This window comes from Streptomyces sp. ML-6 (assembly GCF_030116705.1).
Taxonomy (GTDB): domain Bacteria; phylum Actinomycetota; class Actinomycetes; order Streptomycetales; family Streptomycetaceae; genus Streptomyces.
In genome coordinates this window covers 5,594,046-5,650,366 of the sequence record NZ_JAOTIK010000001.1, presented here as the reverse complement: position 1 = coordinate 5,650,366, position 56,321 = coordinate 5,594,046, and the positions used below count along the sequence as shown (strand labels likewise).

The following is a 56,321-nucleotide window of genomic DNA, read 5'->3' as shown; positions in this document are numbered from 1 at the left end:
GCCGACACCGGGGCCGGGATCGACCCGGCCGCCGCCGGGGAGGTGTTCGCCCGCGGCTGGTCGACGCACGGCGCGGGCCGTGGCATCGGGCTCGCCCTCGTCCGGCAGGCGGTGCACCGCAACGGCGGGTCGGTGACGCTGGACCGCGGGGCGGACGGCGGCGCGGAGTTCACGGTGCGGCTGCCCCCGGCCGCCGTGCCCGCCCCGGCGTCGGCGCCCGCTCCCGTACCCGCTCCCGCGCCCGTGCCCGGGAAGGGAGCCCTCGCGTGATCCGGGTGCTGGTCGTCGAGGACGACCCCGTCGCGGCCGACGCCCACCGGCTGTACGTGGAGCGGGTGCCGGGGTTCGCGGTGGCGGCCGTCGCGCACTCGCGGGCCCAGGCGGTGCGGGCGCTGGAGCGCACCCCGGTCGATCTGCTGCTGCTGGACCTGTACCTGCCCGACGGCCACGGCCTGCAACTGCTGCGCTCGCTGCGCGCGGCCGGGCACTCGGCCGATGTCATCGCGGTGACGTCGGCGCGCGATCTGGCCGTCGTCCGGGAGGGGGTGTCGCTCGGGGTCGTCCAGTACGTGCTGAAGCCGTTCACCTTCGCCACCCTGCGTGACCGGCTCGTGCGCTACGCCGAGTTCCGGGCGGCGGCCGGTGAGGCGAGCGGCCAGGACGAGGTGGACCGGGCGCTCGGCGTCCTGCGCGCACCGCAGCCGGCACAGCTGCCGAAGGGGCTGAGCGGTCCGACGCTGGAGGCCGTCACCCGCACCCTGCGGTCCGCGCCGGACGGGGTGACGGCGGCGGCGGCCGGTGAGGCGCTGGGGATCTCGCGGATCACCGCCCGCCGCTACCTGGAGCACCTGGTGACGGTGGGGCGGGCGGTGCGCAGGCCCCAGTACGGCCAGATCGGACGCCCGGAGCTGCACTACCGCTGGGTGGCCGAGAACCGCTGACCGCACGGCCGGTCGCGGTGCGGGACGGCCGACCGCCCGGTCGCGGTCACGGAGCACCCGGGACGTTCCTCCGGATCTCCCCCTCGGACCTTCCTACGAGCCGCGATATCGGCAAAACGCACCGTGGCCGTACCGCCGCCCGGCTTCCTACGGTGGGGCCGTGCGCCCCTCACCGCCCTTCGACGCCCCCGCCGCCCGCCGGCTCCGCGAGGCCCTGGGGATGCTGCCGAGCCATGTCGCGTACGGCCTCGGCGCCCAGTACGGGCTGCGGGTCGCCACCGTCACGGTGATCGCCTGGGAGCGGGGCACCGCCGTGCCGAGCGAGTACGAACTCAAGGCGCTGGCCGGGGTGTTGTGGTGCTCCCCGGCCGAACTGCTCACCGGGGCCCGCACCCTGCGGGAGCACCGGACGGCCAAGGGCCTGGATCAGGCGGAGTTCGCCCGGCTGCTGGGGCTGACCGGGGAGGCGTACCGGCGGATGGAGGAGTCCGGGCGCTGGCGCGGCAACGACCGGCAGTCGGCGCTGCTCACCAAGGTGCTGGGGCTGACGCCCGCCGGGTTCGTGACGGTGTCCGGCCGGGACGAGGAGCTGGCCGGGCTGCTGCGCGAGGCGGTGACGACGCGCTGGCAGGCCCGGGTCCGGCCGGTGGCGAAGCTGGTGCCGCTGGAGCACGGGGTGGTCCAGGACGTGCTGGAGCAACTGCACACCGATTACCAGGCGTTGATGGCCCCGATGCCGAGCCGGAGCGGCACGGGAAGGGGTACGGGCGCGGGCAGGAGGACGGAGCGGACCGGGACGGCGGGCGATGCGGGGCGGGCCTTCCTGGCCGAGGTCCTGGAACGGTTCTGGCGGACGGCCGGGGTGCACGGGCCGCAGGTCTGAGCCCCGCCGCCCCGACCCCGGCCGACCACCACCGTCTGCCGTCCGCCACCGCCTCTCGCCCCGGCCCCGGACCGGGCGGTGACCCGCCCTCAGCCGCCGGCCGTCCGCGTGGCCACCGGGTCGAAGGAGAACAGGCTCTTCCTCTCCCCCGCGCAGTCCGTCTGCACCAGCTCGGCGCCGCGCTCCTTGCCGTACCTCTCGGCACCGACGCACAGACGGGTGTGGACGGGGCGGATCCGGTAGCCCTCGACGGGGCTGCCCACGGGCTCGATCCGGAACTCCTCCGCCTCGTCGCGCTTGCCGCACTCCTGGTCCTGGAGCGGGGCCCCGTTCTCCCGCGCCCCGTCCCAGATCCCGGTGCAGCCCTGACCATAGACGGGGTGGTCGGTCACGATCCGCCAGATGTCCTCGCCCAGCGGCTGGAGGGAGAAGGCCGGGATCGTCTCCTGCTCGCACCGCACCTGGTACAGCCGCCCGCTGTCGCTGCCCTGCTCCTCGCTGAGGCAGTATCCGGAGTGCACGGACCGGATCTGCACCGTCCGCCCCGCCACGGGCCCGGTCGCCCGGCGGGTGTCCGGCCGGCCCTCGTCCTCGTCCCCTCCGAGCAGGACGGCGGTCGTCGCGACGACGGCGAGCACGACCACCGAGACGACCGCCGCCAGGACGACGCGGTTCCTCCGGCGGCGGGCGGGGTCCGGACCGGCGGCCGGGGCGTCCGGGGACGGCCGCGCCGACCCGTCCGCGGGGCCGTCCCCGGACGCCCCGGCCGCCCCGTCCTCCTCCGCCCGGTCGCCGCTCCCGCCCGTTCCGCTCCGCCGCCCGTGCACGACCAGTTCCTTGCGCACCGCGAGCCAGTCGCCGACCTCCGCCGGCCCGCATCCGCAGGCCCGTACGAACGCGGCGAGGAGCTCCTCACGCGGGACCGAGGTGCGCCCGAGCATGTTGGCGATCGTGGACCTCGGCAGGACGTCCCCGACCGCGTCGGCCCGCTGGCTCAGTTCGCGGAACGTCAGCCCCGACGCGTCCTTGAGCACCCGCAGGAGGGCGACGAACTCGTCCGCGCTCCGCGCCTCCCGGGGGTCCGGAGCCCTGCCCTCGACCACCATGTTTCCGTGCCCCTCCCCTGGAATCCGTGTCCGGACAGAGTTGGGACATGTCCGGGACAGGGAGAAGCCTTGTTGATCCGCGCCCCGGGCTCAAGAGTTGATTCCGGCACCGGAACCGTCCGGGACCGGTGCCTCCGTACGGCCACGTGGCCGTGGGAACGGCGAGCGGCCCTGACCGTCCACGGGGGGACAGTCAGGGCCGCCGGGTGCCGGCGCGCGACGGCACCGCCGCGCGGGCGGGTCAGAAGACCGATTCCGCCTCGTCCATCCGGTCCTTGGGAACCGTCTTGAGCTGGGTGATCGCGTCGGCGAGCGGGACCATCCTGATGTCGTTGCCGCGCAGCGCCGTCATCCGTCCGAAGTCGCCCCGGTGGGCCGCCTCCACCGCGTGCCAGCCGAAGCGGGTGGCGAGCACCCGGTCGTACGCGGTCGGTGTGCCGCCGCGCTGGACATGGCCGAGAATGACCGGTCGGGCCTCCTTGCCGAGCCGGGTCTCCAGCTCGATGGCCAGCCGGTTGCCGATGCCCTGGAAGCGCTCGTGGCCGTACTGGTCGATCTCGCCCTTGGCGTACGGCATGGAGCCCTCGGCCGGGTGGGCGCCCTCGGCGACGCAGACGACCGCGAACTTCTTGCCGCGCGCGAAGCGTTCCTCGACCATCTTCACCAGGTCGTCGACCTCGAAGCGGCGCTCGGGGAGGCAGATGCCGTGCGCGCCGCCGGCCATGCCGGACTCCAGCGCGATCCAGCCCGCGTGGCGGCCCATCACCTCGACGACCATGACCCGCTGGTGCGATTCGGCGGTGGTCTTGAGACGGTCTATGGCCTCGGTCGCGACTCCCACGGCGGTGTCGAAGCCGAAGGTGCGGTCGGTGGCGGAGATGTCGTTGTCGATGGTCTTGGGCACGCCGACGACGGGCATCCCGGCGTCCGACAGCATCCGGGCGGCGGTCAGGGTGCCCTCGCCGCCGATCGGGATGAGGGCGTCCATGCCGTAACGGCGGCTCAGCTCGGCGCAGTTCTCGGCGGCCTCGCGCAGCCGGGCGCGCTCCAGCCGGGCCGAGCCGAGGATGGTGCCGCCGCGGGCGAGGATGCCGCTGACCGCGTTGAGGTCCAGGGGGCGGAAGTGGCCGTCGAGCAGTCCCTTGAACCCGTCCTCGAAGCCGATGACCTCATCGCCGTGACCCACCACGGCTCGGTGGACGACCGACCGGATCACTGCGTTCAGGCCTGGGCAGTCGCCGCCTGCGGTGAGAACTCCGATGCGCATCGTGCTGTGTCTCCTGCTCGTCCGTGCCGGGGGCCGGGGTCGGTCGCCGACGATCCCCGTACCGTGGCCACGGCAATTGTCCCACGTTGGTACGGACCTGATGCCCCCGGCAGGTCGGGGACCCCCGCACGGGTGGCCCGTCGACGCGTCGGCGGCGGGCCGGGGAGGGCTCCCGCGGGCCCCGGAACGGGGCCGTTCGCCCGGCGGGCGGCGCTTTGCCACCCACAGGTATCGTCAACATGTCAATACCATCCCAAACCGCAATCGGACGGGAGAGCACGCGTGACGCGCAGCGTGTACGTGACCGGGATCGACCGGGGAGACGGCCGGCAGGTCGTCGATCTGGGAGTCATGGAACTCCTGACGCGTCAGGTGGACCGGGTCGGGGTGTTCCGGCCCCTCGTCCACGAGGGGCCCGATCGGCTGTTCGAACTGCTGCGGGCCCGCTACCGGCTCTCCCAGGACCCCGGTTCGGCCTACGGCCTGGACTACCACGAGGCGTCCGCGCTCCAGGCGGAGCAGGGCACGGACGAGCTGGTGACCCGGCTCGTCGAAAGGTTTCACCAGGTCGCCCGGAAGTACGAGGTCGTGCTGGTGCTCGGCACCGACTTCGCCGCCACCCAGCTGCCCGACGAGCTGGCGCTCAACGCGCGCCTGGCCAACGAGTTCGGCGCCTCGGTGATCGTGGTGGTCGGCGGGAAGGGCCAGGACGCCCGGTCCGTGCGGGCCGAGGCCCGCAACGCCCACCGCGCCTACGCCGGGCTGGGCTGCGACGTCATCGCGATGGTCGTGAACCGGGTGGCGGCCGAGGACCGGGACGCCATCGCGGACCGGCTGGCGGCCCGGCTGCCCGTCCCCTGCTCGGTCCTGCCCGACGACCCGGCGCTCTCCGCGCCGACCGTCGCCCAGATCACCGCGGCGCTCGGCGGCACGGTGCTGCTCGGCGACGACTCCGGCCTGGCCAGGGACGCGCTGGACTTCGTCTTCGGCGGGGCGATGCTGCCGAACATGCTGAACGCGCTGACGCCGGGCTGTCTGGTGGTCACCCCTGGGGACCGGGCGGACCTGGTGGTCGGCTCGCTGGCCGCGCACAGCGCCGGGACGCCGCCCATAGCCGGGGTGCTGCTGACCCTGGACGAGCGTCCCGGCGAGGAGATACTCAAGCTGGCCGCGCGACTCGCACCGGGCACCCCGGTCGTGTCGGTGGCCGAGGGCTCCTTCCCCACCGCGGCCAGGCTCTTCGCCCTGGAGGGCAAGCTGAACGCGGCGACGCCCCGCAAGGCGGAGACCGCGCTGGGCCTGTTCGAACGCCATGTGGACACCGGCGCCCTGCTGGAGCGGATCTCGGTGGCCCGCAGCGACCGCGTCACCCCGATGATGTTCGAGCACGAACTGCTGGAGCAGGCCCGCGCCGACCGGCGCCGGGTGGTCCTGCCGGAGGGCACCGAGGAACGGGTGCTGCGCGCCGCCGACGTGCTGATGCGCCGCGACGTCTGCGACCTCACCCTGCTCGGCGATCCGGACCTCGTCCGCAAGAAGGCGGCCGACCTCGGCATCGACCTCGCCGGGATCCGGATCGTCGACCCGCAGACCTCCGAACTGCGCCAGCTGTTCGCCGAGCGGTACGCGCAGCTGCGGGCGCACCGCGGGGTCACGGTGGAGCTGGCGTACGACGTGGTCGCGGACGTCAACTACTTCGGCACCCTGATGGTCCAGGAGGGCCTGGCGGACGGCATGGTCTCCGGCGCCGTGCACTCCACCGCGGCGACGATCCGCCCGGCGTTCGAGATCATCAAGACCAAGGAGGACGCCTCGATCGTCTCCTCGGTCTTCTTCATGTGCCTGGCCGACAAGGTGCTGGTGTACGGCGACTGCGCGGTCAACCCGGACCCGGACGCGGAGCAGCTCGCCGACATCGCGGTGCAGTCGGCCGCCACCGCCGCCCGCTTCGGCGTGGAGCCGCGGATCGCGATGCTGTCGTACTCGACGGGCACCTCGGGTTCGGGCGCCGACGTCGACAAGGTGCGCGCGGCGACGGACCTGGTCCGGGCGGGCCGGCCGGACCTCATGGTCGAGGGCCCGATCCAGTACGACGCCGCGGTGGAGCCGAGCGTCGCCGCGACGAAGCTGCCCGGTTCCGAGGTGGCGGGGCAGGCGACGGTGCTGGTCTTCCCGGACCTGAACACCGGCAACAACACCTACAAGGCCGTGCAGCGCTCGGCGGGCGCGGTGGCCGTCGGGCCGGTCCTCCAGGGGCTGCGCAAGCCGGTCAACGACCTGTCCCGCGGCGCGCTCGTGCAGGACATCGTCAACACCGTGGCCATCACGGCGATCCAGGCGCAGGGCGAGGAGTGAACGGATGACCACCCCGACCACAGAGGGTTCCGGCGCGGCGGGCGCGTACCGCGTACTGGTCCTCAACTCCGGTTCCTCGTCGGTGAAGTACCAGCTGCTGGACATGAACGACCGCTCCCGGCTCGCGGTGGGGCTGGTCGAGCGGATCGGCGAGGAGACCTCCCGGCTGGTGCACACCCCGCTGCCCGGCGGTGGCGGCGAGCCGCGCGAGCGCGTCGGTCCGATCGCCGACCACCAGGCGGCGCTGCAGGCGGCGGCCGAGGAGCTGGCGGCCGACGGACTGGGCCTGGACTCCCCGGAACTGGCGGCGATCGGCCACCGGGTGGTGCACGGCGGACTGCGGTTCACCGAGCCCGTGGTGATCGACGACGAGGTGCTGGGGGAGATCGAGCGCCTGGTGCCGGTGGCCCCCCTGCACAATCCGGCGAACCTCACCGGCATCCGCACCGCGCGGGCCCTGCGGCCGGACCTCCCGCAGGTGGCGGTCTTCGACACGGCCTTCCACACGACGATGCCGGAGTACGCGGCGCGGTACGCGATCGACACGGAGACCGCCGACGCGCACCGCATCCGGCGCTACGGCTTCCACGGCACCTCGCACGCGTACGTCTCGCGCAGGACGGCCGAACTGCTGGGGCGGCCCCCCGAGGAGGTCAACGTCATCGTGCTGCACCTGGGCAACGGCGCCTCGGCGTCGGCGGTGGCCGGGGGCCGGTGCGTGGAGACCTCGATGGGGCTGACCCCGCTGGAGGGGCTGGTGATGGGGACCCGTTCCGGGGACGTCGATCCCGCCGTCACCTTCCACCTCAAGCGGGTCGCGGGCATGTCGACGGACGAGATCGACGTCCTGCTCAACAAGAGGAGCGGTCTGGTCGGGCTCTGCGGCGACAACGACATGCGGGAGATCCGGCGCCGGGTCGACGAGGGCGACGAGCGGGCGGCGCTGGCGTTCGACATCTACGTGCACCGGCTGAAGAAGTACATCGGCGCCTATTCGGCGGTCCTCGGCCGGGTGGACGCGGTGGTGTTCACGGCGGGGGTCGGGGAGAACTCGGCGCCGGTGCGACAGGCTGCCATCGCCGGCCTGGAGGGGCTCGGACCGGTGGTGGACGCGGATCTGAACGAGGTGCGGTCCGGCGAGCCCCGGCTGATCTCGCCGGACCACGCGCGGGTCGCGGTCGCCGTGGTGCCGACGGACGAGGAGCTGGAGATCGCCGACCAGACCTTCGCGCTCGTCGGACAGGTCCACAACTGAGCACCCCCGCGCCCCTTTGTACCTTCCGCCAGACGGAATATTCCGCAGCGAAACAAACCGATAGGATCCGCCCCATGCGCCGTTCCAAAATCGTCTGCACACTCGGTCCCGCCGTCGACTCCCACGAGCAGCTGGTCGCTCTGATCGAAGCCGGCATGAGCGTGGCCCGCTTCAACTTCAGTCACGGCAGCCACGAGGAGCACCAGGGTCGTTACGACCGGGTCCGCCGGGCCTCCGCCGAGACCGGCCGGGCGATCGGCGTGCTCGCCGACCTCCAGGGGCCGAAGATCCGCCTGGCGAAGTTCGCCGAGGGCCCCGTCGAACTGGTCCGCGGGGACGAGTTCACCATCACCTCGGAGGACGTCCCCGGCGACAAGTCGATCTGCGGCACGACCTACAAGGGGCTGCCCGGCGACGTCGCCAAGGGCGACCCGATCCTGATCAACGACGGCAACGTCGAGCTGAAGGTCATCGCGGTCGAGGGCCCCCGGGTGCGGACGATCGTCATCGAGGGCGGCGTCATCTCCGACCACAAGGGCATCAACCTGCCCGGTGCGGCGGTCAACGTCCCGGCCCTGTCCGAGAAGGACGTCGACGACCTGCGGTTCGCCCTGCGGATGGGCTGCGACCTGGTGGCGCTGTCCTTCGTGCGGGACGCCGACGACATCAAGGACGTCCACAAGGTGATGGACGAGGAGGGCCGCCGGGTCCCCGTCATCGCCAAGGTCGAGAAGCCGCAGGCGGTCGAGCACATGCAGGAGGTCGTCATGGCCTTCGACGGTGTGATGGTGGCCCGCGGCGACCTGGCCGTGGAGTATCCGCTGGAGAAGGTCCCGATGGTGCAGAAGCGCCTGGTGGAGCTCTGCCGGCGGAACGCCAAGCCGGTGATCGTGGCGACCCAGATGATGGAGTCGATGATCACCAACTCGCGGCCGACCCGCGCCGAGGCGTCCGACGTCGCCAACGCGATCCTGGACGGCGCGGACGCGGTCATGCTGTCGGCCGAGTCCAGCGTGGGCGCGTACCCGGTCGAGACGGTCAAGACGATGTCGAAGATCGTCGTCGCCGCCGAGCAGGAGCTGCTCTCCAAGGGCCTGCAGCCGCTGGTGCCGGGCAAGAAGCCGCGCACCCAGGGCGGTTCGGTGGCCCGCGCGGCCTGCGAGATCGCGGACTTCCTGAACGGCAAGGCACTGGTCGCCTTCACCAAGTCCGGCGACACGGCCCGCCGGCTCTCCCGCTACCGCGCGGAACAGCCCATCCTGGCCTTCACCACGGACGAGTCCACCCGCAACCAGCTCTCGCTGAGCTGGGGCGTCGAGGCCCACGTGGTGCCGCACGTGGACAACACGGACGCGATGGTCGACCTGGTCGACGGCGAGCTGCTGAAGCTGGGCCGTTACAACGCGGGCGACACCATGATCATCACGGCCGGTTCGCCCCCCGGCGTTCCCGGTACGACGAACATGGTCCGGGTGCACCACGTCGGCGGCGGCGCGCGCGACTGACGCACTCCTCCCGCACGGCTGTGGGCCGCACTCCCCCGAGGAGTGCGGCCCACAGTGCCGTGCGGGAACGGGAATACGTGCCCTAGCCGTTGCCGCCGGTGAAGTAGTTGTGCAGTCCGGGGACTTTGAGCGAGCCGCCGAACTGGCCCGCCTGGACCACCGTGACCTTGGTGAAGAAGGCGAAGGGAACGTTCAGCGGGGGCGGCGTCTCCGGGCTGAACGTCACCGGGATGAGGCCGAAGAGATTGCCCTTCAGCTTCTCCGTGTACATCGTCACCGTGCCGTTGCGGATGGTGGACTTGGAGCCCTTCCGCGCCTCGACGTGGGCCGTCGTGCCGTTCGGGCCGACGGTCTTCTGGTGGAGGTCGTCGATGTCGATGGAGCTCGCGGTGAACTTCAGCACCTTCTTGACGGTGCCGCCGTACGTCTTCACCTCGACGATGCCCTCGTAGTCGAGCCCGTTGAGGGTGAGCATCGAGCTCTCCAGGATCCACGGATCGTCCGGGAGCAGCGGGACGCCCGTCTCCAGGTCGGCCGCGGCCAGCGCCTCGGGGTCGGCGGTCGGGCACGGGAAGCGCTTCTTGGCGCCGTCCGGGATGTCCTCGTCCTTCTTGGCGTCGAGCCCCTTGACGCTCTCGTCGAGCTCCTCGACCGGCTTGCCCGCCTTGTCCGCGGCCTCGCGGATGGCGTCGGCGGTCCTGTCGGCCGCCTCGTCCGCCTTCTTCTTCGCGGTGTCGGTGGTCTCCCCGGCGGGCTTCTCCGCGGGCTTCCCGGCGGGCTGGGACGGCTCGGGGGACTCGGTGCTCGCGGTCGGGGACGGGCTCGCCGTCTCCTCCTTGTCCGGTCCGTCGAAGAGGTCCCGCAGCGCGTCGCCGATGCCCAGCGGGTCGAGCGGGTTCCTCGACTGCGTCGGGGTGGGCGAGGCGCTCGGCGCGGCGGCGGGCGCCTCGGCCTTCGTCTCCGGCTTCGCCGCCTCGTCCGCGGACGGGGTGGCCGAGGGCTGCGGGGCCGTCGCCTCGTCCTTCTTCCCGTCACCGGCGTCGGTGGCGGACGGGGACGGCGACCCGGTCCGGGAGGCGGACGGCGAGGGCGACTCGCTCGGCTCGTCGGAGCGGGTCACGCAGGGGCCGGGAGCGAACGGGATCTCCGGGTTGTCGTCGGCCATCGCGAGCTTGGGGGTGAGGCCCATGCCCACGAAGACGGCCGTCGGCATCGCGGCGAGCGCGAACGCCTTGCCGGCCGGTATGTGCAGCTTCGTCAGCAACGACTTCCTGGGGGCCGCGTGACGCGGTCCGCTCTTCGGCCGGAGGCCCTCCCCGGTCGAGTTCAGCTGCGTCTCGTCACCCCGCACGATGCCTCCCGCCGTCGGCCTCGACTGTCGTGTCGTACTGCTCCGGCTGCTGGGGAACCGCCGCCGTGGTGTGGAACTCGGAGCCGGGCTGCTGCGCGCCCCGGCCGTGGCCGGCCGCCGCGGAGTCCACCGCACCGGCGGGCTCGGGCTCGGGGTCCGGCTCGCCCGGGGCCCAGGAGACGGAGAGCGCTCCGCCGAGCATGGCGAACAGGAAGCCGACGAGGAATCCGCCGATGTTGGCGACCGGGATGGAGATCAGCGCCAGCAGGATCGCGGCGACTCCGGCGAACACCCGCACGATGTGGTGGAACCACATCGTGAGGCCCAGCGTGATCAGCAGGACCCCGATGATCAGCGATCCCGCGCCGGCGGTCGTGGACATCGCCAGCGTGATGTTGCCGAGATGCATGTTGGCGTACGGGAAGTACGCGATGGGTAGACCACCCATCATGGTGAACAGGCCCGCCCAGAACGGCCGGTTACCCCGCCAGGTGCGGAATCCACGCCAGAAGACGCGGAGGTAGTGCTCGTTCTGCCCTGTGGACTCGGGGCTCATGGAAAACAGCTCCCTGGAACCGGTACTGCCTGAAGAAGAGAAGGGATCGGGCGGCCGGAGACCCCGAAGGAGGGCTCCGGCCACCCTGGCGGGTGCTTAGTAGCACTCCTTGACGCCACTGTGCAGGCGCAGGCTCAGGTTGCTGAGCTTGAAGGTGCCCGCCGTGGTCGCCCATGCCGTCTGCTTCACGTTCTTCAGCGTCGCCTTCTTGGCGCGCTGCGCGAAGCCGTTCGGGTTCACCTTCTTCTCGGTGCCCGCCTGGATGCCGGGGGCCCCGACCTCGCCGGCGGCGACACCGATGTCGATGTTCTCGAAGTACGCGTCGGCGTCGAGCTCGGCGACGTCCAGGTACAGGTTGGTCGCCTTGACCGGCTTCTTCGGGTTCGTACCCGCGTGCAGCTGCAGCGTGACGTTGCCGAGACCGAACGGCAGGTTCGGCGTGACCACCGACTGGCACATGTTGGTGATCGTGGCCTTGCTGAAGCCGGACACGGCCACCGCGTGCGCCGCGTCGTCACCCTTGAGGTCCTTGCCGGTGGCGACGCTGCCGTACTGGACGAAGTCCTCACCGACGAGCTTGTCGGTGCTCACCTTGAAGCTCTGGCCCGACACGCTGAACGACGCCGCGAGGGCGCCCTGCGCGAGACCGACACCCACCGCCGCGGTCGCGACGACGCTCGGCACCATGACCAGAGCGAAGCGCTTCCATCTGGTACCGCCACGAACCTGGGAACTCATATTTTTCCTCCTTCTCGGACGTACATCTCCGGTCCGGGCCTCGGCCCGTCCTGGGATGGGAGAAGTGCTACGTCCTCGGGAAGGAGAGCGCCTGCGTACGGAGGCACGAACCGCGCCCGAACCACCGGCGATCACCCCCGAGCGACAACCACTGGTCACGCATGCGCGCGACCCGTATCGGACAGGCCCTGCCGGACGACAGGAACCCCCCTGTCCGGAGCCGGCCACCACTGCCGCCGACCCACTCGGTGGGGACCCAACGGGGCCGCCGCACCGACTGGCGGTCGGGCTGACGTTATTGGACCGAGCCCGGCCGATCGTGGTGCATTCCCGCCCGTGGCACAAGGGGGTTCGTTACTCGCTGGTAACGGCCTGCCGACCGCCGCTCGACCGACCGAGACCGGGCCACCACACAGGGTGGCCCGGAATCAGCGGACGAAAGGGCGGATCGGCGCCTCAAAGGGGACAGATCCCGGAGGGCGATTTACTCCGAGTAACAGGCACTGGCTTTATCAAGATTTGGTAAAGCAGAGGTGTCTCTTGTCGCCCGGTCGCGAAAACGGCCGCGGCAACCGGCGGGCGCCGCGGCCGTGTTGTCACATCAGAACAAGACCCGCGCCAGCGCGGTACGCGCGGCCACGACCCGCGGGTCGTCCGGGCCGATCACCTCGAAGAGCTCCAGCAGCCGCACCCGCGCGGCGTCCCGGTCGTCGCCGAAGGTGCGGCGCACCGTCTCGACGAGCCGGCCGAAGGCGTCCTCGACATGACCGCCCACCAGGTCCAGGTCGGCCGCCGCGAGTTGCGCGGCGACGTCGGCCGGGCGCTCGGCCGCGTCCTTGCGGACCTGCTGCGCGTCCATGTCCTTGACCCGGGAGAGGAGTTCGGCCTGGGCGAGGCCGAGCTTGGCCTCCGTGTTGGCCGGGTCGTCGGACAGGACGTTGCGGTACGCCTGGACGGCGCCGGCGAAGTCATTGGCGTCCAGCGCCCGCGCGGCGGCTTCGAGCAGGGCGTCGTACGGTCCGGCGGGGGTCTCGGCCGGGGCCCGGTCGGCGCCTTCGGCGGCGTCCTGGTCGACCACGATCCCGGTGAGCCCGAACCGCTCCTCGCCGACCTGGATCAGCTGGTCCAGCGTCTGCCGGATCTGGGCCTCGGGGGCCGCGCCCTGGAAGAGCGGGAGGGCCTGCCCGGCGACGACGGCGAAGACCGCCGGGATGCCCTGGATGCCGAACTGCTGCATCAGCATCTGGTTGGCGTCGACATCGATCTTGGCCAGCACGAAGCGGCCGTTGTACTCGCGGGCCAGGCGCTCCAGGAGCGGCCCCAGCTGCTTGCACGGCTCGCACCACTCGGCCCAGAAGTCGATGACGACCGGGACTTCGGCGGAACGCTGCAGGACCTCGCTCTCGAAGCCCGCCTCGTCGACGTCGATCACCAGGGCGGAGGGGGACACGCCGCCGCCACCGCCCTGCCGGGCGGCCTCGGCACGGGCCTGCTCCGCTTTCGCCTTGGCCTCACCGGCCGCCTTCACCGCGGCGAGGTCGACGACGCCGCTCATGGACATGTTCCTAGGCTGCATACGTACATCCTCCCCCCTTGGCACGCCGATCCGAAAAGCGAGACGGGAACCGTGTCCGTCCGCAGCCCCCCGCCGGTGTGCGGGGCGCACGGACGGACCCGGTCCGAGGGCCCCTGAAAGACCCGTTGGACCCCTGAAAGGTCCGTTTCGGCCCCGGGTCCCCACCCGGTGCCTGTGGTTGTCATTCGGTCGCGGCGTCACGACGGCGGGACCGTCGCTCTTACGCTACGACCCGTAGCGTAACTCCCCCGTACCCCTGGCGCACAAGTGCGCCCGGTGATCTGTCTCACGGCTCCGGGGACCGGCCGGTTCTACTTACTGACCGGTATGGTCACGGCATGCCGAGCCGCCCCCACCCCGAACCCCCACGAACGGGACGCCCGCGCAGCGTCGCGGCCGACGAGGCCATCCTGGAGGCGACCAGGGCCTCCCTGGTCGATCTCGGCTGGTCGAAGCTGACGATGAGCGACGTGGCGGCGCGGGCCGGGGTCGCCAAGACGACCCTGTACCGGCGGTGGGCGGGCAAGAACGAACTGGTCGTGGACGCCGTCGCGGTCCTCTTCGACGAACTGGAACTGCCCGACCTGGGCAGCCTGTCGGCCGATGTGCAGTCGGTGGTGCTGCAGTTCGCCGCGCTGCTGGAACGGCCGGAGACCCGGACGGCGCTGATGGCGGTGGTCGCGGAGTCGACGCGCGACGAGGCGCTGCGGGCCCGGATACGCGACTCGATCGTGGCCCGGCAGAAGCGGCTGGTGCTCCAGGGGCGCCGACGGGCCCAGGAGCGCGGGGAGCTGCCCCGGGAGCAGGACGAGGACGGGGCGGCGGCGACCGCCGACCTGATCTTCGACGTGATCGCCGGTGCGGTGGTGCACCGGGTGCTGGTGAGCGCGGAGCCCGTGGACGCGGACTGGGCCCGCCGCTTCACCGTGCTGCTGCTCGCGGGGCTGGGGTCGGCGGCCGCGGTCTGAGGGCCGCCCCGGCGGCGCGCGGTACGGACGGACAGCGGTGCGGGTCCCCGGGAGGGGTGGGTCCCCAGGAGGGGGCGAGCCCCGGGAGGGTGGCCCTGCCGCCCGCCGCTCCCGGGAACCCGTCCGTCCGTCAGAAGCCGGGCGGCTCCGTGTAGATGCCCCACTCGTCGCGCAGGACGCCGCAGATCTCGCCGAGCGTGGCCTCGGCCCGCACCGCGTCGAGCATCGGCGCGATCATGTTGGAGCCGTCGCGGGCGGCGGCCAGCATCGCGTCCAGGGCCGCCTTCACCCGGGCGTCGTCGCGGGCGTCCTTGCGGTCGCCCAGGACCCGGACCTGCTCGCGCTCGACCTCGTGGCTGACCCGGAGGATCTCCAGGTCGCCGGTGACCGAGCCGTGGTGGACGTTGACGCCGACGACCCGCTTCTCGCCCTTCTCCAGCGCCTGCTGGTAGCGGAAGGCGGACTCGGCGATCTCGCCGGTGAACCAGCCGTCCTCGATGCCGCGCAGGATGCCGGAGGTGATGGGCCCGATCGGGTGCTGCCCGTCCGGGTGGGCCCGGGTGCCGCGCTCCTTGATCTGCTCGAAGATCTTCTCGGCGTCGGCCTCGATCCGGTCGGTGAGCTGCTCGACGTACCAGGAACCGCCCAGCGGGTCGGCCACGTTGGCGACGCCGGTCTCCTCCATCAGCACCTGCTGGGTGCGCAGCGCGATCTCGGCGGCCTGCTCGGAGGGGAGCGCGAGGGTTTCGTCGAGGGCGTTGGTGTGCAGCGAGTTGGTGCCGCCGAGAACCGCGGAGAGCGCCTCGACGGCGGTCCGCACGACGTTGTTGTACGGCTGCTGGGCGGTGAGCGAGACACCGGCGGTCTGGGTGTGGAAGCGGAGCCACTGCGCCTTGTCGGTCTTCGCCCCGTAGACCTCCTTCATCCAGCGGGCCCAGATCCGGCGGGCGGCGCGGAACTTGGCGATCTCCTCGAAGAAGTCGAGGTGCGCGTCGAAGAAGAAGGAGAGGCCGGGCGCGAAGGTGTCGACGTCGAGGCCGCGGGAGAGGCCCAGCTCCACGTAGCCGAAGCCGTCGGCCAGGGTGTACGCGAGCTCCTGCGCGGCCGTCGCACCGGCCTCGCGGATGTGGTAGCCGGAGACCGAGAGCGGCTTGTAGGCGGGGATGTCGCGGGCGCAGTGCTCCATCAGGTCGCCGATGAGGCGCAGGTGGGGCTCGGGCTGGAAGAGCCACTCCTTCTGCGCGATGTACTCCTTGAAGATGTCGGTCTGGAGCGTGCCGTTGAGCACCCCCGGGTCGACGCCCTGGCGCTCGGCGGCGACCAGGTACATGCAGAAGACCGGGACGGCGGGGCCGCTGATCGTCATGGACGTGGTGACGTCGCCGAGCGGGATGTCCTTGAAGAGGACCTCCATGTCGGCGGCGGAGTCGATGGCCACGCCGCAGTGCCCGACCTCGCCGAGCGAGCGGGGGTCGTCTGAGTCGCGGCCCATCAGGGTCGGCATGTCGAAGGCGACGCTGAGCCCGCCGCCGCCGGCGGCCAGGATCATCTTGTAGCGCTCGTTGGTCTGCTCGGCGTTGCCGAAGCCGGCGAACTGGCGGATGGTCCAGGTGCGGCCCCGGTAGCCGGTCGGGTGCAGTCCCCGGGTGAAGGGGTACTCGCCGGGCCAGCCGATCCGCTCGAACCCCTCGTACGAGTCGCCGGGGCGGGGCCCGTAGACGGGCTCCACCGGGTCCCCGGAGAGCGTGGTGAAGTCCGCGTCACGCTTGCGGGCCTTGTCGTAACGGGCCTGCCAGCGGCGGCGGCCCTCCTCGATCGCGTCAGCGTCCATGCATTCGAATTTACTAGGACGTCCTAGTAAATGTCGATGGCAAACCGCCCGGTGCTCGGCACGGGGCGGTTCGGGTGGTGCGTGCGGACCGGCGGGCCCTCAGGCCTTGGCGGTCGCCGGGGAGCCGGTGGCGAGCAGCGGCTCGACCTCGCGGACGACCTTGCGCTCGACGAAGAACGCGGCCGTCGGGATGGTGCCGGAGAGCAGGATCCAGAGCAGCTTGCCCATCGGCCACTTCGCCTTGGAACCGAGGTCGAAGGCGAAGATCAGGTAGACGATGTAGAGCACACCGTGGACCTGGGAGACGACGAGCGTCAGGCCCTCGCCCTTGTCGAAGCCGTATTTGAAGATCATGCAGACGCAGAGGACGAGCAGCATGACGGCGGTGACGTAGGCCATCACCCGATAGCGGGTCAGCACGCTGGGTTTCATGGAGCCGAGCGTAACCGCACGTCCGGGGCGATCTTGCAGCGGGCCCGGCCCTCGAAACGCCGTTCCATTTCCCGTTCCGGCGCCCCTACCCCGTACCTGCCCTACTCCTCCTCGAAGTCGTGGGCCGCGACCCGCAGCGGGCGCAGCATGGCGAAGATCTCGGCGCATTCCTCGGCGTCGTACACCCCGAGTCCGAACTCCATGTCGACGAGGTCCTTCGTCGCCGCCTCGACGACCTCGCGGCCCCGCTCGGTGATGGAGGCGAGGGTTCCGCGGCCGTCGTTGGGGTTGGGGCGCTTGGCGACCAGTCCGGAGCGCACCAGGCGGTCCACGGTGTTCGTGACGGAGGTGGGGTGGACCATCAGCCGCTCCCCGATCTTGGACATCGGCAGCTCACCGGCCTTGGAGAAGGTGAGCAGCACCAGCGCCTCGTACCGGGCGAAGGTCAGTCCGTACGGCTTGACGACCGCGTCGACCTCGGCGAGCAGGATCTGCTGGGCGCGCATGATCGAGGTGATCGCCCCCATCGAGGGCACCGGGCCCCAGCGCTGCTGCCAGAGTTCGTCGGCGCGGGCGATGGGGTCGAAGGGGAGACTGAGCGGCTTCGGCACGGCATCGACCTTACCCATTGGTCACATGCTGGTCAGCCCCGTCTCGGACTTCGGTACCGGGCTTCCGTTCCCCGGATCGCGGGCGGGTGGCGCGGACCTCCCGGACCACCAGCAGCGTGCACAGGGTGCCCACCGCCCCCGAGGCGGCGACGACCTGGTGGACCGGGAAGAACTCCGCGGCCAGCCCGGCGAGGCCCATCCCCAGGCCCTGGGCCGTCATCAGCCCGGCGGTGAGCAGGGTCATCGCCCGGCCCCGCAGCGCCTCGGGCACCGCGTCGAGGAACCACTGGTCGAGCCCGATGACGTACGCCGCCCCCACCCCGGTCAGCACCAGGGCGGCGAGGGTGAGCACCATGCCGGGACGGGAGGCGTACAGCAGCAGGGGAAGCAGCCCGAGGGCGGCCGCGGGCAGCACGGTCCGGGAGCGGGTGCGGGGGCCGAGGGCGGATCCCGCCCAGAGCTCCGCCCCGACGTGGCCGACGGCCATCGCGCACATCAGCAGCCCCGGTGCCGCGGGCCCGGCCCCGATGGCGTCGGCGTAGGGCGCGGCCAGGGCCTCCGGCGCGACCACGAAGAAGGGGGGCACCCAGAAGAGCAGCAGCAGTGCCCGGATCCGGCGGTCGGCGAGAACCGTCCGGGTGCCGGAGAGGGAATCCCCCAGCAGCGTTCCGCCGCCCTCCGCCGCCGCGGCCGACCGGGCCGGCCGGGCCCGGGTGCCGAAGCGGAGCAGCAGCGCCGAGCAGCAGAACGTGCCGACGGCGACCGCGATCGCCCCGCGCGGCGACAGGGCGGCCAGCAGCAGTCCGCCGGCCCCGAAACCGATGAGCAGGGCGGACTGGGAGACGATCCGCAGCAGCGAGCGGCCCAGGACGTAGCGGTCGCCCTCGCCGAGGATGTCGGTGAGCGCCGCGGCCCGCGTCCCGGTGAACACCGGCGCGACCGCCGCCACGACGCACCGCAGCGCGAGGAGCCCTCCGACGGGGGTGCCGGGCAGCACCATGACGGCGACGCAGCCGGCGCAGACCAGGTCGCAGGCGACGAGGACGCGGCGGGCGGGAAAGCGGTCGGCGATCCCGGCGAGGAGGGTGCCGCCGAGCGCGTACGGGAGGAGGCCCAGCGCGAAGGTGAGGGCGGAGAGCAGCGGCGAGCCGGTGAGGTCGTAGACCAGGACGGTGAGGGCGAGTTCGCTGACGGCGACGCCGAGCAGCGAGAGCAGGTGGGCCACGAACACGGCCCGGAACTCCCGTACCCGGAACACCGCCCGGTAGCCGCCGCCCGCCTCGTCGCCGGGGCCCCGCGCCCGGCTCGGGTCGTGCGGGTCGCGGGGCTCCGGGGCGGGTGCCGGAGGCGTCGGCCCTGGGGCGGGAGGGGTGCGGGGTGTGCCCGCCTGGGTACGGTCGTCGCTCGGCATGGACGCAGCGTGTCCGAGGACCCGGCCCGTCCGTAGACTTTCGGCCCAGGCCGAATCTTCCTGGAGCTCCTGTGCCCTTCCATCTGCGTTTTGACGAGAGCGACCTGCTCCGCTGCCGCTTTGCGCTCTCCCCGCTCTGGGAGACGCAGGAAGCCGTGCGCACGCTCGCCCGGCCGGCCCGGCACGGCTACCACCTGCCGTGGCTGCGGCGGATCGAGGAGGCCGCCGCCGGGCTGGACCTGAGGCCGCTGTGGCGGCTGATGCCCGAGGGCGGGCACACCCCCGACTTCCTCTGCCCGCCCCCGCTCGGCCCGCTGGCCCGTTTCGAGGAGGAGATCGCCGCCGTCCGCGCGGTCGACCCGGCGGTGGCCGCGCACGACATGGCCCGGGCCCTGGCCGGCATGCCCGGCGGCCCCGGTTCCCCGGCCGGGCGGAGGATGCTGGCCGATCCGGCGCGTACGGTCCAGGAGCTGGCGGACCTGCTGGAACGGGCCTGGCGGCTGATGATCGAGCCGCACTGGCCGCGGCTGCGCGCCCTGCTGGAGGCCGACATCGCCTACCACTCGCGGCGGCTGGCCGAGGTCGGTTTCGAGCGGCTGCTGGGCGAACTGAGCCCGCGCCTGCGCTGGGCCGGTTCGACGCTCACGGTGACCGGCACCCGGGGGAACCACACCCGGGTGCTCGGCGGGGAGGGGCTGGTGCTGATGCCCAGCGTCTTCGTCTGGCCCGATGTCGTCGGCGGCTACGAGCCGCCCTGGCTGCCCGCGGTGATCTATCCGGCCCGCGGCATCGGCGGCCTCTGGACGGAGGCCGCGGACCGCACCCCCGACGCCCTGGCCCGGCTGCTCGGGCGGGCCCGCGCCGACGTCCTGTGCGCGCTCGACGAACCGGCCGGGACCACGGCGCTGGCCCACCGGCTCTCGCTCGCGCCCTCGTCCGTGTCGGAGCACCTGTCGGTGCTGCGCGCGGCGGGGCTGCTCACCTCACGCCGGTACGGCCACCAGGTGCTGTACGAGCGCACTCCGCTGGGCATCGCGCTGACGGCCGGGGCCCCGTGAACGGCCCGCGCGCACGCGGGTTCACGGGGCCCCGGGAACCGGACCGGTTCACTGCGCCAGGTACCGCTCGACCGTCTCGACCTTGCTGGTCAGGCCGTCGGTGACACCGGGACGGATATCGGCCTTCAGTACGAGGGAGACGCGCCCGGCACGGGCCTCGACGGCGGCGACGGCCCGCTTCACGACGTCCATGACATCGTCCCACTCGCCCTCGACCGAGGTGAACATGGCGTCCGTGCGGTTGGGCAGCCCGGACTCGCGGACGACGCGGACAGCGTCGGCGACGTACTCGCCGACGTCCTCACCGACCCCCAGCGGGCTGACCGAGAACGCGACGATCATGCGCTGACCACGCCCTCCCGGCGGGCCCGGGCGGCGATGACGCCGTCGGCCTCGTAGCGCTTGAGCAGCTTGTCGCCGTACAGGCCGCCGAACGGCAGCACCGCAAGCAGGAAGAAGAGCGCGACGCGCTTCAGCGGCCACTTGGTCTTGGCCCAGACGTCGAGCAGCAGGACGGCGTAGATCACGAAGAGCACGCCGTGCAGGATGCCGAGCGGCATCATCAGGAAGTCGATGTCCGAGACCCGGCTGAGGATCGAGCCAAAGATGATCAGGGCCGGGAAGGAGAGCGCCTCGGGAATCGAGATGAGGCGCAGCCGGTGCAGGGCGGTAGCGGTCTTGATGTCCACGGGGGCACCTTCGGTGGGAGGGTCGTGACAGCTTGTGAACGCGGGCACAAGCTCGCCCCATTGTGGCATCGGCGCGGACGGTGCCCGGCAGCGGGGGCGGTCCGGGACGGATGTGCGGTCCGGGCCTCCCCCGGCGGGGCGCGGCGGCCGGTCCGGCGGGGCGGTACCGGTCCGGCGGTGGGCCGGTCCGGCGGGGCGGGGCCGGTGTCCCGGGGCGGGACCGTCCCGATCGCGTACGGATACCGTCCCGGATGCGTATCAGGGGCCTGTCGGGGGGCCGGATCATGCCCGGGGCCCTGTCCCGGCCGGGGCCCGCCGGTTAACGTCGGGTCCGTGGCAATGTTCCGACTCCAAGGCAGCAGAACGCTCGCCGTCGACCTGGCCGGTGACGCCGTCAAGGCGAAGAACGGCTCGATGGTCGCCTACGACGGCCGGATGACGTTCAAGAAGATGACCGGTGGCGGTGACGGTCTGCGCGGGATGGTGACCCGCCGGCTGACCGGTGAACAGATGGCCGTGATGCAGGTGTCCGGCGAGGGCACCTGCTACTTCGCGGACCGGGCGAGCGAGATCACCCTCGTCCCGCTGCACAACGACAAGCTCCACGTCGAGGCGAGCAACCTGCTGTGCACCGACTCCTCGCTGCGCACCGGCACCACCTTCACCGGGCTGCGCGGCGGGGCGAGCGGCAACGGCCTGTTCACCACCACCGTCGAGGGCACCGGGCAGGTGGCGATCATGTCGGACGGCGCGGCGGTGGCACTGCGGGTCTCCGGGCAGTACCCGCTGTGCGTCGACCCCGGCGCCTACGTCGCCCACCGGGGTGATCTGCGCCAGCAGTTCCAGACGGGGGTCGGTTTCCGGACGCTGATCGGCGAGAGCTCCGGGGAGTCCTTCCAGATCCGGTTCGAGGGCGAGGGCGTCGTCTACGTCCAGCCGAGCGAGCGGAACACCCTCGGGGGCGATGTCTGATGCCGTTCCGCGAGATCAACTCGAGGATGGTCGAGGCGACGGTGGTTCCCGGCCAGAAGCTGTACAGCCAGCGCGGGGCGATGCTCGCCCACCGCGGCGAGGTGTCGTTCACCCCGAACATCCAGGGCGGCCAGGGCGGCGTGCTGTCGATGATCGGCCGGCGGGTGGCGGGCGAGGCGACCCCGCTGATGACGGTCGAGGGCGACGGCACGGTGATGTTCGGCCACGGCGGCCACCACATCCAGGTGATCGACCTGTCCGGCGACACCCTGTACGTGGAGGCCGACCGGCTGCTCGCCTTCGACGGGACGCTCCAGCAGGGCACCATGTTCATGGGGTCGCAGGGCGGCGTGATGGGCATGGTGCGCGGCCAGGTGACCGGCCAGGGGCTGTTCACCACCACCCTGAAGGGGCACGGCTCGGTCGCCGTGATGGCCCACGGCGGGGTGATCGAGCTGCCGATCGTCCCGGGCCGTTCGGTGCACGTGGACCCGCAGGCGTACGTCGCGCACCACGGCGACGTGCGCAACAAGCTCTCCACCGCGCTCGGCTGGCGCGACATGGTGGGGCGCGGCTCCGGCGAGGCGTTCCAGCTGGAGCTGAGCGGCAGCGGCGCGGTGTACGTCCAGGCCTCGGAGGAGAAGCTGTGAGCACGCCCGTGATCTTCGATCCGATGACGCTGCCGTCGGACGACAACGTCAACGCGTACACCTTCTGCGTGGAGCTCAAGGGGAGTCAGTGGTTCCTGCAGAAGGGCAAGATGATCGCCTACTACGGGCGGATCGAGTTCGACGGCGTGGGCAACGGCCGCTTCGACCGGCTGCTCCGCACGAGCTTCCACTCGCCGCTGCACGCGGGCGACTGGGTGGTGGCCGAGGGCAGCGGCAAGATGCTGCTCGCGGACCGGGCCTTCGACGTGAACTCCTACGACCTGGACGACGGGAACCTGACGATCCGGTCCGGCAACCTGCTCGCCTACCAGCCGACGCTGGCGCTGAAGCAGTCGATCGTGCCGGGCTTCCTGACCCTGATCGGCACGGGGAAGTTCGTGGCCGCCTCCAACGGTCCGGTGGTCTTCATGGAGCCGCCGCTGCGGGTCGATCCGCAGGCCCTGGTGGGCTGGGCGGACTGCCCCTCGCCGTGCCACCACTACGACCACGGCTATCTGACGGGCGTGCTCGGCGGGCTGCGGGCGCTGACCGGTATCGGGGGCACCTCGGGCGAGGAGCACCAGTTCGAGTTCGTCGGGGCGGGCACGGTGCTGCTTCAGTCGACCGAGGTCCTGATGGCCGAGCAGGCGACGGGGACGGTGCCGGGCGAGGCCGGGGTCCCCGGCGGCGGGGGTTCGGGCCGTCCCGGCGTACCGCCCCGGGCGCCCGGCGGCTCGGGTCAACCTGGCGCCTCACCCCGATTGCCCGGTCAGCTGGGGGATCTCCAGCGTCGCTTCGGTTTGTGAACGGTAGTCTGCGGAGCGTGACGTCGAACGTCTGCGCTCCCGCCCTCCTCCGGCGGGTACCGACCGTCACACCCCTCACTTCGTCCGGCTTTCAACTTCTTAGGTAGAATCCACATTATGGAGACCGAGACGGCCACCCGTTGGCTGAGCGACGCGGAGCAGTGTGCCTGGCGCACCCACCTGGAGGTCAGCAGGCTGTTGATGCACCAGCTGGAGAAGGACCTCCAGCCGTTCGGACTGACCAACAACGACTACGAGATCCTGGTCAATCTCTCGGAGTCGGAGGACCAGCGCATGCGGATGAGCGACCTCGCCGCGGCGACGCTGCAGTCCAAGAGCAGGCTCTCGCACCAGATCACCCGGATGGAGAACGCCGGGCTGGTCCGTCGGGCGAGCTGCGAGTCCGACCGGCGCGGTCTGTTCGCGGTCCTGACCGAGGACGGCGCGGAGACGATGCGGAAGGTGGCCCCGCACCACGTGGCCTCCGTCCGCAAGCACTTCATGGACCTGCTGCCGCCGGAGGCGCTGGCGAACCTGCACGCGGCGCTGACGCCGGTCGCGGAACACCTGCGCGGACGCCGCGGCAAGATCTGACCGCACGGCCCCGTACGGGGATCGCCCGTACAGGGGTCGCACGGGGCCGACGGCGGTCGGCCCCGCACGGCGGTGTGCCGGTACGTAAGTGCATCGGGGTGGCGGTACGTGGTGCTCAGCCGGCGGCCGGCAGCCGGAGCGTGAACCGGGCGCCGCCCTCCGGCGCGCCGTCCACCGTCAGCCCGCCGCCGTGCCGGACGGCGACGTCCCGGGCGATGGCCAGGCCGAGGCCCGCACCGCCGTCGTCCCGGGCCCGGGCGTCGTCGAGGCGGACGAAGCGCTCGAAGATCCGCTCGCGCTCGTCCACCGGGACCCCCGCCCCGTCGTCGGTGACCTCGACGAGCACGTCGCCCCGCTCCGCCGCCCGCACCGAGACCGTCACCGAGTCCCGTGCGTGGCGTTCGGCGTTGTCCAGCAGATTGCCGATCACCCGCGCCAACTGACCGCGCGATCCGGCCACTTCGAGGCCGCCGGAGTCCGGCACGGACACCGTCACCAGGATGCGGTCGCCGACCCGCTGGGAGACCTCCTCGCGCACCAGCGCGCCCAGGTCCAGCGTCGAGCGGCCCGGCCGCTCCCCCGCGTCCAGCCGGGCCAGCAGCAACAGATCCGCGGCCAGCGCCTGGAGCCGTACGGTGTCGGCGACCGCGCCCGGCACGTCCAGCAGCTCCGGATGGGCCGCGCCCACCTCCAACTGGGTGCGCAGGGAGGCGATCGGGCTGCGCAGCTCGTGCGAGGCGTCCGCGACGAACCGGCGCTGGCGGTCCACCGACGCCTCCAGGGCCGTCAGGGTCTCGTTGGTGGTGCGGGCCAGCCGGGCGATCTCGTCGCGCGAGTCGGGCTCCGGCACCCGGCGGCTCAGGTCCTCGGACGCGGTGATCGCGGCCATCTCGCGCCGGATGTCCTCGACCGGGCGCAGCGCCCGCCGGGTCACCAGCCAGGTCACCCCGGCGACGACGAGCAGCAGCACCGGCAGCCCGGCCAGCATCGCGCCGCGCACGGTGCCCACGGCCTCCTGCTCGGCGGCCAGCGGGGCGCCCGCGTGGACGGTCAGGGTCACCCCCCGGGACGTGGTCGCCCGGACGGACGCGAAGCGGTAGTCGGCGCTCTCGCCGTCGACGGTGGCGGTGCCGTCGGTGAAGTCCGGTTCGTCCGGGTCGACTTCGCCGCGGGCCGGGGTGCCCTCGTCGTCGTCCGCCAGGTCGTCGTCCCGGTCGTCCCCGTCGTCCCCGCTCCCGTCGCCGGAGCCGGGACCGGGGCCCTGCCCCGGGGCGGCGGACGGGACCGGCGCGACCCGGTCCGTGCCGGTCCCGGAGATCGCCTCCAGGTCCTTGGAGACGGCGACCACGCGTCCGTCCTCGTCGACCACCTGGACCGGATACTCGTCCTCGTCGCGCGTCTCCAGCCGGTCGTAGGGCACGTCGAGGGCCAGTTGGCCGGCCACCTCGCGGGCCACCACCTCGGCCCGCAGCTCCGCCTGTCCGGTGAGGTTGGCGCGCAGCACCAGGAGCACGGCGACCCCGGCGCCGATCAGCGCGAGGGCGACCACCACCGTGGCGCCCAGCGCGGCCCTGGCCCGTACCGACCTCACGGCGCCTCCAGCCGGTAGCCCGCCCCGCGCACGGTGCGGATGGCGGACGCGCCGAGCTTGCGCCGCAGCGTGCTCACGTACACCTCGACGATGTTCGGGTCGCCGTCGTAGGCGAAGTCCCAGACGTGCTCCAGGATGTCCGCCTTGCTCACCACCTGCCCGGACCGCAGCACGAGCTGTTCCAGCACCGCGAACTCCTTGGTGGTGAGGGCGATCTCGGTGCCGCCGAGGTGGACGCGGCGGGCCGCGGTGTCCATGCGCAGCGAACCGGCCCCGATCACCGGGGAGGCGCCGCGCCCGCCCCGGCGCCGCAGCAGCGCCCGGATCCTGGCCACGAGCACGACGTACGAGAACGGCTTGGTCAGGTAGTCGTCGGCCCCGGTGTCCAGGCCCTCCGCCTCGTCGTACTCCCCGTCCTTCGCCGTCAGCATCAGGATCGGCGTCTCGTGACCGGCGGCGCGCAGGGCGGCGCAGACCCGGTAGCCGTTCATCCCGGGCAGCATGATGTCGAGGACGACGAGGTCGTACACCCCCTCGGAGGCCCGGTGCAGCCCTTCGAGGCCGTCGTGCACGACGTCCACGGCGAAGCCCTCGGCGGTGAGCCCGGCGGCCAGGGACGTCGCCAGCCGCTTCTCGTCCTCCACGATCAACAGACGCATGGGCCCAGGGTCGCAAACCGAACCTGAAGACGGCTTCAGGTGGCTTCAGGCTGCGTTCAGCATCGCCCCGGCAGGGTGGTTCCCGTCGAGACCGGAGCACCCGATCGGGAGGAACCCCATGAAGCACAGGATCGTCATCGCCGCAGTCGCCGCAGCCGTGCTCGTCGGCGGCGGGGCCGCCGGCGCGGTCGCCTTCGCCGACGACGACGGCCACGACCGCGAGGTACGGAGCAGCAGCGCGACGGGCGACGCCCCCGCCCGCGTCTCCGTGCAGGACGCCGTCGCCGCCGCCCTGAAGGCCGTCCCCGGCACGGTCACCGGGGCCGAGCTGGACGACGAGGACCGCGGACCGGTCTGGGAGGTCGACGTGTACGGCTCCGACAAGGTCTGGCACGACGTGACGGTGGACGCGGGCAACGGCAAGGTGCTCGGCGAGCACACCGACGACGACGGCGACGACCGCGACCGGCACGCCCCCCGCTCGGCCGCCGTGTCGCTGGACTCGGCGACCGGCGCCGCGCTGAAGGCCGCCCCCGGGACCGTGACCTCGGTCGACCTGGACGGCGACCGCGACGGCCGGGGCGCGACGCACTGGGAGGTCGAGGTCCGGGGCGACGACGGCAAGGAGCACGAGCTGGACGTCGACGCGAGGACCGGCAAGGTCACCGCGGACCGGCCGGACGACGACGGGCACGACGACGACTGACGGGCCCCGCCCGCCGGGGGAACGTCAGGGCACCAGGCCCGACAGGACCGTCCCGTCCGCGAAGGACAGGAAGACGACGTTCCCCCGCACGACGAGCGAGACGCTCGCCGGATCGACCTCGTCGTCCCACCCGGTCATCGGGTCGCTGGTCCAGTCCGGCTCCCCCTCGGTGTCCAGGTCGATGCCGTCCAGCTTCCGCTCGCCCACGACGAAGGCCCGGTCCCCGATCAGGACCGGCGGGCCCACCATCTCCAGGCCCTTGCCGCCCTCGTAGGTCGCCCAGTACTGGCGCCCGTCGGCCACGCCGAACGCGTACGTCCGGGTCCGGCTGCCCACCACGGCCTTGCCGTCGGCCGAGAGCGCGGGCCGGTGGACGATGTCCACCCCGGCGGCGACCGTACGGCGGTTCCGCAGGTCGGCGGCGTCGATCACCGTCAGCCCGTCGGAACCGGCGCACAGCAGCAGCTTCCCCTTCAGGACCGGCATGCGGCAGGAGACGTCCCCGGCCCCGAGGGAGCCCAGCCGACTGCCGTCCGCGCCCTTCAGGACGGTGACGCCGTCCCCGGCCACGACGAGCCGGCCGTCGGAGAAGGCCAGGGCGGCCCCGTCGGCCGGGTCGTCCCACGCCTCGTCCCACTTGACCCGGTGCCCGCCGGTGAGTTCCCGGGCGACGATCCGGGTGCCTCCCGTGCCGGCGGCCTTCACGGCGTAGTAGAGGACCTTGCCGGACGGGACGGAGTCGGTCACCCGGGCGCCGTCCGGCAACGGCTCCCGCCACCGCTCGGCCCCGTCGGACAGGGCGCGCGCCACCAGGGCGCCGTCCTCGAAGGCGTACACGGTGGTGCCGACGACGGCGGCCACCGAGGCCGGGGCGGCTCCCGCCCTCCCCTGCGGGGACTGCCAGCGCCGCTCCCCGTTCGCCGCGTCCAGCGCGGTGACGCGCGGCGAGCCGCCGCAGAGCAGGGCCGTGTCCGCGAGGACGCACGTCGCCGGGCCGCCCTTGATCCGGGTCTTCCACGGCTTCCAGCCCGCCGGACGGGCGGCGAGCTCCGTGGCGGCCTTCCCAAAGTCCCCGGTGCGCCCGGCGTCCCCGCCGGGGTGGACGGCCGGGTACGCCGCGGTCCGGGCGGCGCCGGACGCGGAGGTGCTCGGCCCGCCCGCGCCCCCGGTGCCGCCCGCCCCGCCGTCGCCCCCGTCGTCGCCGTCGAGGAACCCCGGCAGCAGCACCGCGCCGAGCGCCACGCACACCACGGCGGCGGCCGCCGCGAGGCCGACGCGCAGCCCCTCCCCGCCGCCGCCCCTCGCCCGGCACGACGGGGGTGGGGGCGAGCGCCGGACCGCCCGGGGCCGGGGGGTCGGGCGGAAGCGGCGGTGCGGCGGCCGGGACCACTGCGGCCCCGGCGGCGGCACGCGCCTGCGCCGCGTACCCGGCGAGCTGTTCCCGTACCGCATCCGTCCAGGGGAACGGTCCGAACGGTCCCGCCACGCCCCCGGATCCGGCGTCCCTCGGGTCGTGGCCCTTCGGGCCGTCGTTCCCCGATCCGGCGCTCCTCGGGTCGTCCGGCAGCAGCATCCCGGCGAGCTGCCCCGGGGTCGGGCGGGCGGCGGGGTCGCTGCGCAGGCATTCCTCGATCACCGCCCGCAACCTCGGTGGCACACCGGACAGTTCGGCCTCGCCCTGCGCGATCCGGAAGATCACGGCCGCCATGTCGGAGTCGTCGAACGGGCCCCGCCCGGTCGCCGCGAAGGCGAGCACCGCGCCGAGGCAGAACACGTCGGAGGCCGGCACGAGCGCGCGCGATCCGTTGACGTGCTCGGGCGAGATGTAGCCGGGGCTGCCCACGACCACGCCGGTCCGGGTGAGCTGGGTGGCGTCGAATGCCTGGGCGATCCCGAAGTCGATCACCTTCGGCCCGTCGGCGCCGAGCAGCACGTTGCCGGGCTTGAGGTCGCGGTGCAGCACCCGCACCGCGTGCATGTCGGCGAGCGCGCGGGCCAGCCCGGCACCCATCGCGCGGACCACCGGCTCGGGCAGCGGTCCACCGCGGGTCACCGCCTCGGCCAGCGAGGGGCCGGGGACGTACTCGGTCGCCAGCCAGGGCGGCCGGCCGTTCGCGTCGCCGCCGACGAGGGCCGCGGTGTGCGCGCTGCGCACGGCGCCCGCCGCGTCGATCTCGCGGCGGAAGCGGATCCGGAAGCCCTCGTCGAGGTCGAGGTCGGCGCGGATGGTCTTCAGCGCGACCAGGCCGTCCGCTGTCCCCGTGCCGCCCGCGGGCCTGGCCAGGTACACCTCGCCCATGCCACCCGCGCCCAGCAGTCCGAGCAGTTGGTACGGGCCGATCAGCCGGGCCCGGCCGGCCGGAAGCGGCTCGATCACTGTGCGATCCCCTCGTCCGTGCGGTGGTTCACCCGGGCAGCGGCACGGAGACCGTGGTGCCGTCGTCGTACACGACGTGCACGACGACGCCGACCGGCAACAGCTGCGGGTCGTTCAGTTCCTTCTCCAGCTGGATGCCGTCGGCCATGTCGTACTCCGGCGTGGGGCTCGGGCCCGGGGCGCCCGGCAGCCGGGTTCCGGCCAGCTCGCCCAGCGTGCCGTCGGGACGGACCGGAACGGTGTACAGCATCATGCTGTCCGCCCAGACCAGAGTGTCGGCGACGATCAGAGGGTTGGAGACCGGGTTGCTCATGCCCTTCTCCGCCGCTCCGGGGAGCGGGAAACGGCCGAGGAGCCGGCCGGTTTCGCGGCCGACGACGACGAACTCGTCGGGTACGTCGGAGGCGTGTTCGCTGCTCCGGCGGAGGACCATCACCCGGTCGTCGACCACCACGGGGGTCGCATCGGCGACGAGCCCGGAGTCCAGCGGCACCTTCCCCCGCGCCGCGAGCGTCCCCGCCTCCAGCCGCAGCACGCTCGTGTCGGTGCCGAAGCCCGAATCGCTGCCGTTGGAGGTGGAGAGGGAGCAGTAGACGAACTCGCCCCGCAGCCGGAGGCCGCCGCACTCCTGGCCCGTGCCCAGCAGCGTGCCGTCCTTCGGCCGGAACGCCTTCGGCCCGTCCTCACCGGCCGCGTAGACCACGTCGTCGCCGAGGGCGACCGGCCAGTAGTTGTCCCGCTGGGCGCTGGCGAGGCCCTCCGACGCCAGCGGTTCGCGCCATTTCTCGGTGCCGGTCCTCAGGTCGTACGCGGCGAGCTGCGCGCCGTCGGGTGCCGACGTGGTGGCCGCAAAGACCAGGCCGTCCAGCACCATCGGGGCACTGGCCAGCCCGTGCGCGCCGCCGCCCCGGGTCTCCCAGCGCACCGCCCCGGTCCTGGCGTCCAGCGACCGCAACTGGCCGCCCGCGGCGAGCAGGACGGAGTCGTCGTGCACGGTGGGGTGGGTGGCACTGGCCGGCATGAAGAACTGGCCGGTGGGCCCCCAGCCCGCGCTCCGGGACGTCTGCCCGGTGTCGAACGTCCACAGCTGGTGGCCGTCGGCCGCCGACAGTCCCTCGTACGTCCCGTCGACGAGCCGGCAGGCGATCACGTCGCGGCCCGCGGAACAGCCGATCGGCTTGCCGGAGAACTTCCCCTTCCAGGACTTCTTCCACCCCGCCGGGCGGACGTCACGGCCGTACGGGACGGTGCCCGAGGCGTCCGGGCCGCCGTTCTCGCCCACGCCCGCCACGATCCGGGGCCCCTCGGCCCGGCCGCCGCCCCGGGACGAACCACCGCCGGGGGCCGCCTCGTTGGGCGTGTTGTTCCTGTCCCGCCAGGCCAGGACGCCCCCGGTGGCCGCGCCCAGCACGATCAGCGCGGCCAGCGCGACGGCCAGGGTGCACCGGGAGCGGCGCGGGGGCGGGGCGGGGAGGCCGGGGCCCTGGGTGGGCGCGGTGTGCAGGCCGGGGGTGAAGTCCGCGCCCCGGGTGGGCAGTTGCTGGGGTGCGGGGCCGCTTCCGGCGGCCACCTCGGTCGGGGTGTATCCCGGTAGCAGCGGGCCGCCCAGGGCCACGACCCGGGCCAGTTCGCGCTCGTGCTCGGCGATCTGCCGCGTCACCTCCTGCGGCCACCGGCCGGCGGCGCCGGGGTCGAGCAGTTCCGCGAGCGCGGCGGCGTCCGGCCGCTCGGCCGGGTCGGCCGCCAGGCAGCGTTCCAGTACGGCCCGCAGCGCGTCCGGAACGCCGTCGAGGTCGGTCTCGACGTACTTGACCCGGTAGAGCACGGCGGCGACCGGGCCGTCCCCGAAGGGCTCGCGCCCCGTGACGGCGAAGCAGAGCAGGGAGGCGAGGCAGAAGACGTCGGACGCGGCCACGACGCGTCCGCTGCCCGCCACGTGCTCCGGGGACATGTAGGAGGGGCTGCCGACCATGCGGCTGGTGGTGGTGAGCGCGGTCGCACCGGCGTCCCGGGCGATCCCGAAGTCGATGAGGCGCGGCCCGTCCGCCGCGAGCATCACGTTGCCGGGCTTCACGTCGCGGTGGACGATCCCTGCCCCGTGGACGGCGGCCAGCGCGCGGGCCAGCCCGGCGCCGAGCATCCGCACCTCGGCCTCGGCCAGGGCGCCGGCCCCGCGGACGGCGGCGGACAGGGTGGGCCCCGCCACGTACTCGGTGGCGAGCCAGGGCACTTCGGCGTCGGCGTCCCCGTCGAGCAGCGGGGCGAGATGGGGGTCGGCGACGGACCGGGCGACGCCGATCTCGCGGCGGAAGCGGGTGCGGAAGCCGGGGTTCTGGGCCACGTCGCGGCGGACCGTCTTGACGGCGACGGGCCCGCCGCCGTCGTCCCGGACGCCGAGGAAGACCTCCCCCATGCCGCCCGCGCCGAGCCGGGCCCGTATCCCGTACGGCCCGATCCGTTCCGGCGAGTCCTCCCGCAGCGGACCCAGCATGCGCCACTCCCCCCGTCGCAGGCATGAACCAGCGGACACTTCCTGCACGTATCCGGCGGCCATCCTGCCACGGCCATGTCACCGGTCACAGCGGCGTGCACCGGGGGACGCCCTCCGCCCCACGCACGACCGGCGCACGACCGGCAATCGCCCGGGAATCGCACCGGGCACACCGGTCCGCGCCGTCACACGGAACGGTCCCGGTCGCGGCCCGCACGCCGCGACCGGGACCGTCCGCCCGGTTCGCCTCCGGGTTCGCTCACCGGTCCGCGTCCGGTTCCGCGTCCCGGACCACCCCCGGATCCGCACCCAGGTCCGCGTCCCGGCTCACCTCGGGACTCACGTCCCGCTCACGCCCCGCCGGTGAGTCCCGCCACCAGTTCGTCCGCCGCCGCGTACGGGTCGAGGTCCCCCGCCACGATCCGCTCGGCGAGCGCGCCGATGTGGCGGTCGCCGTGCAGGTCGCCGATGCGCTCGCGCAACCGGGTGACGGCGATCGTCTCGACCTCGCGGGCCGCACGGGCCGTGCGCCGCTCGGCGAGCACCCCGTGCTCCTCCATCCACGCCCGGTGCTTCTCCAGCGCCTCGACGACCTCGTCGATGCCCTCGCCCCGGGCGGCGACCGTCTTCACGATCGGCGGCCGCCAGCCGCCGGGACCACGCGCCTCGCCGAGGCCCAGCATGTGGTTGAGCTCGCGCGCGGTGGCGTCCGCGCCGTCCCGGTCGGCCTTGTTGACCACGTACACGTCGCCGATCTCCAGGATTCCGGCCTTCGCCGCCTGGATGCCGTCGCCCATGCCGGGCGCCAGCAGGACGACGGAGGTGTCGGCCTGGGAGGCGATCTCCACCTCCGACTGGCCGACGCCGACCGTCTCCACCAGGATCACGTCGCAGCCCGCCGCGTCCAGCACCCGGATCGCCTGCGGCGCCGACCAGGCGAGGCCGCCCAGATGGCCGCGGGTGGCCATGGAGCGGATGTAGACGCCCGGGTCGGAGGCGTGCTCCGACATCCGGACCCGGTCGCCGAGGAGCGCCCCGCCGGAGAACGGCGAAGACGGGTCGACGGCCAGGACGCCGACCCGGCGGCCGGCCCGCCGGTACGCCGCGACGAGCGCCGACGTCGACGTCGACTTGCCGACACCGGGCGAACCGGTCAGCCCGACGACGTACGCGTTGCCGGTCAGCGGCGCCAAGGCCGCCATCACCTCGCGCAGCTGCGGCGACGCCCCCTCGACCAGGGAGATCAGCCGGGCCACGGCCCGCGGCCGGCCCGCGCGTGCCTGCTCGACCAGGGTGGGGACGTCCACCATCACCGCTCCGTTCACTCGCTGCGTGCTGCGTGCTCTACGTGTACCGCGTCCTGCTCGCCCGGAGTACCGGCGGGGCGCCGCCGGGGTGCTACTTGCCCGGGACCCGGATGATCAGCGCGTCGCCCTGACCGCCGCCGCCGCACAGCGCCGCCGCGCCGGTGCCGCCGCCGCGCCGCTTCAGCTCCAGCGCCAGGTGCAGCACCAGACGGGCGCCGGACATGCCGATCGGGTGACCGAGCGCGATGGCGCCGCCGTTGACGTTCACCTTGTCCGGGGTGACGCCCAGGTCCTTCATGGACTGGACGGCGACGGCGGCGAACGCCTCGTTGATCTCGATCAGGTCGAGGTCCTCGACCCGGATGCCCGCCTTCTTCACGGCGTGCGCGATCGCGTTGGACGGCTGCGACTGGAGCGAGTTGTCCGGGCCCGCCACGTTGCCGTGCGCGCCGATCTCGGCGATCCAGTCCAGGCCCAGCTCCTCGGCCCTGGCCCGGCTCATCACGACGACCGCGGCCGCGCCGTCGGAGATCTGCGAGGAGGTGCCCGCGGTGATCGTGCCGTCCTTGGCGAACGCGGGGCGCAGCTTGCCGAGGGACTCGGCGGTGGTCTCCGGGCGGATGCCCTCGTCCTTGGCGAAGAGGACCGGCTCGCCCTTGCGCTGCGGGATCTCGACCGGGGTGATCTCGGCCTCGAAGATGCCGTTCTTCTGGGCGGCGGCGGCGCGCTGGTGGGAGAGCGCGCCGATCTCGTCCTGCTCGGCGCGGGTCAGGCCCAGGCGGGTGTTGTGCTTCTCGGTGGACTCGCCCATCGCGATGTTCTCGAAGGCGTCGGTCAGACCGTCGTGCGCCATCGCGTCGAGCATCTCGATCGCGCCGTACTTGTGGCCCTCGCGGGACTTCGGGAGCAGGTGCGGGGCGTTCGTCATGGACTCCTGGCCGCCGGCGACGACGACGTCGAACTCCCCGGCGCGGATCAGCTGGTCGGCGAGCGCGATCGCGTCGAGGCCGGACAGGCACACCTTGTTGACGGTGAGCGCGGGGACGTTCATCGGGATGCCCGCCTTGACCGCGGCCTGGCGGGCCGGGATCTGGCCCGCGCCCGCCTGGAGCACCTGGCCCATGATCACGTACTCGACCTGGTCGCCGCCGATGCCGGCCCGGTCCAGCGCGGCCTTGATGGCGATGCCGCCCAGGTCGGCCCCGGAGAAGCTCTTCAGCGAGCCGAGCAGCCGGCCCATGGGCGTACGCGCGCCCGCGACGATCACTGAGGTGTTACCGGTCGTTCCAGACATGAGGCGCAGCCCCTTGGGATGAGAAGTGAACGAGGGTTTACTCGAATGTACTGAGCGGTACCGCGCCCGTCATCCGGCAGCGGGTGTGACGGCGCGCACGTTGCGTAACCATCCGTGCGGGGTTGCACTGGTGGCATGCTGACGCGAATCGACCACATCGGGATCGCCTGTTTCAACCTCGACGAGACCGTCGAGTTCTACCGCTCGACCTACGGCTTCGAGGTGTACCACTCCGAGGTCAACGAGGAGCAGGGCGTGCGCGAGGCCATGCTCAGGATCAACGGTACGTCGGACGGCGGCGCCTCCTACCTCCAGCTCCTGGAGCCGACCCGGGAGGACTCCGCCGTGGGCAAATGGCTGGCCAAGAACGGGGAAGGGGTCCACCACATCGCCTTCGGCACGGCGGACGTCGACGCCGACGCGGCGGACATCCGGGAGAAGGGCGTCAGGGTGCTGTACGACGAGCCCAGGAAGGGCTCCATGGGGTCCAGGATCACCTTCCTGCACCCCAAGGACTGCCACGGCGTACTCACCGAACTGGTCACCTCCGCAGCGGAGCACTGACCTCCGGATACCCGGCCCGGTAGAGTGGGCGGTTCCGGGCCGGGGCCGGATCGGGGCCGCGCCGCGTCCCCAGCCGTTGATCTGTCACCATTCCCCGGGAGACCGTTCTCCGGCGGACGGTACTCGCCGGAGAGTTGCGACCAGGGTTGGGGTCTCCCCTGCTCGAACAAAGTTGAGAGCTCGGGGAAGGATGGGACCGCGCAGTGCGGGGCTACGAACGCCAGGAGAGCCACCGGGCTGAAGACGACCATCTCTCGCGGTTCGAGGCCGAGATGGACCGGCTGAAGACCGACCGGGAGAAGGCCGTCCAGCACGCCGAGGACCTCGGTTACCAGGTCGAGGTCTTGCGCGCCAAGCTGCACGAGGCTCGGCGCAATCTCGCGACCCGTCCCGCCTACGACAGCGCGGACCTGGGCTATCAGGCCGATCAGTTGCTCCGTAACGCCCAGATCCAGGCGGAGCAGCTGCGGACCGACGCCGAACGGGAGTTGCGGGAGGCCCGCGCGCAGACGCAGCGCATCCTGCAGGAGCACGCCGAGCACCAGGCGCGGCTCCAGGCCGAGCTGCACAACGAGGCGGTGCAGCGGCGTCAGCAGCTCGACCAGGAGCTGGCGGAGCGCCGCCGGACCGTCGAGTCCCACGTCAACGAGAACGTCGCCTGGGCCGAGCAGCTCCGGGCCCGGACGGAGTCCCAGGCCCGCCGACTGCTGGAGGAGTCGCGGGCCGAGGCCGAGCAGGCCCTGGCGGCCGCGCGCGCCGAGGCCGAGCGGGTGGCGGAGGAGACCCGGCAGCGGCTCGGCTCCGAGGCGGAGTCGGCCCGTGCCGAGGCCGAGGCGCTCCTGCTGCGCGCCCGCAAGGACGCCGAGCGGATGCTGAACGCGGCCTCCAGCCAGGCGCAGGAGGCCACCAGTCACGCCGAGCGGCTGCGTACGACCACGGCGGCCGAGACCGAGCAGGCCCGCCAGCAGACCGTCGAGCTGAACCGGGCCGCCGAGCAGCGCCTGCAGGAGGCCGAGACCCAGCTGCGCGAGGCCCGGCTGGCGGCCGAGAAGGTGACCGCCGAGGCGAAGGAGGCCGCGGCCAAGCGGCTGGCCTCCGCCGAGTCGGAGAACGAGCAGCGCACCCGTACGGCCAGGTCCGAGATCGCGCGGCTGGTCGGCGAGGCCACCAAGGAGGCCGAGGTCCTGAAGGCGGAGGCCGAGCAGGCCCTCGCCGACGCGCGGGCCGAGGCGGACCGGCTGAAGTCCGAGGCGACCGAGAAGGCCCGCACGGCCGCCGCCGAGGACGCCGCGGCCCAGCTCGCCAAGGCCGCCAGGGCCGCCGAGGAGGTGCTGTCCAAGGCGTCCGAGGACGCGAGGTCCACCACCAGGTCGGCCACCGAGGAGGCCGAGCGGATCCGCCGCGAGGCGGAGGCCGAGGCGGACCGGCTGCGCGGCGAGGCCGCCGAGCAGGCCGATCAGCTCAAGGGCGCGGCCAAGGACGACACCAAGGAGTACCGCGCCAAGACGGTCGAGCTGCAGGAGGAGGCGCGCAGGCTGCGCGGCGAGGCCGAGCAGCTGCGTTCCGAGGCGGTCGCCGAGGGCGAGCGGATCCGGGGCGAGGCGCGCCGGGAGGCCGTCCAGCAGCTGGAGGAGGGCGCGAAGACCGCCGAGGAGCTGCTCGCCAAGGCGAAGGCGGACGCGGAGGAGCTGCGCGGTACCGCGAGCACCGAGAGCGAGCGGGTCCGCACCGAGGCGGCCGAGCGCGCCGCCGCGCTGCGCAAGCAGGCCGAGGAGGCGCTGGAGCGCGCCCGTGCCGAGGCCGAGCAGCTGCGTGCCGACGCCGAGGAGCAGGCCGGTTCGACCACCGGGGCGGCCGAGCGGGCCGCGGCGGAGCTGCGCGAGGAGACCGAGCGCGCGGTCGCGGCCCGGCAGGCGGAGGCGGCCGAGGAGCTGTCCCGGCTGCACACGGAGGCCGAGACCAGGGTCACCGCCGCCGAGCAGGAGCTGACGGACGCGCGCGCCGAGGCGGAGCGCATCCGGCGCGAGACGAACGAGGAGACCGAGCGGCTGCGCACGGAGGCCGCCGAGCGGCTGCGGGCGCTGCGGGAGCGGGCGGAGACCGAGGCGGAGCGGCTGCGCGACGAGGCCGCGGCGGACGCCTCGCAGGCGCGGGCCGAGGGCGAGTCGGTGGCCGTGCGGCTGCGCACGGAGGCCGCCGCCGAGGCGGAGCGGCTCAAGTCGGAGGCGCAGGAGAGCGCCGACCGGCTGCGTTCCGAGGCCGCCGCCGCCGCGGAGCGGGTGGGTACGGAGGCCGCCGAGGCGCTGGCCGCCGCCCAGGAGGAGGCCAACCGGCGCCGCCGGGAGTCGGAGGAGACCCTCGAGGCGGCGCGCACCGAGGCGAGCCAGGAGCGCGAGCGGGCCCGCGAGCAGAGCGAGGAGCTCCTCGCCTCCGCCCGCAAGCGGGTCGAGGAGGCCCAGGCCGAGGCCCAGCGGCTGGTCGAGGAGGCGGACGGCCGGGCGACCGAGCTGGTCTCCGCGGCCGAGCAGACCGCCCAGCAGGTGCGGGACTCGGTCAGCGGGCTCCAGGAGCAGGCCGAGGCGGAGATCGCCGGGCTGCGCTCGGCCGCCGAGCACGCCGCGGAGCGCACGAGGACCGAGGCGCAGGAGGAGGCGGACCGGGTCCGCACCGACGCGTACGCGGAGCGGGAGCGGGCCGGCGAGGACGCGGCGCGGGCCCGTCAGGAGGCGCAGGAGGCGGCCGAGGCCGCGAAGGAGCTGGCCGAGCGGACCGTCGCCGACGCGACCGCCGAGGCGGAGCGGCTGCGCTCGGACACCGCGGAGTACGTCCAGCGGATGCGCACCGAGGCGTCCGACGCGCTGGCCTCGGCGGAGCAGGACGCGGCGCGCAGCCGTGCCGAGGCGCGCGAGGACGCCAACCGGATGCGTTCGGAGGCCGCGACCCAGGCCGACCGGCTGGTGGGCGAGGCGACGGACGAGGCCGAGCGGATCCGCACGGAGTCGACGCAGCAGGCCACCACGCTGGTCGAGGAATCGACGCAGCAGGCGACCGCACTGGTCGAGGAGGCCACCCAGCGGGCCACCACCCTGGTCGAGGAAGCCACGCAGCAGGCCACCGAGCTGGTCGAGGAGGCCACGCAGCAGGCGGCCCGGGTGACGGGCGAGGCCGCGGACGAGGCCGAGCGGCTGCGGGCCGAGGCGGCGGCCGCCGTCGGGGCGGCGCAGGAGCACGCGGCCCGTACCCGCGAGGAGTCCGAGCGGGTGCGTGCGGAGGCCGAGGCGGCGGCCGAGCAGATGCGCGCGGAGGCCCGTCAGGAGGCGGACCGGCTGCTCGACGAGGCGCGGGAGGCCGCGGCCAAGCGCCGGGCCGACGCGGCGGAGCAGGCCGACCAGCTCATCGACAAGGCCCGGGAGGAGGCGCTGCGCACCGCCACCGAGGCCGAGAAGCAGGCCGACACGATGGTCGGCGCGGCCCGCAAGGAGGCCACGCGGATCGCCTCGGAGGCGACCGTCGAGGGCAATTCCCTGGTGGAGCGGGCCCGTACGGACGCGGACGAGCTGCTGGTCGGTGCGCGCCGGGACGCCACGGCGATCCGGGAGCGGGCCGAGGAGCTGCGGGCCCGGATCGAGGGCGAGATCGAGGAGCTGCACGACCGGGCCCGGCGGGAGACCGCCGAGCAGATGAAGACGGCGGGCGAGCGCGTCGACAACCTGATGAAGGCGGCGACCGAGCAGCGCGACGAGGCGGAGGCCAAGGCCAAGGAGCTGCTGGCGGACGCCAACTCGGAGGCGAGCAAGGTCCGGATCGCGGCGGTGAAGCGGGCCGAGTCGCTGCTGAAGGAGGCCGAGCAGAAGAAGGCCACGGTGGTCCGCGAGGCCGAGAAGCTGCGGGCCGACGCCGAGGCCGAGGCGAAGCGCATGGTGGACGAGGGACAGCGCGAACTCGATCTGCTGGTGCGGCGCCGCGCGGACATCAACACCGAGATCTCCCGTGTCCAGGACGTGTTGGAGGCACTGGAGTCCTTCGAGACGCCGACGGGCGGCAAGGGCGGGGGCGGCTCCTCGGGCGGTGTCAAAGCCGGGGCCTCCGCGGGCACCCGATCGGGTGGCAAGTCGTCCGAGGGGTAGTCGCCTTGCCGTGTCCCATGCTTCGTCAGGAACGTTCCGCCCTCCGAGTGGCAAGAGTTGCGGGGGTCAGCCACTCAAAAGGAGGGTCATTCTCCAGATCAAAAGGGCATCCACTCGATGACACGCCGTCCGGGCCCCTAGGATTCCCTCTAACACCTCACCGGTCTCATTCGACAGGAACCCCATGAGCGACCCTTCCTCCCCCTTCGGCTTCGAGCTCGTGCGACGTGGATACGACCGCGGTCAGGTGGATGACCGCATTACCAAGCTCGTCGCCGACCGTGATAGTGCTCTCGCCCGCATCACGTCCCTGGAAAAGCGCATCGAGGAGCTCCACCTCGAAACCCAGAACGCCCAGGCCCAGGTGAACGACGCGGAGCCGTCGTACGCCGGTCTCGGCGCGCGCGTGGAGAAGATCCTCCGCCTGGCCGAGGAGGAGGCGAAGGACCTGCGCGAGGAGGCCCGTCGCGCCGCCGAGCAGCACCGCGAGCTGGCCGAGTCGGCCGCCCAGCAGGTGCGCAACGACGCCGAGGCGTTCGCCGCCGAGCGCAAGGCGAAGGCCGAGGACGAGGGTGTCCGCATCATCGAGAAGGCCAAGGGGGAGGCCGGCTCGCTGCGCACGGACGCCCAGAAGGACGCCGCGCAGAAGCGCGAGGAGGCCGACGCCCTCTTCGAGGAGACCCGTGCCAAGGCCGCCCAGGCCGCCGCGGACTTCGAGACCAACCTGGCCAAGCGCCGCGACCAGTCGGAGCGCGACCTCGCGTCCCGTCAGGCCAAGGCCGAGAAGCGCCTCGCCGAGATCGAGCACCGCGCCGAGCAGCTCCGCCTGGAGGCCGAGAAGCTCCGTACGGACGCCGAGCGCCGGGCCCGTCAGACGGTGGAGACCGCGCAGCGCCAGTCCGAGGACATCGTGGCCGACGCGAACGCGAAGGCCGACCGGATCCGCAGCGAATCGGAGCGCGAGCTGGCGGCGCTCACCAACCGCCGCGACTCGATCAACGCCCAGCTCACCAACGTCCGCGAGATGCTGGCGACGCTGACCGGCGCCGCGGTGGCCGCCGCCGGCTCCCCCGCCGACGACGAGCCGGTCACCCGTGGGGTCCCGGCCCAGCAGACCCACTGACCCGGACACCCCGGCGGCAGGTCCGCATGCGCGGGTGAGGGCGTCGAAGATCCCGGCCGGTCCTCGGCCGGGATCTCCGGCGCCCTCTTCGTGTGCCCGGTGCCGCCCCTGTGGCGGGGGGCACGCGGCCGTTCTAGCGTGAACGCATGATCGAGCTCGATGGCCTCACCAAGCGCTTCGGCAACAAGGTTGCCGTCGACCGGCTCTCGTTCCGGGTCAGGCCCGGGATGGTGACGGGTTTTCTGGGGCCCAACGGGGCGGGCAAGTCCACGACGATGCGGATGATGCTCGATCTCGACAACCCGACCGGCGGTTCGGTCCGCATCGACGGCAGGCACTACCGCGAGCTGGAGGAGCCCCTCAAGTACGTCGGGGCGCTGCTGGACGCGAAGTCGATGCACGGCGGGCGCAGCGCGTACAACAACCTGCTCTGTCTCGCGCAGAGCAACCGCATCCCGGAGAGCCGGGTGGCGGAGGTGCTGGACACCGTGGGTCTGGCCGCGGTGGCGCGGAAGAAGTCGAAGGGCTTCTCGCTCGGCATGAACCAGCGGCTCGGCATCGCGGCGGCGCTGCTCGGCGACCCGCAGGTGCTGCTCTTCGACGAGCCCGTCAACGGCCTCGACCCCGAGGGCATCCACTGGATCCGCAGCCTGATGAAGACGCTCGCCGTGGAGGGCCGCACGGTCTTCGTCTCCAGTCACCTGATGAGCGAGATGGCACTCACCGCCGACCACCTGATCGTGATCGGCCAGGGCCGGCTGCTCGCCGACACGTCGATGGCCGACTTCATCCACCGCAACTCCCACAGCTATGTGCGGCTGCGCTCCCCGCAGCGGGAGCGGCTGCTGGACGTGCTGCACGAGGCGGGGCTGGTCGTGGTCGAGGCGGGCGGCGGCACGCTGGAGATCGACGGCGCCACCGCCGAGGCACTGGGCGAGCTCGCCGCGCGGCACCGGATCGTGCTGCACGAGCTGAGCTCCCAGCGGGCCTCCCTGGAGGAGGCGTTCATGCGGATGACGGCGGAGTCCGTGGAGTACCACGCGCACGCGGACCACAGCCCGGCGCCACCGCCCCCGGGGCCGCGCTGGGGCGAGCAGTGGGACCGGCGGACCGGTGGCGGCCCCGCCGGGGCCGACGGCGGGGAGGTGTGAGGGCGATGGCATCGGTGCCCGCAGTCCTGGCCTCCGAGTGGACCAAGATCCGTACGGTCTCCTCGACCGTCTGGACGCTGATCTCCGCGTTCGTCGTCACCGTCGCGATGAGCGCGGCGCTCTGCGCCCTGATGAACGCCCAGTTCGAGGAGCTCCCCGTGCTGGAGCGGGCCACCTTCGACCCGACCCTCATCAGCTTCACCGGCATGGTCCTCGGCCAGTTGGCCATGGTGGTCTTCGGTGTGCTGGTGGTCGGTACGGAGTACAGCTCGGGCATGATCCGGACCTCGCTGGCGGCGGTGCCCCAGCGCGGTTCGTTCCTGTTCAGCAAGGTCGTGGTGGCCGGTCTGCTGGCCCTGGCGGTGGGCATCACGACCAGCTTCGCCACGTTCTTCCTCGGCCAGGCCCTGCTGGGCGAGCACCGCACCGACATCGGCGCGGACAACGTCCTGCGCGCGGTCGTCGGGGGCGGCCTGTACATGGGGCTGATCGGGATCTTCTCCATGGGCGTGGCGACGATGCTGCGCAGTTCCATGCTGTCGCTCGGCATCCTGATGCCGTTCTTCTTCCTGGTCTCCCAGATCCTGTCGGTGGTGCCGGGGGCGAAGAAGGTCGCCCAGTACTTCCCCGACCAGGCCGGCTCCAAGATCATGCGGGTGGTCCCGGACGCGCTGAACAGCGATCCGGCGCCGTACGGGCCGTGGGGCGGGCTCGGCATCCTGATCGTCTGGGTGGCGGCCGCGCTGCTCGGCGGCTACCTCCTGCTCAAGAAACGGGACGCCTGACGAAGGGCCGGGACAGCCGGTGACGCAGGAACGGGGCCGGTTCCCGTCCGTCCGCCGGGTCCCGGGGGCGCCACGCCCCCGGAACGACTTGGCCGGAACCGTCAGGAGCTGGTTATCCTCCTAACTCTTATGGGGGTGTGCGGCCCGCTCGGTCCGGCCCCGACGACAGCTGTGAGTCGATGGGGCTGAAGCATGATCGAGGCAGTCGGCCTGACCAAGCGCTACGGTGCGAAGACGGCCGTGCACGACCTTTCCTTCCAGGTGCGGCCGGGCTCCGTCACCGGATTCCTCGGTCCCAACGGATCGGGCAAGTCCACCACCATGCGCATGATGCTGGGTCTGGACCGGCCGACCTCCGGTCATGTCACGATCGACGGCCACCCCTACCGCAGCCTGCCGAACGCGCCGCGGCTGGTGGGCGCGCTGCTGGACGCGAAGGCCGTGCACGGCGGCCGCAGCGCCCGCAACCACCTGCTCTCGCTCGCCCAGCTGGCCGGCATCCCGGCCCCCCGGGTCGACGAGGTGCTCGGTGTCGTCGGCCTCCAGGACGTGGCGCGCAAGCGGTCCAAGGACTTCTCGCTCGGCATGGGCCAGCGGCTCGGCATCGCGGCGGCGCTGCTCGGCGACCCGCAGGTGCTGCTCTTCGACGAGCCCGTCAACGGCCTCGACCCCGAGGGCATCCTCTGGGTCCGCAACCTGATGAAGATGCTGGCGGCCGAGGGCCGCACGGTCTTCGTCTCCAGCCATCTGATGAGCGAGATGGCGCTCACCGCCGACCACCTGATCGTGATCGGCCGCGGGCAGCTGCTCGCCGACATGAGCGTCACGGACTTCATCTCCGCCAACTCGGCCGACTTCGCCCGGGTCAGGGTTCCGGACGGGGCCGCCGAGCACCGCGAGAAGCTGACCGCCACGCTCACCGGGGCGGGCGGGCAGGTCATGCCCGAGCCGGGCGGGGCGCTGCGGGTCACCGGCCTGCCGCTGTCCCGGATCAGCGACCTGGCGCACGAGGCGGACGTCCGGCTGTGGGAGCTCTCGCCGCACCAGGCGTCCCTGGAGGAGGCGTACATGCGGATGACGCAGAGCGTCGTGGACTACCGTTCGACGGCGGACGAGCGGGCCGGTCTGCAGGAGCCGGGGCACGACGGGCACGAGATCGTGCAGCCGCCGGTCCCTGAGGTCCCGCAGCACAACTGGTACGCCCCGCCGCCGCCCGGACAGGACCCGGACGCGGAGCCCCCGGCCGACCCCACCGCTCCTGCGGACCTGACCAAGCACGACACCAGCGAGGACGCCCGATGACCACACCGCCGCCCCGGCAGGCACCGGCCCGGGAGCAGGACCTGGCGGCCGCGCTCGGCTCCTACACCTCGCCCATCCCGGTGCGCGCCGCGACCCTCGGCGACGCGCTCGCCTCCGAGTGGACCAAGATCCGTTCGGTGCGCTCCACGATCTGGACGCTCGGCGTCATGGTCGTGCTGCTGGTCGGGATCGGGCTGCTGACCGCGCTCGCGGTCCACGCCGCCGATGCCGACATGGGCTCGATGCCGGTGCTCAGCCTCGGTTTCTACGGGGTGCTGCTGGGCTCGCTCTGCGTGATCACGCTCGGCGTGCTGACCATCGCGTCGGAGTACGGCACGGGCATGATCCGCACGACGCTGACCGCCTGCCCCAGCCGTTCCCGGGTGCTGTGCGCGAAGGCGATCGTCTTCTTCCTGCTCACCTTCGTCATCACGACCGTGACCACCGCCCTGGTCGCGGCGGCGCAGACCGCCATCGTCGGCGGCGGGACGCCCTCCGGCGACGACTGGCTGCGCGCGACGGTCGGCGTGGGTCTCTACACCGCGACGCTGGGCCTGCTCTCGCTCGCGGTCGGCGCCCTCATCCGGCACTCCGCCGGGGCGATCACGATCATGATCGGCGTGGTGCTGCTGCCGCTCGTGCTGGGCATGTTCATGTTCTCGTCGTCGCTCTCCGAGCTGCGGATGACGCTCTTCGAGTACTCGATCCCCAACCAGCTCAGCGCGTTCTACTCGGCTCCGGTGACCGATTCGGGGCCGTCCGGCTGGGAGCCACTGTGGATCATGCTCGGTGTCTCGGGGGTGGCGCTGTTCTCCGCCTGCCTCTCCATGGACCGGCGGGACGTCTGACCGGCTCCGCCCCCTCCTGCGTGCCGGGGAACGTCTGACCGGCTCCGCCCCTCCCCGGGGCCGGGGCGGCTTTCAGTAACGGGGCGCGTTCCTGGACCGCTGCACCTGCGTGGTGCGGCGGCCCTTCGCGTTCCAGCAGGCCTTGTGCCAGTGCCTGCGGTCGTCGATGCCGGCGTACTCGGACCAGGCCACCAGATGCGGGACGCCGGACGGGATCTCCTGGTCGCAGCCGGGGCAGCGGTAGTGCTTGCCCACCGCGCTCGCCCCGCTCACCGGGCGGACCGACCACTGCTCGCCCCGCCACTCCTCCGTGCGTCCGCCGCCGCCGTACCGGGCTCCCGGTTCCGCCGCGCTGTCGTGGGGACTCTCGCCGCCTCGGGGGCGGTTTCGGCGCGGGGACACGTGACACCTCACAAAACAGGCCGGGCAGTTCCCGCCCAAGCGTAGGGCCATTCGGCCGATGCCGGGGTCCGGCGCCCTCCGGGGCGTCACTCCCCGGGGGGTGGGTTACCGGAAAATCGCAACAACTTGCCTCCGGCCCGTGCCCTTGGCACGTGTCAGGCGTTGTCGCCTGTAGGGGAGAGCCGCGTCGGCCGCAAGGAGGCAATTGGCGATGCGTGTGGGAACGTTCGTACTGGCAGCCCAGTTTCCGGGGCAGGGACCGGTGGAGGCGCTGCACCGCGCGGTCCGGTCCGCCGAGGTCGCGGAGGAATCCGGGCTCGACTCGGTCTGGCTGGCGGAACATCACTTCGTGCCGTACGGGGTCTGCCCGTCCGCGGTCACCCTGGCCGCGCTGCTGCTCGGCCGGACCCGCAGGATCCGGGTGGGCACGGCGGTCAGCGTGCTGCCCACCCAGCACCCGGTCGCGCTCGGCGAGCAGGCCGCGCTGCTCCACCTCACCAGCGGCGGCCGGTTCACGCTCGGCGTCGGCCGGGGCGGGCCGTGGGTCGACCTGGAGGTGTTCGGGAGCGGCCTGGCGGCGTACGAGAAGGGCTTCCCGGAGTCCCTGGGGCTGCTGCTCGACTGGCTGCGCGAGCCGCGGGTGGCGGGGCGCGGGGAGCGGTACGGCTTCCGCGAGGTCGCGGTGGTCCCCCGGGCCGACGAACTGGTCGGCGAGGACGGCGAAGGACTCGGCGGTCCCGAGGTGGTCGTCGCGTGCACCTCGCCGAAGACGGTGCGGCTCGCGGCGGAGAACGGGCTGCCGATGCTGCTCGGGATGCACTGCGGGGACGAGGAGAAGGCCGACATGGTCGCCCTGTGGCGCTCCACGGCCCTCGCCGCGGGCCGTTCGCCCGAGAGCGTCCGCGCCGCCGGGCACGTCTGCGCCGGGGTGGTCCAGATCGCCGACCGGCACGAGGACGCCGTGGAGAGGCTCGTGAAGACGATGCCCGGCTGGCTGCGCCAGGGACTGGACGCCCATGTGACGGTGGACGGACGGCACCGGGTGATGCGCGATCCGGTCGCGTACACGGAATTCCTGTGCGGCCTCCATCCGGTGGGCCCGCCCCGGCTCGCCGCCGACCGGCTCGCCGCCACCGCCGAGCGGACGGGCATCACCCGCTTCGCCCTCCTGGCGGAGGGCTCGGGGGATCTGGCGGCCACCGAGGAGAACGTGGCGCGGCTGGGCACCGAAGTGCTCCCGTTGCTCACATGACGCCCCGCCGGGAACCCGGGCGCCCCCGTTCCGGAGCCGGCCGGCCGGGGCCCCTCCGGTCCGGGACGGCGGCGGGAGCGTTCGGGTCCCGCACGGCCGCGCCCGGCCGGACGGGCCCCGGGGCGTGCCGCGGAAGCGACGTCGTCCGCCCACGGGCGGGCCGGTGACGTCCGGCCCGACGGGGCTTCCGCAACACGGGCTAGCAGTCCCGCAGTTGGGGTGACTGGTTGAGCAATTGCCCCCGCACCGAGGTGAAGCGGGCCAGCCGCTCGTCGGCCGAGGCGTCCAGCGGGAACACCGCGACGCGGTGGCAGTTCTGGAAGGCCAGGCGCACCCCGAAGTGCCTTTGGAGCGTGCCGCGGATCGCATCACTCGCGAGCGCGCGCAGCAGCTGGCCACGTGCCTGCTCGTCCGGCGGGGGCGTCTGGTTGTCGGCGAACTCTCCGCCGTCCACCTTCAGCTGGGCCACCAGAGAGCTGATCATCTCCCATGCGTAGGGCAGGGAGGTCCGGACGCAGTCGACGAAGTCCGCTTCGTCGACCTCGCCTCGCTCGGCCTGTTCCAACAGCGCCGGTGAGACGTCGAGCGACATGGGTTCTCCTCTCGCGACCCCGACGCCTTGGCCGGGGCCTTACGGGCAGGGAAGGAGGGCGGCGACGCAGCGTACACGGACGGCGACCTCCTGCTTACACGGTACGGGGGCGGTCCTGGCCGCACCAGGAGATTGGGAACACAACCGGCCATCGACGAACGGGTCCAAAGAGGGGCAAGCCCCGGCGGGGCCCGTCAACGTGGGGGCGGAGGGACGGGGGTGATGGGGGAGAATCGCGTGGAGCGCCCCTCGTCGAGTAGCGTTGCCGACCATGCGTCTCGTCATCGCCCGCTGTTCCGTGGACTACGCCGGCCGGCTCACGGCCCACCTGCCCTCCGCTCCCCGTCTGATCCTGGTGAAGGCGGACGGGAGCGTGTCGATCCACGCCGACGACAGGGCGTACAAACCCCTCAACTGGATGTCACCGCCCTGCACCCTGAAGGAGGGCACCGGCGACACCGCGGACGTCTGGACCGTGGTGAACAAGGCGGGCGAGAAACTCATCATCACGATGGAGGAGATCCTCCACGACTCGTCCCACGAACTGGGCGTCGACCCGGGTCTCATCAAGGACGGCGTCGAAGCGCACCTGCAGGAACTCCTCGCCGACCGGATCGAGACCCTCGGCGAGGGCTACACCCTGATCCGTCGTGAGTACTTCACCGCCATCGGGCCGGTGGACATCCTGTGCCGGGACGCCGACGGGGGGACCGTCGCCGTGGAGCTGAAGCGGCGCGGGGACATCGACGGCGTGGAGCAGCTGACCCGTTACCTGGAGCTGCTCAACCGCGATCCCCATCTCGCCCCGGTGAAGGGCGTCTTCGCGGCCCAGGAGATCAAGCCGCAGGCCCGGGTGCTGGCGACGGACCGCGGGATCGACTGCGTCGTCCTGGACTACGACGCGCTGCGCGGCATCGAGGACGACAAGCTGCGGCTGTTCTGACCCCGCCGGTTCCCCTCCCCCACCAGTTCCCCCGGACGCCGGACGTGTGCATCGCGTCCGGCGTCCGTCCGTTCCGGGGCGGGTTCAGGCCGCCACCGGGCCGCCGTCCGGGCCCGCCGCCGCGGCCGAGGACGAGGAGGAAGGTCCGCTCGCCGAGTCGGAGGTGTCGGGCGAGCCCGGCTCGGGTTCGGTGGGCGTTTCGGTCGGTTCCGGGCTCTCGGTCTCCGTGTCGGACGGGCTGGGGCTCTCCGGCGTCGTCGGGCTGGAGGAGTCGGTGGGGCTCGACGACTGGGTCGGCCGGTCCGAGGACGGTTTGTCGCTGGTGGGCCGGTCCGAGGACGGGGTGTCGCTCGGCCCCGTCGGTCCGGTGGACGGCGAGCCGCTCCCGCTCGGCGTGATCTCGCTGCCCGACGGGCCGGGCGTCACCCCGCCGCCGGAGGTGGTGGAGCCGGGGGTCGAATCGTCCGCCGGGTCGCCGGCCGGGTCCTCCTCCGTGCCGTCGTCCTGCTCGCCGGGCGACTGCTCGCTCGTGACGCCCCGGTTCCCCGGTACGTCGTCGCCGCCGGAGGTCATGCCCAGCACCACGACGGTGCCGAGCACACCGGCCAGGAGCACACCCGCGGCCGTCGCGACCAGGTTGCGCCGGGCGAAGCCCAGCACCGAGAGCCGGCCGCCCCGCGCGGCGGGCGTGGCCACGGTCGCGGGGGCGCTCCGCCGCGCCGTCATCACCGTGGCGGGGCCCTCGTCCGGGCGCGCCGTCGACAGCGGCTGCGTCGTGGCCGTCATCGGGCGGGCGGACGGGGCCTGTTCCACCGGTTCCGCGAACGGCACGTCCTCGCCCACCTGCGTGAGGACGCCGGGCAGCGGTCCGCCGGAACGGTCGGCGACCAGGGCGAGCGCGCGCCGCCCGGCCACCGCGCCCGGCTTGTCGGCGAGCGCCCCGCGCATGCCGATCGAGGTCTCCAGCTCGGTGCGGGCCCGGTCCGGGTTGCCGGAGAGGAGCGCGAGGATGCCCAGTTCGTGGTGGAAGTACGCCTCCTCGGCGACCTCCCCGGCGATCCTGGCCGCCTCCTGGCCGATCCGCAGCGCCCGCTCCCAGGCTCCCCAGTGCAGTCCCGCCGCGAAGGCCGGGGCGGCGCTGCGGGCCAGCAGGACGGCCGCGCTGGTCTGTCCCGCGCCGTCGCCGGGCACCAGCTGGGCCATCGCCGCGAGGACGGCGTCGGCCTCGGCCGCCGCCCGCTCGGGGGTGACGGAGGGGTGTCCGGCCCACCAGGCGTAATGCTGGGCCGCGGTCCGGGCCCGGTCGGTGGCGTCCTCGCCGTATCCGGCGGCCTCCAGCTGGGCGACGACCCCGGCGGCCAGCCGGTAGCGGGGGCCGGCCGGGGAGAGCAGTCCGCAGCCGGCCAGCTCGCCGAGCGCGGCGTCCGCGTGGGTGTCGCCGACGAGCGCCGGCAGATGGGCCTGGTGCGGCACCTCGCCGCCGAGCGCCACGGCGAAGCGCAGGGTGTCGCGGGCCGGTTCGCTGAGCCCTGCGGCGAGCAGGGCGGCGGGGGCCGCGGCCTCACCGGGGCCGGGCAGCGGTACGCGGTCCCCGGCCCCGTCCTGCCCGAAGGGCGGGCCCGCGGGCCGGTCCCCGGGCCCGTGCGCGTCGTGCGCCCCGGGGGCGGCGCCCGGCAGGTCGCGCCGGCGCAGCAGGGCGCCCGCCTGGACGAAGCGCAGCGGCAGCCCCTCGGACTCGAACCAGAGGTCGCCCGCCCAGTTCCGCTCCTCCTCGGTGAGGGGACGTTCGACGACCTGCTCCAGCAGCTCGATCGAGGCGTCGCGGCCGAGACCGGCGAGGAGGACCTCTTCGAGGTACGGGTCCGCACCGGCCGCGGCGGCGTCCGGAGCCGTCGCGAACAGGAAGGCGCACTCGGGGGTGGCGTCGAGCAGCTCCTCCAGCGCGGCCCCGCCGAACTCCAGGTCGTCGAGCAGGACGACGGCGCCGATGCGCCGGACCTCTTCGAGCAGGGCGGCCCGGTCGGGGCGGTACAGCGGTGCCTCGTTCACGGCGTCGAAGAGCCCGTACAGCAGGTCGGTGACGGTCCTCCGGTAGCCGGAGAGCCGTACCACTCCGTCCGGTGCGAGGGCCGCGCAGTCGGCGGCGACGGCGTCCAGCAGGGCCGTGCGGCCCGATCCGGCCGGTCCGGTGAGCCGCACCGAACGGCCCCTGGACAGCAGGCGCACCAGTCGTTCGCGTTCCTCGGCGCGTTCCAGGAGCGGGAGCTGCGGGGCGGGCGGTCCCGGCGGCACGGGCGGGGCGAGGGCGCGCTCGTGGTCGGCGCGCCCGGCTGCGGTGCGCCGGACCGGGGCGGCGGGTTGCTCACCCGGCGGGCACAGTTCGACCTCGCTGCCGTCGACCGGGTTGACGGTGAGGAGGTACTCGCCCGATATGAGGCGGACGAAGCGCGCCTGTTGCGGCGTTTGCCGACCGAAATCCGGCCCCTTGGGGGCGCCCTTGGCCGAACGGGGCCGGGGGCCGGGGGAACGGCCGCGGTCCGGTCCGTCACCGGGCCCGTCGTCGTCCCGGCCGAACTCTTCCGGCTCCCGGTGTGTCGGGTCCATCGTCAAAGCCCCCAGACGCGTCGCGCACGATTGCCCCTCCGGCCTCGCACGCCCCGCTGTCGTTTCCGGTCCGGTTTCCGCCGGGTGGGTTCGTCAATCGGCGGACGGCCGAACCCTAGACCGTCGGCAGGGGTCCCCGCACAGTCGGGGGGTGGCGCCGCCCGAAGCGCGCGCTCTCATGCGGATTGCACGCTTTCGTTCGCAACGGTTCCGGGCCGGGAGCGCCACCGGGACCGTACGGCCGTGCGCAGAACCGCCACAACGGCACCGGCTCGGCGCGCACCGGGTGCGCGGCGGCGGACAGGACCGTCCGGGCGCGGGCCCACCCCGCAGAACGGTGAACCGGCGCGGGCCCACCGCGCGCGACAGTGAACACGACGTCCGACGCGGGCCCGGGGCTCCTGCACGCGCAACGCGAACCCGGGGGTCCTGCACGCGCAACGCGGACCTGGGGGCAGGTCCTACACGCGCGGCAGCGAGTCCGCAGCGATTCCGCCCTCGATGGCCAGAATGCGATGCAGCCGGGTTGCCACCAGCAGGCGCTGCATCTGCGGCGGCACGCCGCGGAGCACCAGTCGGCGGCCGGCGCGTCCGGCGCGGCGGTGTGCGCCCATGATGACGCCGAGGCCGGTGGCGTCCCAGGAATCCAGCTCGGTCAGGTCGAGCACCAGGTCGCCGACTCCGTCGTCGAGGGCCGAGTGCAGGGCCGTACGGGCGTCCGCCGCGCTTCGGACATCGAGGCGGCCCCCGACGACCAGCTCGGCGTGGTCGCCCCTGATGTGCATATGTGCTCCCCGGAATGCTCCGTAGCAAGGTTCGTCTGTCTGTTCCGTCTCTCCCCAACTGACTGCGGCGGAGACGGAGAGGTTGCCGTCTGTAAGCGAACCGATACCGAATTCACTCTGTGGAGTGACCAAGGCCCGGCCAGGATCCGTGTGGATCCGCGGTCTCCGGAAGACGCCCCCCGGGCCCCCGGGCCCGATCGACGGCGGATCGGGCGCCCGGGGGACCGAAAACGATCAGTACGTGTAGAAGCCCTGCCCGCTCTTGCGGCCGATGTCACCTGCGTCCACCATCCGGCGCATCAGCTCCGGTGCGGCGAACTTCTCGTCCTGGGACTCGGTGTAGATGTTGCTCGTGGCGTGCAGCAGGATGTCGACGCCGGTCAGGTCCGCCGTGGCGAGCGGGCCCATGGCGTGGCCGAAGCCCAGCTTGCAGGCGATGTCGATGTCCTCGGCCGAGGCGACGCCCGACTCGTACAGCTTGGCGGCCTCGACGACGAGAGCCGAGATCAGCCGGGTGGTGACGAAGCCCGCGACGTCGCGGTTGACGACGATACAGGTCTTGCCGACGGACTCGGCGAACTCCCGCGCGGTGGCGAGGGTTTCGTCGCTGGTCTTGTAGCCGCGCACGAGTTCGCAGAGCTGCATCATCGGGACCGGCGAGAAGAAGTGCACGCCGACGACGCGCTCGGGGCGCTCCGTCACAGCCGCGATCTTGGTGATCGGGATGGCGGAGGTGTTGGAGGCGAGCACGGCGTCCTCGCGGGCGATCTTGTCGAGCGCCCGGAAGATCTCGTGCTTGACCTCCAGCTTCTCGAAGACGGCCTCGACGACGACGTCCGCGTCGGCGACCGCGTCGAGGTCGGTGGTGGTGGTGATCCGGGCGAGCGCGGCCTCGGCGTCGTCCGCCGCCAGCTTGCCCTTGGAGACGAACTTGTCGTACGAGGCCTTGATGCCGTCGCGGCCGCGGGTCAGGGCCTCGTCGGTGACGTCGCGCAGCACCACGTCCCAGCCCGCCTGGGCGGAGACCTGCGCGATGCCGGATCCCATGAGTCCGGCTCCGATGACGGCGAGCTTCCTGGCCACGTCTGCACCCCTTGGTTTCTGTTCGCCTCTGCAGCTGATCCCTGCACGGCCGACCTCAACGGTTGTTCACATGCTCTCCGGCGGAGATTAGTACCCGTGAGGGGCGCTGGGGCCCCGAAGAGATGCGCGTCACGTCTCACATGACGGACATCACACCGGCATCCGTCATCCGGCGGCGCGCCGGGCGTAGTTGAGGACCTTTTCGCCGAGGAGCTCCTCGATCTCGTCGAGCAGGACGAGCGCGTCGCGGGAGACCTCGACCGCCTTGCGTCCGGCCAGCATCTCCTGGCTGATGCGGCCGACCAGGGCCCCCTCGATCCAGGCGAGCTGACCGCCGACCAGTCCCGGCAGCGGGTCGTCCGCCGCCGCGCCGGTCTCCTCGCGCAGGGTGGTGACGACGGCGTCCAGCACCTCGCCCTGGAGCCGGGCGAGCCGGGCCTGGAGGGTGGGCGCCTCCTCGATGACCCGCATGAAGTCGGCGAAGCCGTCCATCAGTCCGAGCTCCGGCGAGACCGCGACGACCAGGGCCCGCAGTTCCCGCAGGACCGCCTCGGCCGCCGACTCGCCCCTGTCGCGGGCGCGGACGAACCGGGCCACCCGCTGGGTGACGCCCTTCATCCGGTCGAGGAAGAGGTCCTCCTTGGTGGGGAAGTAGTTGTACACCGTGTTCACGGAGACGTCCGCCAGCTCGGCGATCTCGGCGACGGTCACCGTCACGAAGCCGCGCTCCAGGAACAGCCCGGTCGCGAGGTCCGAGATGCGCTGCCTGGCCTGGCGCTTCTTGCGCTCCCTGAGTCCCTCGGTCATTTCCCCATCGTAGGCGCCGGACCTGAGCCGATGAAAAATTGGAGTCGTTGCATTTTTTGGGTGTCTCTGTTTTTGTGGTCACTATGCCAATCATCAGCGCGACCGGGCTCGCCCGGTCCTTCGACAGCAGGAGCGGGCCGGTGCACGCCGTGCGGTCCGTCGACCTGACGGTCGCGGCCGGCGAGATCGTCGGCCTCCTCGGCCCCAACGGGGCGGGCAAGACCACCACCCTGCGGATGCTGACCACTCTGCTCGCCCCCACCGGCGGCACGGCCACCGTCGCCGGGCACGACCTGGCCGCCGACCCGGCCGGGGTCCGCGCAAAGTGCGGATACGTCGCCCAGTCCGGCGGCGTCGACCCGCACCTCACCGTCCGGGAGGAGCTGGTCACCCAGGGACGGCTGTACCGGCTGGGCAGGCCGGAGGCGACCGCACGGGCCGCGGAACTGGCGCACGGGCTCGGCCTTGACGGACTGCTCGACCGGAGGGCCGTCACGCTCTCCGGCGGTCAGCGACGGCGCCTGGACATCGCGATGGCCCTCACCCACCGCCCGCCCGTCCTCTTCCTCGACGAGCCCACCACCGGACTCGACCCGGCCGGCCGCGCCGACCTGTGGGAGCTGGTGCGCGGGCTGCGCGACGTCTCCGGCACGACGGTCGTCCTCACCACCCACTACCTGGACGAGGCCGACGCGCTCGCCGACCGGCTGATCGTGATCGACCGGGGAGCGGTGGCGGCCGAGGGCACCCCGGCCGCGCTGCGGACCGAGTACACCGGCTCCCCCACCGCCTCCCTCCAGGACACCTTCCTCGCGATCACCGGCCGCGCCCCGGCGCCCGCCGACGCCGCACCCCTCTCCGTCTAGGACCGCCGATGCTCCTGCACGACACCGCGCTCGTCTTCGGCCGGTACGCCCGGCAGACCCTGCGCTCCCGTTTCCAGATGCTCTTCGGCGTCCTGATGCCGCTGCTGTACCTGCTCTTCTTCGGCCCGCTCCTGAGCGGTCTGCCGCTCGGCTCGACCGGTGACTCCTGGCAGGTCCTGGTCCCCGGGCTGCTGCTCCAACTCGCCCTGTTCGGCGCCTCGTTCTCCGGATTCTCGATCATCGTCGAGAAGTCCTCGGGAGTGGTGGAACGGATGCGGGTGACTCCGGTCAGCAGACTGGCGCTGCTGCTGGGCCGGGTCCTGCGGGACGCCGTGCTCTTCGTGTTCCAGGCGGTGCTGCTGGTGCTGGCCGCCCTGGTCATGGGGTTGCGCGCGCCGCTGCCCGGCGTCCTGATCGGCTTCGCGTTCGTCGGACTGCTGACGGTCGCGCTGGCCTCGCTGTCCTACGCGCTGGCCATGAAGGTCCCGACCCCGCAGGAGTTCGGCCCCGTCATCAACGCGGTCACCATGCCGGTGATGCTGCTCTCCGGCCTGATGCTGCCGATGACCCTGGGGCCGGCCTGGCTGGACCTCGTCTCGCGCCTCACCCCGCTGCGTCACCTCGTGGACGCGGTGCGGGACGCGTACGTGGGCGCGTACGCCACCGCGGACATGCTGTACGGGGCGCTGGTCGCGGTCGTCCTCGCGGCCGGGGCCGTGGCGGTGGGCGCCCGGGCCTTCCACCGGGCGGGGGCCTGAGCCGTGCCCCGGCCGGGCCCGCCGGAGCATGGCACTAGCCTGACGGCATGGTCAACCTGACACGTATCTACACGCGCACCGGCGACCGGGGCACCACGGCCCTCGGCGACATGAGCCGGACCGCCAAGACGGACCTGCGGATCTCCGCGTACGCCGACGCCAACGAGGCCAATGCCGTCATCGGCACCGCCATCGCGCTCGGACAGCTTTCCGAGGACGTCGTGAAAGTCCTCGTCCGCGTGCAGAACGACCTCTTCGACGTGGGCGCGGACCTGTCGACCCCGGTCGTCGAGAACCCGGAGCACCCGCCGCTGCGGGTCGAGCAGAGCTACGTCGACAAACTGGAGGCGGACTGCGACCACTTCCTGGAGCAGCTGGAGAAGCTGCGCAGCTTCATCCTGCCGGGCGGTACGCCGGGGGCGGCGCTGCTGCACCAGGCGTGCACGGTGGTCCGGCGCGCGGAGCGCTCCACCTGGGCGGCGCTGGAGGTGCACGGCGACACGATGAACGCGCTGACGGCCACGTACCTCAACCGGCTCTCCGACCTGCTGTTCATCCTCGCGCGGACGGCGAACAAGGAGCTCGGGGACGTGCTGTGGGTGCCGGGCGGCGAGCGATAGCCCACCGAGCCCTCGATCCCCCGATCCCCTGGAGAACCCGGGGGATCGGGGCAGAGGTCACCTCAACGTCTTCGCTCCCGGACCCGCCTCCGTCCCCCCTCCCGGGTCCGTCTTCGGGAACAGGGTGTAGCTCCCCGCGATGGCCACGTTGATCCCGATCACGAGCAGCATCTTCTGCTGCCACCCCTGCAGCGTCGACGCGTCCCCGTCCCCGCCGACGTACCAGATCGCCAGCTGGAGCAGGACCAGCGCCGTCACCGCCGCGACGATCCACCGGGCGGCGGCCCGCCACTCGTGCACCGCGCGCGCCATGCCGTACTTCGGCGGCTTCACCGGCGGCGGGCCGCCCGCGAAGCGGTGGGCGACCCGGACGTCGACCCAGCGGATCGTCGAGTGGCCGAGGCCGACCGTGAAGCCGATGTAGACCGCGGCCAGCCCGTGCTTCCAGTCGGGCGAAGCGCCGTTCTTCAGGTCGATCGCCGTCACCACCAGCAGCATCACCTCCAGCAGCGGCTCGCACAGCAGCACGGCGGCGCCCAGTCGCGGCTTCTTCGCCAGGTACCGCAGCGCGAGTCCCGCGGCCAGCAGCACCCAGAAGGCGACTTCGCAGAGCACGATCAGTACGGCGATCACGGCACTTCCCCCTTCGGTCCACTTCAGCCTCCCAGCCGTCCGGGGCGCACTCGTCGTCGGCGATGATGAACCCGGCCTGCATCCTTCGATGTACCGGCGTCTCATCCTTCGACGTACCGGAACCTCGGCCCGGCAGGGCGGTCCGGGCCCCGGGGCCGTGTTGGATGGGAAGGTGTTCTCCTCCTTCCGCCCGCACCGCCACGACGTGCTCCTGGCCGTCGTCGGACTGTCCGGCGGCATACTCCTGTGGCTGCTCGGGCTGCACCTCCAGACCCACCGGCTCTTCACCGCCCCGTGGGTCAGCCTGGTGCCGCTCCTCGTCGTCTCCGGGCTCGAACTGCTGCGCAGGACCTCACCGCGGACGGGGCTGGTCGTCGGCGCGCTCGCCCTGGTCGCGGACCAGTTCACGGTCGGGAACCTGGCGACGATCCTGATGTTCACGGACCTCGTGTACGCGGCCGTGCTGTACGGTAAGCCGTCCGCCGCCCGCCGCATCCCGGTGGCCACGTTCCTGATCATGGTCGCGGTCACGATCGGCTTCCTGGCCTGGTTCCGCACCCCGCAGGCACTGCTCATCGGCGTCGTCACCGGCATGGTCTCCTTCGGCCCCGCCCTCACCGGGGCGAGCGTCCGCAACCACCGCGACGCCGCCGAGACGGCCCGGCTGCACGCCGAACAGACCGCGCTGCTGGCCGAGATGGACCGGGTGCAGGCGGTGACCGCCGAACGCGCCCGGATGGCCCGCGAGTTGCACGACGTGGTGGCCAACCACCTGTCGGCGATCGCGGTCCACTCCACCGCCGCCCTCTCCATCGACAAGCCGGCCACCTCGCGCGACGCGCTGGGCGTGATCCGGGAGAACAGCGTCGCCGGCCTCGCCGAGATGCGCCGGCTGATCAAGCTGCTGCGCGCCGGCGGCGACGCCCCGGAACCGGCCGCCTCACCCACCCTCTCCTCGCTGGACGCCCTGGTGGAACAGGCCCGTACGAACACCGCGTCGAGTGGGCTGACCTGCACGTTCGAGGACGCCCGGGAGGAACGGGAGCCGCTGCCCGCACCGGTCGAGCTGGCCGCGTACCGGATCGTCCAGGAGTCC

The 56,321-nt window shown here is 72.8% G+C and carries 51 protein-coding genes and 1 pseudogene (2 of these 52 cut by a window edge); 26 read left to right on the top strand and 26 right to left on the bottom strand.

The window, feature by feature from the left end; translation table 11 throughout:
* The 3 genes from OCT49_RS25135 to OCT49_RS25125 form a co-directional block, all read left to right on the top strand.
* Positions 1-270 carry the final stretch of a sensor histidine kinase gene (locus OCT49_RS25135; RefSeq protein ID WP_283854091.1) on the top strand. Its footprint begins 1,446 nt before the window's first position, so only the last 270 of its 1,716 coding nucleotides appear in the window; the start codon falls outside the window, past its left edge; the stop codon is at positions 268-270.
* Positions 267-941 carry a response regulator gene (locus tag OCT49_RS25130; protein WP_283854090.1) on the top strand — a complete coding sequence of 225 codons (675 nt, stop codon included), beginning with the start codon at positions 267-269 and terminating at the stop codon, positions 939-941. The genes OCT49_RS25135 and OCT49_RS25130 overlap by 4 nt, the downstream gene beginning before the upstream one ends.
* A 220-nt stretch (positions 942-1,161) precedes the next feature.
* Positions 1,162-1,824, top strand: coding sequence for a helix-turn-helix domain-containing protein (locus OCT49_RS25125; RefSeq protein WP_283855936.1), 663 nt, complete (start codon positions 1,162-1,164; stop codon positions 1,822-1,824).
* A gap of 89 nt (positions 1,825-1,913) precedes the next feature.
* On the opposite strand, the gene OCT49_RS25120 is transcribed toward OCT49_RS25125, so the two are convergent.
* The gene (locus tag OCT49_RS25120) at positions 1,914-2,930 is read right to left on the bottom strand and encodes a helix-turn-helix domain-containing protein (RefSeq protein ID WP_283854089.1); all 1,017 of its coding nucleotides are present in this window, start codon (positions 2,928-2,930) and stop codon (positions 1,914-1,916) included.
* A 241-nt stretch (positions 2,931-3,171) separates the two neighbouring features.
* Entirely contained in the window at positions 3,172-4,197 is a 1,026-nt protein-coding gene (locus OCT49_RS25115) for an ATP-dependent 6-phosphofructokinase (protein WP_283854088.1), read from the bottom strand.
* Positions 4,198-4,479: 282 nt separating this feature from the next.
* Here OCT49_RS25115 and pta point away from each other — a divergent pair, with 282 nt between their 5' ends.
* The 3 genes from pta to pyk all read left to right on the top strand — a co-directional run bounded on the left by pta (position 4,480) and on the right by pyk (position 9,312).
* Positions 4,480-6,552, top strand: a complete 2,073-nt coding sequence (pta, locus tag OCT49_RS25110) for a phosphate acetyltransferase (RefSeq protein ID WP_283854087.1) — start codon at positions 4,480-4,482, stop codon at positions 6,550-6,552.
* A gap of 4 nt (positions 6,553-6,556) precedes the next feature.
* Positions 6,557-7,807, top strand: coding sequence for an acetate kinase (locus tag OCT49_RS25105; protein WP_283854086.1), 1,251 nt, complete (start codon positions 6,557-6,559; stop codon positions 7,805-7,807).
* Positions 7,808-7,881: 74 nt separating this feature from the next.
* Positions 7,882-9,312: a pyruvate kinase gene (gene pyk / locus OCT49_RS25100; RefSeq protein ID WP_283854085.1), complete on the top strand. Its 1,431-nt coding sequence runs from the start codon at positions 7,882-7,884 to the stop codon at positions 9,310-9,312.
* Between the two features lie 82 nt (positions 9,313-9,394).
* On the opposite strand, the gene OCT49_RS25095 is transcribed toward pyk, so the two are convergent.
* From OCT49_RS25095 to OCT49_RS25080, 4 genes are all read right to left on the bottom strand, one after another.
* Entirely contained in the window at positions 9,395-10,663 is a 1,269-nt protein-coding gene (locus tag OCT49_RS25095; protein WP_283854084.1) for a hypothetical protein, read from the bottom strand.
* Positions 10,653-11,219 (bottom strand): DUF6114 domain-containing protein, encoded by a 567-nt coding sequence (locus tag OCT49_RS25090; protein ID WP_283854083.1) that lies wholly within the window; start codon positions 11,217-11,219, stop codon positions 10,653-10,655. Before OCT49_RS25090 ends, OCT49_RS25095 begins: the two co-directional genes overlap by 11 nt.
* A 96-nt stretch (positions 11,220-11,315) precedes the next feature.
* Complete coding sequence (locus tag OCT49_RS25085) at positions 11,316-11,957, bottom strand: DUF6230 family protein (protein WP_283854082.1); 642 nt, start codon at positions 11,955-11,957, stop codon at positions 11,316-11,318.
* 601 nt (positions 11,958-12,558) lie between these two features.
* Positions 12,559-13,533: a tetratricopeptide repeat protein gene (locus OCT49_RS25080; RefSeq protein WP_283854081.1), complete on the bottom strand. Its 975-nt coding sequence runs from the start codon at positions 13,531-13,533 to the stop codon at positions 12,559-12,561.
* A 338-nt stretch (positions 13,534-13,871) separates the two neighbouring features.
* Here OCT49_RS25080 and OCT49_RS25075 point away from each other — a divergent pair, with 338 nt between their 5' ends.
* Complete coding sequence (locus tag OCT49_RS25075) at positions 13,872-14,501, top strand: TetR/AcrR family transcriptional regulator (protein WP_283854080.1); 630 nt, start codon at positions 13,872-13,874, stop codon at positions 14,499-14,501.
* A gap of 130 nt (positions 14,502-14,631) precedes the next feature.
* Here the strand turns inward: OCT49_RS25075 and icmA are convergent, their stop codons facing one another.
* From icmA to OCT49_RS25055, 4 genes are all read right to left on the bottom strand, one after another.
* Positions 14,632-16,332, bottom strand: a complete 1,701-nt coding sequence (gene icmA / locus OCT49_RS25070) for a coenzyme B12-dependent isobutyryl-CoA mutase large subunit (protein WP_283854079.1) — start codon at positions 16,330-16,332, stop codon at positions 14,632-14,634.
* Between the two features lie 99 nt (positions 16,333-16,431).
* The gene (locus tag OCT49_RS25065) at positions 16,432-16,764 is read right to left on the bottom strand and encodes a DUF3817 domain-containing protein (RefSeq protein WP_283854078.1); all 333 of its coding nucleotides are present in this window, start codon (positions 16,762-16,764) and stop codon (positions 16,432-16,434) included.
* 101 nt (positions 16,765-16,865) lie between these two features.
* Positions 16,866-17,375, bottom strand: a complete 510-nt coding sequence (locus OCT49_RS25060; protein ID WP_283855935.1) for a MarR family winged helix-turn-helix transcriptional regulator — start codon at positions 17,373-17,375, stop codon at positions 16,866-16,868.
* Positions 17,376-17,385: 10 nt separating this feature from the next.
* The gene (locus OCT49_RS25055; protein ID WP_283854077.1) at positions 17,386-18,786 is read right to left on the bottom strand and encodes an MFS transporter; all 1,401 of its coding nucleotides are present in this window, start codon (positions 18,784-18,786) and stop codon (positions 17,386-17,388) included.
* 71 nt (positions 18,787-18,857) lie between these two features.
* Between OCT49_RS25055 and OCT49_RS25050 the strand changes: the two genes are divergently transcribed.
* Positions 18,858-19,844 (top strand): ArsR/SmtB family transcription factor, encoded by a 987-nt coding sequence (locus OCT49_RS25050; protein ID WP_283854076.1) that lies wholly within the window; start codon positions 18,858-18,860, stop codon positions 19,842-19,844.
* Positions 19,845-19,892: 48 nt separating this feature from the next.
* Here the strand turns inward: OCT49_RS25050 and OCT49_RS25045 are convergent, their stop codons facing one another.
* Entirely contained in the window at positions 19,893-20,186 is a 294-nt protein-coding gene (locus OCT49_RS25045) for an MTH1187 family thiamine-binding protein (RefSeq protein ID WP_283854075.1), read from the bottom strand.
* Positions 20,183-20,533, bottom strand: a complete 351-nt coding sequence (locus tag OCT49_RS25040) for a DUF3817 domain-containing protein (RefSeq protein ID WP_283854074.1) — start codon at positions 20,531-20,533, stop codon at positions 20,183-20,185. The genes OCT49_RS25045 and OCT49_RS25040 overlap by 4 nt, the downstream gene beginning before the upstream one ends.
* A 339-nt stretch (positions 20,534-20,872) precedes the next feature.
* Between OCT49_RS25040 and OCT49_RS25035 the strand changes: the two genes are divergently transcribed.
* The 4 genes from OCT49_RS25035 (at position 20,873) to OCT49_RS25020 (ending at position 23,555) form a co-directional block, all read left to right on the top strand.
* Positions 20,873-21,505, top strand: a complete 633-nt coding sequence (locus tag OCT49_RS25035) for an AIM24 family protein (protein WP_283855934.1) — start codon at positions 20,873-20,875, stop codon at positions 21,503-21,505.
* Positions 21,505-22,155, top strand: coding sequence for an AIM24 family protein (locus OCT49_RS25030; protein ID WP_283854073.1), 651 nt, complete (start codon positions 21,505-21,507; stop codon positions 22,153-22,155). Before OCT49_RS25035 ends, OCT49_RS25030 begins: the two co-directional genes overlap by 1 nt.
* On the top strand, positions 22,152-22,961 hold the full coding sequence (locus OCT49_RS25025) for an AIM24 family protein (protein WP_283854072.1): 810 nt from the start codon (positions 22,152-22,154) through the stop codon (positions 22,959-22,961). Before OCT49_RS25030 ends, OCT49_RS25025 begins: the two co-directional genes overlap by 4 nt.
* A 117-nt stretch (positions 22,962-23,078) precedes the next feature.
* Positions 23,079-23,555: a MarR family winged helix-turn-helix transcriptional regulator gene (locus tag OCT49_RS25020; RefSeq protein WP_283854071.1), complete on the top strand. Its 477-nt coding sequence runs from the start codon at positions 23,079-23,081 to the stop codon at positions 23,553-23,555.
* 115 nt (positions 23,556-23,670) lie between these two features.
* Here the strand turns inward: OCT49_RS25020 and OCT49_RS25015 are convergent, their stop codons facing one another.
* Complete coding sequence (locus OCT49_RS25015) at positions 23,671-25,146, bottom strand: sensor histidine kinase (RefSeq protein WP_283854070.1); 1,476 nt, start codon at positions 25,144-25,146, stop codon at positions 23,671-23,673.
* Positions 25,143-25,805 (bottom strand): response regulator transcription factor, encoded by a 663-nt coding sequence (locus tag OCT49_RS25010; protein WP_283854069.1) that lies wholly within the window; start codon positions 25,803-25,805, stop codon positions 25,143-25,145. The genes OCT49_RS25015 and OCT49_RS25010 overlap by 4 nt, the downstream gene beginning before the upstream one ends.
* 118 nt (positions 25,806-25,923) lie before the next feature.
* Between OCT49_RS25010 and OCT49_RS25005 the strand changes: the two genes are divergently transcribed.
* Positions 25,924-26,511, top strand: a complete 588-nt coding sequence (locus tag OCT49_RS25005) for a PepSY domain-containing protein (protein WP_283854068.1) — start codon at positions 25,924-25,926, stop codon at positions 26,509-26,511.
* Between the two features lie 24 nt (positions 26,512-26,535).
* Here OCT49_RS25005 and OCT49_RS25000 read toward each other — a convergent pair whose 3' ends face one another.
* The 5 genes and pseudogenes from OCT49_RS25000 to OCT49_RS24980 form a co-directional block, all read right to left on the bottom strand.
* Positions 26,536-27,963, bottom strand: a complete 1,428-nt coding sequence (locus tag OCT49_RS25000; protein WP_283854067.1) for an outer membrane protein assembly factor BamB family protein — start codon at positions 27,961-27,963, stop codon at positions 26,536-26,538.
* A 187-nt stretch (positions 27,964-28,150) separates the two neighbouring features.
* Positions 28,151-28,810, bottom strand: a pseudogene (locus OCT49_RS24995) (serine/threonine-protein kinase); the annotation flags it as partial.
* A gap of 106 nt (positions 28,811-28,916) precedes the next feature.
* The gene (locus tag OCT49_RS24990; RefSeq protein WP_283854066.1) at positions 28,917-31,379 is read right to left on the bottom strand and encodes a serine/threonine-protein kinase; all 2,463 of its coding nucleotides are present in this window, start codon (positions 31,377-31,379) and stop codon (positions 28,917-28,919) included.
* A gap of 350 nt (positions 31,380-31,729) precedes the next feature.
* Positions 31,730-32,689 (bottom strand): methylmalonyl Co-A mutase-associated GTPase MeaB, encoded by a 960-nt coding sequence (gene meaB / locus OCT49_RS24985; RefSeq protein ID WP_283854065.1) that lies wholly within the window; start codon positions 32,687-32,689, stop codon positions 31,730-31,732.
* Positions 32,690-32,777: 88 nt separating this feature from the next.
* Entirely contained in the window at positions 32,778-33,980 is a 1,203-nt protein-coding gene (locus tag OCT49_RS24980; RefSeq protein WP_283854064.1) for an acetyl-CoA C-acetyltransferase, read from the bottom strand.
* A gap of 135 nt (positions 33,981-34,115) precedes the next feature.
* Here OCT49_RS24980 and mce point away from each other — a divergent pair, with 135 nt between their 5' ends.
* The 7 genes from mce to OCT49_RS24945 all read left to right on the top strand — a co-directional run bounded on the left by mce (position 34,116) and on the right by OCT49_RS24945 (position 43,880).
* Positions 34,116-34,544, top strand: coding sequence for a methylmalonyl-CoA epimerase (gene mce, locus OCT49_RS24975; protein WP_283854063.1), 429 nt, complete (start codon positions 34,116-34,118; stop codon positions 34,542-34,544).
* A gap of 203 nt (positions 34,545-34,747) precedes the next feature.
* Positions 34,748-38,671, top strand: coding sequence for a polarized growth protein Scy (gene scy / locus OCT49_RS24970; RefSeq protein ID WP_283854062.1), 3,924 nt, complete (start codon positions 34,748-34,750; stop codon positions 38,669-38,671).
* 184 nt (positions 38,672-38,855) lie between these two features.
* Positions 38,856-39,794 carry a coiled-coil domain-containing protein gene (locus OCT49_RS24965; protein ID WP_283854061.1) on the top strand — a complete coding sequence of 313 codons (939 nt, stop codon included), beginning with the start codon at positions 38,856-38,858 and terminating at the stop codon, positions 39,792-39,794.
* Positions 39,795-39,940: 146 nt separating this feature from the next.
* Positions 39,941-40,945, top strand: a complete 1,005-nt coding sequence (locus OCT49_RS24960) for an ABC transporter ATP-binding protein (RefSeq protein ID WP_283854060.1) — start codon at positions 39,941-39,943, stop codon at positions 40,943-40,945.
* A 5-nt stretch (positions 40,946-40,950) separates the two neighbouring features.
* Positions 40,951-41,730 carry an ABC transporter permease gene (locus tag OCT49_RS24955; RefSeq protein WP_283854059.1) on the top strand — a complete coding sequence of 260 codons (780 nt, stop codon included), beginning with the start codon at positions 40,951-40,953 and terminating at the stop codon, positions 41,728-41,730.
* A 192-nt stretch (positions 41,731-41,922) separates the two neighbouring features.
* Positions 41,923-43,032 (top strand): ABC transporter ATP-binding protein, encoded by a 1,110-nt coding sequence (locus OCT49_RS24950; protein WP_283854058.1) that lies wholly within the window; start codon positions 41,923-41,925, stop codon positions 43,030-43,032.
* Positions 43,029-43,880: an ABC transporter permease gene (locus tag OCT49_RS24945; protein ID WP_283854057.1), complete on the top strand. Its 852-nt coding sequence runs from the start codon at positions 43,029-43,031 to the stop codon at positions 43,878-43,880. Before OCT49_RS24950 ends, OCT49_RS24945 begins: the two co-directional genes overlap by 4 nt.
* Before the next feature lie 72 nt (positions 43,881-43,952).
* On the opposite strand, the gene OCT49_RS24940 is transcribed toward OCT49_RS24945, so the two are convergent.
* The gene (locus OCT49_RS24940) at positions 43,953-44,282 is read right to left on the bottom strand and encodes an Rv1322 family protein (protein ID WP_283854056.1); all 330 of its coding nucleotides are present in this window, start codon (positions 44,280-44,282) and stop codon (positions 43,953-43,955) included.
* A 211-nt stretch (positions 44,283-44,493) separates the two neighbouring features.
* Between OCT49_RS24940 and OCT49_RS24935 the strand changes: the two genes are divergently transcribed.
* Positions 44,494-45,534, top strand: a complete 1,041-nt coding sequence (locus OCT49_RS24935; protein WP_283854055.1) for an LLM class flavin-dependent oxidoreductase — start codon at positions 44,494-44,496, stop codon at positions 45,532-45,534.
* A 199-nt stretch (positions 45,535-45,733) separates the two neighbouring features.
* Here the strand turns inward: OCT49_RS24935 and OCT49_RS24930 are convergent, their stop codons facing one another.
* Positions 45,734-46,126, bottom strand: a complete 393-nt coding sequence (locus OCT49_RS24930; RefSeq protein ID WP_283854054.1) for an SCO5389 family protein — start codon at positions 46,124-46,126, stop codon at positions 45,734-45,736.
* Positions 46,127-46,397: 271 nt separating this feature from the next.
* Between OCT49_RS24930 and nucS the strand changes: the two genes are divergently transcribed.
* A complete protein-coding gene (nucS, locus tag OCT49_RS24925; protein WP_283854053.1) occupies positions 46,398-47,069 on the top strand; it encodes an endonuclease NucS in 672 nt (223 codons plus the stop codon).
* Between the two features lie 84 nt (positions 47,070-47,153).
* Here the strand turns inward: nucS and OCT49_RS24920 are convergent, their stop codons facing one another.
* The 4 genes from OCT49_RS24920 to OCT49_RS24905 form a co-directional block, all read right to left on the bottom strand.
* Positions 47,154-49,673, bottom strand: a complete 2,520-nt coding sequence (locus OCT49_RS24920; protein WP_283854052.1) for a tetratricopeptide repeat protein — start codon at positions 49,671-49,673, stop codon at positions 47,154-47,156.
* Between the two features lie 461 nt (positions 49,674-50,134).
* Positions 50,135-50,458 carry an STAS domain-containing protein gene (locus OCT49_RS24915; RefSeq protein ID WP_072486732.1) on the bottom strand — a complete coding sequence of 108 codons (324 nt, stop codon included), beginning with the start codon at positions 50,456-50,458 and terminating at the stop codon, positions 50,135-50,137.
* A 234-nt stretch (positions 50,459-50,692) separates the two neighbouring features.
* Complete coding sequence (locus OCT49_RS24910; RefSeq protein WP_283854051.1) at positions 50,693-51,541, bottom strand: 3-hydroxyacyl-CoA dehydrogenase family protein; 849 nt, start codon at positions 51,539-51,541, stop codon at positions 50,693-50,695.
* Positions 51,542-51,706: 165 nt separating this feature from the next.
* Positions 51,707-52,348 (bottom strand): TetR/AcrR family transcriptional regulator, encoded by a 642-nt coding sequence (locus tag OCT49_RS24905; protein WP_283854050.1) that lies wholly within the window; start codon positions 52,346-52,348, stop codon positions 51,707-51,709.
* 83 nt (positions 52,349-52,431) lie between these two features.
* Here OCT49_RS24905 and OCT49_RS24900 point away from each other — a divergent pair, with 83 nt between their 5' ends.
* From OCT49_RS24900 to OCT49_RS24890, 3 genes are read left to right on the top strand one after another with little or no spacing between them, the layout of a single operon-like run.
* Positions 52,432-53,214 (top strand): ABC transporter ATP-binding protein, encoded by a 783-nt coding sequence (locus tag OCT49_RS24900; protein ID WP_283854049.1) that lies wholly within the window; start codon positions 52,432-52,434, stop codon positions 53,212-53,214.
* Between the two features lie 8 nt (positions 53,215-53,222).
* Entirely contained in the window at positions 53,223-53,972 is a 750-nt protein-coding gene (locus OCT49_RS24895; RefSeq protein WP_283854048.1) for an ABC transporter permease, read from the top strand.
* Between the two features lie 47 nt (positions 53,973-54,019).
* A complete protein-coding gene (locus tag OCT49_RS24890; RefSeq protein ID WP_283854047.1) occupies positions 54,020-54,592 on the top strand; it encodes a cob(I)yrinic acid a,c-diamide adenosyltransferase in 573 nt (190 codons plus the stop codon).
* Positions 54,593-54,649: 57 nt separating this feature from the next.
* Here the strand turns inward: OCT49_RS24890 and OCT49_RS24885 are convergent, their stop codons facing one another.
* Positions 54,650-55,225, bottom strand: coding sequence for a hypothetical protein (locus tag OCT49_RS24885; RefSeq protein ID WP_283854046.1), 576 nt, complete (start codon positions 55,223-55,225; stop codon positions 54,650-54,652).
* Positions 55,226-55,397: 172 nt separating this feature from the next.
* Between OCT49_RS24885 and OCT49_RS24880 the strand changes: the two genes are divergently transcribed.
* Positions 55,398-56,321, top strand: partial view of a sensor histidine kinase gene (locus OCT49_RS24880; RefSeq protein WP_283854045.1) — the 5' portion only. Its footprint extends 273 nt past the window's final position; the window shows 924 of its 1,197 coding nt (coding positions 1-924); its start codon is at positions 55,398-55,400; the stop codon falls past the right edge of the window.

Bases quoted from the DNA above. Each gene is read 5' to 3' on its own strand.
- OCT49_RS25125 (WP_283855936.1), top strand. From the start codon at position 1,162: ATGCTGCCGAGCCATGTCGCGTACGGCCTCGGCGCCCAGTACGGGCTG.
- OCT49_RS25120 (WP_283854089.1), bottom strand. From the start codon at position 2,930: ATGGTGGTCGAGGGCAGGGCTCCGGACCCCCGGGAGGCGCGGAGCGCG.
- OCT49_RS25115 (WP_283854088.1), bottom strand. From the start codon at position 4,197: ATGCGCATCGGAGTTCTCACCGCAGGCGGCGACTGCCCAGGCCTGAAC.
- OCT49_RS25105 (WP_283854086.1), top strand. From the start codon at position 6,557: ATGACCACCCCGACCACAGAGGGTTCCGGCGCGGCGGGCGCGTACCGC.
- pyk (WP_283854085.1), top strand. From the start codon at position 7,882: ATGCGCCGTTCCAAAATCGTCTGCACACTCGGTCCCGCCGTCGACTCC.
- OCT49_RS25090 (WP_283854083.1), bottom strand. From the start codon at position 11,219: ATGAGCCCCGAGTCCACAGGGCAGAACGAGCACTACCTCCGCGTCTTC.
- OCT49_RS25085 (WP_283854082.1), bottom strand. From the start codon at position 11,957: ATGAGTTCCCAGGTTCGTGGCGGTACCAGATGGAAGCGCTTCGCTCTG.
- OCT49_RS25080 (WP_283854081.1), bottom strand. From the start codon at position 13,533: ATGCAGCCTAGGAACATGTCCATGAGCGGCGTCGTCGACCTCGCCGCG.
- OCT49_RS25075 (WP_283854080.1), top strand. From the start codon at position 13,872: ATGCCGAGCCGCCCCCACCCCGAACCCCCACGAACGGGACGCCCGCGC.
- icmA (WP_283854079.1), bottom strand. From the start codon at position 16,332: ATGGACGCTGACGCGATCGAGGAGGGCCGCCGCCGCTGGCAGGCCCGT.
- OCT49_RS25065 (WP_283854078.1), bottom strand. From the start codon at position 16,764: ATGAAACCCAGCGTGCTGACCCGCTATCGGGTGATGGCCTACGTCACC.
- OCT49_RS25055 (WP_283854077.1), bottom strand. From the start codon at position 18,786: ATGCCGAGCGACGACCGTACCCAGGCGGGCACACCCCGCACCCCTCCC.
- OCT49_RS25045 (WP_283854075.1), bottom strand. From the start codon at position 20,186: ATGATCGTCGCGTTCTCGGTCAGCCCGCTGGGGGTCGGTGAGGACGTC.
- OCT49_RS25035 (WP_283855934.1), top strand. From the start codon at position 20,873: ATGTTCCGACTCCAAGGCAGCAGAACGCTCGCCGTCGACCTGGCCGGT.
- OCT49_RS25030 (WP_283854073.1), top strand. From the start codon at position 21,505: ATGCCGTTCCGCGAGATCAACTCGAGGATGGTCGAGGCGACGGTGGTT.
- OCT49_RS25020 (WP_283854071.1), top strand. From the start codon at position 23,079: ATGGAGACCGAGACGGCCACCCGTTGGCTGAGCGACGCGGAGCAGTGT.
- OCT49_RS25010 (WP_283854069.1), bottom strand. From the start codon at position 25,805: ATGCGTCTGTTGATCGTGGAGGACGAGAAGCGGCTGGCGACGTCCCTG.
- OCT49_RS25005 (WP_283854068.1), top strand. From the start codon at position 25,924: ATGAAGCACAGGATCGTCATCGCCGCAGTCGCCGCAGCCGTGCTCGTC.
- OCT49_RS25000 (WP_283854067.1), bottom strand. From the start codon at position 27,963: ATGCGGTACGGGAACAGCTCGCCGGGTACGCGGCGCAGGCGCGTGCCG.
- OCT49_RS24990 (WP_283854066.1), bottom strand. From the start codon at position 31,379: ATGCTGGGTCCGCTGCGGGAGGACTCGCCGGAACGGATCGGGCCGTAC.
- meaB (WP_283854065.1), bottom strand. From the start codon at position 32,689: ATGGTGGACGTCCCCACCCTGGTCGAGCAGGCACGCGCGGGCCGGCCG.
- OCT49_RS24980 (WP_283854064.1), bottom strand. From the start codon at position 33,980: ATGTCTGGAACGACCGGTAACACCTCAGTGATCGTCGCGGGCGCGCGT.
- mce (WP_283854063.1), top strand. From the start codon at position 34,116: ATGCTGACGCGAATCGACCACATCGGGATCGCCTGTTTCAACCTCGAC.
- OCT49_RS24965 (WP_283854061.1), top strand. From the start codon at position 38,856: ATGAGCGACCCTTCCTCCCCCTTCGGCTTCGAGCTCGTGCGACGTGGA.
- OCT49_RS24960 (WP_283854060.1), top strand. From the start codon at position 39,941: ATGATCGAGCTCGATGGCCTCACCAAGCGCTTCGGCAACAAGGTTGCC.
- OCT49_RS24955 (WP_283854059.1), top strand. From the start codon at position 40,951: ATGGCATCGGTGCCCGCAGTCCTGGCCTCCGAGTGGACCAAGATCCGT.
- OCT49_RS24950 (WP_283854058.1), top strand. From the start codon at position 41,923: ATGATCGAGGCAGTCGGCCTGACCAAGCGCTACGGTGCGAAGACGGCC.
- OCT49_RS24945 (WP_283854057.1), top strand. From the start codon at position 43,029: ATGACCACACCGCCGCCCCGGCAGGCACCGGCCCGGGAGCAGGACCTG.
- OCT49_RS24935 (WP_283854055.1), top strand. From the start codon at position 44,494: ATGCGTGTGGGAACGTTCGTACTGGCAGCCCAGTTTCCGGGGCAGGGA.
- OCT49_RS24930 (WP_283854054.1), bottom strand. From the start codon at position 46,126: ATGTCGCTCGACGTCTCACCGGCGCTGTTGGAACAGGCCGAGCGAGGC.
- nucS (WP_283854053.1), top strand. From the start codon at position 46,398: ATGCGTCTCGTCATCGCCCGCTGTTCCGTGGACTACGCCGGCCGGCTC.
- OCT49_RS24920 (WP_283854052.1), bottom strand. From the start codon at position 49,673: ATGGACCCGACACACCGGGAGCCGGAAGAGTTCGGCCGGGACGACGAC.
- OCT49_RS24915 (WP_072486732.1), bottom strand. From the start codon at position 50,458: ATGCACATCAGGGGCGACCACGCCGAGCTGGTCGTCGGGGGCCGCCTC.
- OCT49_RS24905 (WP_283854050.1), bottom strand. From the start codon at position 52,348: ATGACCGAGGGACTCAGGGAGCGCAAGAAGCGCCAGGCCAGGCAGCGC.
- OCT49_RS24900 (WP_283854049.1), top strand. From the start codon at position 52,432: ATGCCAATCATCAGCGCGACCGGGCTCGCCCGGTCCTTCGACAGCAGG.
- OCT49_RS24895 (WP_283854048.1), top strand. From the start codon at position 53,223: ATGCTCCTGCACGACACCGCGCTCGTCTTCGGCCGGTACGCCCGGCAG.
- OCT49_RS24890 (WP_283854047.1), top strand. From the start codon at position 54,020: ATGGTCAACCTGACACGTATCTACACGCGCACCGGCGACCGGGGCACC.